Annotated in this window: 50 protein-coding genes and 2 pseudogenes (1 of these 52 cut by a window edge); 20 read left to right on the top strand and 32 right to left on the bottom strand. The window is 63.7% G+C overall.

The window, feature by feature from the left end:
- Together BMX61_RS21535 and BMX61_RS21530 are read left to right on the top strand one after the other, a co-directional pair.
- Positions 1-729, top strand: partial view of an MFS transporter gene (locus BMX61_RS21535; protein WP_075625467.1) — the final stretch only. 906 nt of this gene lie to the left of the window's left edge; only the last 729 of its 1,635 coding nucleotides appear in the window; the start codon falls outside the window, past its left edge; the stop codon is at positions 727-729.
- Positions 730-893: 164 nt separating this feature from the next.
- Positions 894-1,730 (top strand): alpha/beta fold hydrolase, encoded by an 837-nt coding sequence (locus BMX61_RS21530; RefSeq protein ID WP_092743010.1) that lies wholly within the window; start codon positions 894-896, stop codon positions 1,728-1,730.
- 108 nt (positions 1,731-1,838) lie between these two features.
- Here BMX61_RS21530 and BMX61_RS21525 read toward each other — a convergent pair whose 3' ends face one another.
- Entirely contained in the window at positions 1,839-2,726 is an 888-nt protein-coding gene (locus BMX61_RS21525) for an AraC family transcriptional regulator (RefSeq protein ID WP_075625469.1), read from the bottom strand.
- Positions 2,727-2,976: 250 nt separating this feature from the next.
- On the opposite strand from BMX61_RS21525, the gene vapB reads away from it, so the two are divergent.
- Together vapB and vapC are read left to right on the top strand one after the other, a co-directional pair.
- Entirely contained in the window at positions 2,977-3,210 is a 234-nt protein-coding gene (gene vapB / locus BMX61_RS21520; protein WP_075625514.1) for a type II toxin-antitoxin system VapB family antitoxin, read from the top strand.
- Positions 3,210-3,608, top strand: coding sequence for a type II toxin-antitoxin system tRNA(fMet)-specific endonuclease VapC (gene vapC / locus BMX61_RS21515; protein ID WP_075625470.1), 399 nt, complete (start codon positions 3,210-3,212; stop codon positions 3,606-3,608). Before vapB ends, vapC begins: the two co-directional genes overlap by 1 nt.
- 281 nt (positions 3,609-3,889) lie before the next feature.
- Here vapC and BMX61_RS21510 read toward each other — a convergent pair whose 3' ends face one another.
- From BMX61_RS21510 to BMX61_RS21480, 7 genes are all read right to left on the bottom strand, one after another.
- Positions 3,890-4,948 carry an ABC transporter ATP-binding protein gene (locus tag BMX61_RS21510; RefSeq protein ID WP_075625471.1) on the bottom strand — a complete coding sequence of 353 codons (1,059 nt, stop codon included), beginning with the start codon at positions 4,946-4,948 and terminating at the stop codon, positions 3,890-3,892.
- A gap of 10 nt (positions 4,949-4,958) precedes the next feature.
- On the bottom strand, positions 4,959-7,049 hold the full coding sequence (locus BMX61_RS21505) for an ADP-ribosylglycohydrolase family protein (RefSeq protein WP_075625472.1): 2,091 nt from the start codon (positions 7,047-7,049) through the stop codon (positions 4,959-4,961).
- Positions 7,050-7,062: 13 nt separating this feature from the next.
- Positions 7,063-7,896: a carbohydrate ABC transporter permease gene (locus BMX61_RS21500; protein WP_075625473.1), complete on the bottom strand. Its 834-nt coding sequence runs from the start codon at positions 7,894-7,896 to the stop codon at positions 7,063-7,065.
- Positions 7,893-8,738 (bottom strand): carbohydrate ABC transporter permease, encoded by an 846-nt coding sequence (locus tag BMX61_RS21495; RefSeq protein ID WP_075625474.1) that lies wholly within the window; start codon positions 8,736-8,738, stop codon positions 7,893-7,895. The genes BMX61_RS21500 and BMX61_RS21495 overlap by 4 nt, the downstream gene beginning before the upstream one ends.
- A 103-nt stretch (positions 8,739-8,841) precedes the next feature.
- On the bottom strand, positions 8,842-10,161 hold the full coding sequence (locus tag BMX61_RS21490; RefSeq protein ID WP_075625475.1) for an ABC transporter substrate-binding protein: 1,320 nt from the start codon (positions 10,159-10,161) through the stop codon (positions 8,842-8,844).
- A 24-nt stretch (positions 10,162-10,185) separates the two neighbouring features.
- Positions 10,186-11,214: a LacI family DNA-binding transcriptional regulator gene (locus tag BMX61_RS21485; RefSeq protein WP_075625476.1), complete on the bottom strand. Its 1,029-nt coding sequence runs from the start codon at positions 11,212-11,214 to the stop codon at positions 10,186-10,188.
- Between the two features lie 345 nt (positions 11,215-11,559).
- Positions 11,560-13,143, bottom strand: a complete 1,584-nt coding sequence (locus tag BMX61_RS21480; protein WP_075625477.1) for a Na+/H+ antiporter — start codon at positions 13,141-13,143, stop codon at positions 11,560-11,562.
- A gap of 428 nt (positions 13,144-13,571) precedes the next feature.
- On the opposite strand from BMX61_RS21480, the gene poxB reads away from it, so the two are divergent.
- On the top strand, positions 13,572-15,296 hold the full coding sequence (gene poxB, locus BMX61_RS21475) for a ubiquinone-dependent pyruvate dehydrogenase (protein WP_075625478.1): 1,725 nt from the start codon (positions 13,572-13,574) through the stop codon (positions 15,294-15,296).
- A complete protein-coding gene (locus BMX61_RS21470) occupies positions 15,283-15,804 on the top strand; it encodes an FUSC family protein (RefSeq protein ID WP_075625479.1) in 522 nt (173 codons plus the stop codon). Before poxB ends, BMX61_RS21470 begins: the two co-directional genes overlap by 14 nt.
- A gap of 366 nt (positions 15,805-16,170) precedes the next feature.
- Here the strand turns inward: BMX61_RS21470 and BMX61_RS21465 are convergent, their stop codons facing one another.
- Positions 16,171-17,124: an NAD-dependent epimerase/dehydratase family protein gene (locus BMX61_RS21465; RefSeq protein ID WP_075625480.1), complete on the bottom strand. Its 954-nt coding sequence runs from the start codon at positions 17,122-17,124 to the stop codon at positions 16,171-16,173.
- Positions 17,125-17,202: 78 nt separating this feature from the next.
- Between BMX61_RS21465 and BMX61_RS21460 the strand changes: the two genes are divergently transcribed.
- Positions 17,203-18,153: a LysR family transcriptional regulator gene (locus tag BMX61_RS21460; protein WP_234794775.1), complete on the top strand. Its 951-nt coding sequence runs from the start codon at positions 17,203-17,205 to the stop codon at positions 18,151-18,153.
- Positions 18,154-18,267: 114 nt separating this feature from the next.
- Here BMX61_RS21460 and BMX61_RS21455 read toward each other — a convergent pair whose 3' ends face one another.
- From BMX61_RS21455 to BMX61_RS21430, 6 genes are all read right to left on the bottom strand, one after another.
- Positions 18,268-18,735, bottom strand: coding sequence for a pyridoxamine 5'-phosphate oxidase family protein (locus tag BMX61_RS21455; RefSeq protein WP_075625482.1), 468 nt, complete (start codon positions 18,733-18,735; stop codon positions 18,268-18,270).
- 124 nt (positions 18,736-18,859) lie between these two features.
- The gene (locus tag BMX61_RS21450; protein ID WP_075625483.1) at positions 18,860-19,492 is read right to left on the bottom strand and encodes a phosphoribosyltransferase family protein; all 633 of its coding nucleotides are present in this window, start codon (positions 19,490-19,492) and stop codon (positions 18,860-18,862) included.
- Entirely contained in the window at positions 19,482-20,162 is a 681-nt protein-coding gene (locus BMX61_RS21445; protein ID WP_075625484.1) for an energy-coupling factor transporter transmembrane component T family protein, read from the bottom strand. The genes BMX61_RS21450 and BMX61_RS21445 overlap by 11 nt, the downstream gene beginning before the upstream one ends.
- A complete protein-coding gene (locus BMX61_RS21440; RefSeq protein WP_075625485.1) occupies positions 20,159-21,679 on the bottom strand; it encodes an ABC transporter ATP-binding protein in 1,521 nt (506 codons plus the stop codon). Before BMX61_RS21440 ends, BMX61_RS21445 begins: the two co-directional genes overlap by 4 nt.
- A gap of 10 nt (positions 21,680-21,689) precedes the next feature.
- Entirely contained in the window at positions 21,690-22,262 is a 573-nt protein-coding gene (locus tag BMX61_RS21435) for an aminotriazole resistance protein (protein ID WP_075625486.1), read from the bottom strand.
- A gap of 152 nt (positions 22,263-22,414) precedes the next feature.
- Positions 22,415-23,104, bottom strand: coding sequence for a phosphoribosyltransferase family protein (locus tag BMX61_RS21430; RefSeq protein WP_075625487.1), 690 nt, complete (start codon positions 23,102-23,104; stop codon positions 22,415-22,417).
- A gap of 139 nt (positions 23,105-23,243) precedes the next feature.
- Between BMX61_RS21430 and BMX61_RS21425 the strand changes: the two genes are divergently transcribed.
- The gene (locus tag BMX61_RS21425; protein ID WP_075625488.1) at positions 23,244-24,176 is read left to right on the top strand and encodes a LysR family transcriptional regulator; all 933 of its coding nucleotides are present in this window, start codon (positions 23,244-23,246) and stop codon (positions 24,174-24,176) included.
- Positions 24,177-24,364: 188 nt separating this feature from the next.
- Here BMX61_RS21425 and BMX61_RS21420 read toward each other — a convergent pair whose 3' ends face one another.
- Entirely contained in the window at positions 24,365-24,625 is a 261-nt protein-coding gene (locus tag BMX61_RS21420) for a hypothetical protein (RefSeq protein ID WP_075625489.1), read from the bottom strand.
- A 249-nt stretch (positions 24,626-24,874) separates the two neighbouring features.
- Positions 24,875-25,612 (bottom strand): DUF3750 domain-containing protein, encoded by a 738-nt coding sequence (locus BMX61_RS21415; RefSeq protein WP_075625490.1) that lies wholly within the window; start codon positions 25,610-25,612, stop codon positions 24,875-24,877.
- A 191-nt stretch (positions 25,613-25,803) separates the two neighbouring features.
- Between BMX61_RS21415 and BMX61_RS21410 the strand changes: the two genes are divergently transcribed.
- Positions 25,804-26,811 carry an asparaginase gene (locus BMX61_RS21410; RefSeq protein WP_075625515.1) on the top strand — a complete coding sequence of 336 codons (1,008 nt, stop codon included), beginning with the start codon at positions 25,804-25,806 and terminating at the stop codon, positions 26,809-26,811.
- A gap of 288 nt (positions 26,812-27,099) precedes the next feature.
- Here the strand turns inward: BMX61_RS21410 and BMX61_RS21405 are convergent, their stop codons facing one another.
- On the bottom strand, positions 27,100-27,693 hold the full coding sequence (locus BMX61_RS21405; protein ID WP_075625491.1) for a DJ-1/PfpI family protein: 594 nt from the start codon (positions 27,691-27,693) through the stop codon (positions 27,100-27,102).
- A gap of 11 nt (positions 27,694-27,704) precedes the next feature.
- Positions 27,705-28,214, bottom strand: a complete 510-nt coding sequence (locus tag BMX61_RS21400; RefSeq protein ID WP_075625516.1) for a GNAT family N-acetyltransferase — start codon at positions 28,212-28,214, stop codon at positions 27,705-27,707.
- A 444-nt stretch (positions 28,215-28,658) separates the two neighbouring features.
- On the opposite strand from BMX61_RS21400, the gene BMX61_RS21395 reads away from it, so the two are divergent.
- Together BMX61_RS21395 and dmeF are read left to right on the top strand one after the other, a co-directional pair.
- Positions 28,659-28,931, top strand: a complete 273-nt coding sequence (locus BMX61_RS21395) for a metal/formaldehyde-sensitive transcriptional repressor (protein WP_075625492.1) — start codon at positions 28,659-28,661, stop codon at positions 28,929-28,931.
- A 229-nt stretch (positions 28,932-29,160) separates the two neighbouring features.
- The gene (gene dmeF / locus BMX61_RS21390; protein ID WP_170854997.1) at positions 29,161-30,390 is read left to right on the top strand and encodes a CDF family Co(II)/Ni(II) efflux transporter DmeF; all 1,230 of its coding nucleotides are present in this window, start codon (positions 29,161-29,163) and stop codon (positions 30,388-30,390) included.
- A 170-nt stretch (positions 30,391-30,560) separates the two neighbouring features.
- Here dmeF and BMX61_RS21385 read toward each other — a convergent pair whose 3' ends face one another.
- From BMX61_RS21385 to BMX61_RS21360, 5 genes are all read right to left on the bottom strand, one after another.
- Positions 30,561-30,935: a cytochrome c gene (locus BMX61_RS21385; RefSeq protein WP_075625493.1), complete on the bottom strand. Its 375-nt coding sequence runs from the start codon at positions 30,933-30,935 to the stop codon at positions 30,561-30,563.
- A gap of 482 nt (positions 30,936-31,417) precedes the next feature.
- A complete protein-coding gene (locus BMX61_RS21380) occupies positions 31,418-33,748 on the bottom strand; it encodes a glucose/quinate/shikimate family membrane-bound PQQ-dependent dehydrogenase (protein WP_075625494.1) in 2,331 nt (776 codons plus the stop codon).
- 709 nt (positions 33,749-34,457) lie between these two features.
- Positions 34,458-34,847 carry a DUF1801 domain-containing protein gene (locus BMX61_RS21370; RefSeq protein ID WP_075625496.1) on the bottom strand — a complete coding sequence of 130 codons (390 nt, stop codon included), beginning with the start codon at positions 34,845-34,847 and terminating at the stop codon, positions 34,458-34,460.
- Positions 34,848-35,081: 234 nt separating this feature from the next.
- A complete protein-coding gene (locus tag BMX61_RS21365) occupies positions 35,082-36,545 on the bottom strand; it encodes a protein adenylyltransferase SelO (RefSeq protein WP_092743007.1) in 1,464 nt (487 codons plus the stop codon).
- Positions 36,546-36,814: 269 nt separating this feature from the next.
- Complete coding sequence (locus tag BMX61_RS21360) at positions 36,815-37,696, bottom strand: AraC family transcriptional regulator (protein WP_170854996.1); 882 nt, start codon at positions 37,694-37,696, stop codon at positions 36,815-36,817.
- On the opposite strand from BMX61_RS21360, the gene BMX61_RS21355 reads away from it, so the two are divergent.
- Complete coding sequence (locus tag BMX61_RS21355; protein ID WP_075625498.1) at positions 37,695-38,102, top strand: DUF2000 family protein; 408 nt, start codon at positions 37,695-37,697, stop codon at positions 38,100-38,102. The two genes, BMX61_RS21360 and BMX61_RS21355, sit on opposite strands and share 2 nt — an antisense overlap.
- A gap of 7 nt (positions 38,103-38,109) precedes the next feature.
- On the opposite strand, the gene BMX61_RS21350 is transcribed toward BMX61_RS21355, so the two are convergent.
- Together BMX61_RS21350 and BMX61_RS24400 are read right to left on the bottom strand one after the other, a co-directional pair.
- Complete coding sequence (locus BMX61_RS21350; RefSeq protein WP_075625499.1) at positions 38,110-39,390, bottom strand: MFS transporter; 1,281 nt, start codon at positions 39,388-39,390, stop codon at positions 38,110-38,112.
- Between the two features lie 1,010 nt (positions 39,391-40,400).
- Positions 40,401-41,762, bottom strand: a complete 1,362-nt coding sequence (locus tag BMX61_RS24400) for a hypothetical protein (RefSeq protein WP_139198980.1) — start codon at positions 41,760-41,762, stop codon at positions 40,401-40,403.
- Between the two features lie 391 nt (positions 41,763-42,153).
- On the opposite strand from BMX61_RS24400, the pseudogene BMX61_RS21340 reads away from it, so the two are divergent.
- The 3 genes and pseudogenes from BMX61_RS21340 to BMX61_RS21330 all read left to right on the top strand — a co-directional run.
- Positions 42,154-43,596 (top strand): annotated as a pseudogene (locus tag BMX61_RS21340) (FAD-linked oxidase C-terminal domain-containing protein); the annotation flags it as partial.
- Between the two features lie 62 nt (positions 43,597-43,658).
- Positions 43,659-44,864, top strand: a complete 1,206-nt coding sequence (gene glcE / locus BMX61_RS21335) for a glycolate oxidase subunit GlcE (protein WP_092742989.1) — start codon at positions 43,659-43,661, stop codon at positions 44,862-44,864.
- A 2-nt stretch (positions 44,865-44,866) separates the two neighbouring features.
- A complete protein-coding gene (locus BMX61_RS21330) occupies positions 44,867-46,276 on the top strand; it encodes a heterodisulfide reductase-related iron-sulfur binding cluster (RefSeq protein ID WP_075625500.1) in 1,410 nt (469 codons plus the stop codon).
- On the opposite strand, the gene BMX61_RS21325 is transcribed toward BMX61_RS21330, so the two are convergent.
- A complete protein-coding gene (locus BMX61_RS21325) occupies positions 46,251-46,730 on the bottom strand; it encodes an Lrp/AsnC family transcriptional regulator (RefSeq protein WP_075625501.1) in 480 nt (159 codons plus the stop codon). The two genes, BMX61_RS21330 and BMX61_RS21325, sit on opposite strands and share 26 nt — an antisense overlap.
- Positions 46,731-47,067: 337 nt before the next feature.
- Between BMX61_RS21325 and BMX61_RS21320 the strand changes: the two genes are divergently transcribed.
- Positions 47,068-48,018: a DMT family transporter gene (locus BMX61_RS21320; RefSeq protein ID WP_075625502.1), complete on the top strand. Its 951-nt coding sequence runs from the start codon at positions 47,068-47,070 to the stop codon at positions 48,016-48,018.
- A gap of 73 nt (positions 48,019-48,091) precedes the next feature.
- On the opposite strand, the gene BMX61_RS21315 is transcribed toward BMX61_RS21320, so the two are convergent.
- From BMX61_RS21315 to aztA, 3 genes are read right to left on the bottom strand one after another with little or no spacing between them, the layout of a single operon-like run.
- Entirely contained in the window at positions 48,092-49,060 is a 969-nt protein-coding gene (locus BMX61_RS21315; protein WP_075625503.1) for a metal ABC transporter substrate-binding protein, read from the bottom strand.
- Between the two features lie 40 nt (positions 49,061-49,100).
- A complete protein-coding gene (gene aztB, locus BMX61_RS21310) occupies positions 49,101-49,970 on the bottom strand; it encodes a zinc ABC transporter permease AztB (RefSeq protein ID WP_075625520.1) in 870 nt (289 codons plus the stop codon).
- Between the two features lie 11 nt (positions 49,971-49,981).
- Positions 49,982-50,767, bottom strand: a complete 786-nt coding sequence (aztA, locus tag BMX61_RS21305; RefSeq protein ID WP_075625504.1) for a zinc ABC transporter ATP-binding protein AztA — start codon at positions 50,765-50,767, stop codon at positions 49,982-49,984.
- 297 nt (positions 50,768-51,064) lie between these two features.
- On the opposite strand from aztA, the gene BMX61_RS21300 reads away from it, so the two are divergent.
- The 3 genes from BMX61_RS21300 to BMX61_RS21290 all read left to right on the top strand — a co-directional run bounded on the left by BMX61_RS21300 (position 51,065) and on the right by BMX61_RS21290 (position 53,750).
- Complete coding sequence (locus tag BMX61_RS21300) at positions 51,065-52,048, top strand: CobW family GTP-binding protein (protein ID WP_075625505.1); 984 nt, start codon at positions 51,065-51,067, stop codon at positions 52,046-52,048.
- 275 nt (positions 52,049-52,323) lie between these two features.
- The gene (locus tag BMX61_RS21295; protein WP_075625506.1) at positions 52,324-52,605 is read left to right on the top strand and encodes a hypothetical protein; all 282 of its coding nucleotides are present in this window, start codon (positions 52,324-52,326) and stop codon (positions 52,603-52,605) included.
- Positions 52,602-53,750: a CobW family GTP-binding protein gene (locus tag BMX61_RS21290; protein WP_075625507.1), complete on the top strand. Its 1,149-nt coding sequence runs from the start codon at positions 52,602-52,604 to the stop codon at positions 53,748-53,750. The genes BMX61_RS21295 and BMX61_RS21290 overlap by 4 nt, the downstream gene beginning before the upstream one ends.
- Positions 53,751-53,819: 69 nt before the next feature.
- On the opposite strand, the gene BMX61_RS21285 is transcribed toward BMX61_RS21290, so the two are convergent.
- Together BMX61_RS21285 and BMX61_RS21280 are read right to left on the bottom strand one after the other, a co-directional pair.
- Complete coding sequence (locus tag BMX61_RS21285) at positions 53,820-54,410, bottom strand: DUF805 domain-containing protein (protein ID WP_075625508.1); 591 nt, start codon at positions 54,408-54,410, stop codon at positions 53,820-53,822.
- A 166-nt stretch (positions 54,411-54,576) separates the two neighbouring features.
- Positions 54,577-55,755, bottom strand: a pseudogene (locus tag BMX61_RS21280) (GTP-binding protein); the annotation flags it as partial.
- Positions 55,756-55,832: 77 nt separating this feature from the next.
- Here BMX61_RS21280 and BMX61_RS21275 point away from each other — a divergent pair.
- On the top strand, positions 55,833-56,074 hold a 242-nt coding region (locus BMX61_RS21275), incomplete at its 3' end, for a helix-turn-helix domain-containing protein (RefSeq protein ID WP_139198979.1).

Genomic DNA, 56,074 nt, shown 5'->3' with positions numbered 1-56,074 from the left:
CTCGGCGCGGCGCTGGTGGCGGCTGTGGTCATGGCGGCACTGACCTTCTCGCCGCCCAAGGCGCTAGCGGTCGTGCTGCTGCTATTTCTCGGCGCCTCCTGGATCACCGCACTCACCACGCTCAATGGCGCCGCCCAGGCCATTCTGCCCAATTGGGTGCGCGGGCGCGGCCTTGCCGTCTATCTCACGGTGTTCAACGGCGCGATGACCGCCGGCAGCCTCGGCTGGGGTGCGGTGGGGCAGGCGGCCGGCGTGCCGGCGACGCTTCTGATCGGTGCTGCCGCTCTCACCCTTGCCGCCCTCTTCATGCACCGGGTGAAGTTGCCGCAGGGCGAGGCCGATCTCGTGCCCTCGAACCATTGGCCCGAACCGCTGGTGGCCGATCCTGTCGCCCATGATCGCGGCCCGGTGATCATCCTGATCGAATATCGCGTGCCACGCGACCGGCGCGGCCCGTTCTTGGAGGCGCTCAATCGCTTCTCGGAAGAGCGGCGGCGCGACGGGGCCTATGGCTGGAGCGTGACCGAAGACGCCGCCGATCCCGAGGTGATGGTCGAGTGGTTCATGGTCGAATCCTGGGCCGAGCATCTACGCCAGCACCGGCGTGTGTCCAAGGCCGATGCCGATCTCCAGGCAGAGGTTTTGGCCCATCACACCGGCACGCAAAGCCCCGTCGTGCGGCATCTTCTGGCCATCGATCGGCCTGGCAAGATGCGCGGCGAGACATGACCATGATAGCCTCTCTTCAAGGACACGCCATGACCGATGATCCGGCCAGCCTCACCCGCCGCAACCTTCTGATCGCCAGCGCCGCTTTCACGGCCGGCGCGGTCTTTCCAGCTTCGGTTTCATTCGCAGCCACACCTACCAACCCTGAACATGGAGAAACGACCATGGGTTTTGTGACCACCAAGGACGGCACCGAGATCTTCTACAAGGACTGGGGCCCGAAGGACGCCCAGCCGATCATGTTCCATCACGGCTGGCCGCTATCGTCCGACGATTGGGACGCGCAGATGCTGTTCTTCCTGTCGAAGGGTTTCCGCGTTGTCGCGCATGACCGCCGTGGCCATGGTCGCTCTGCCCAGGTTTCCGACGGGCACGACATGGACCATTATGCCGCCGACGCCTTTGCCGTGGTCGAGGCGCTCGATCTGAAGAATGCCGTCCATATCGGCCACTCCACCGGCGGCGGCGAAGTCGCCCGCTATGTCGCCAAGCATGGTGAGCCGGCCGGCCGCGTGGCCAAGGCCGTTCTGGTCTCCGCCGTCCCGCCGCTGATGCTGAAGACCGACGCCAATCCGGAGGGCCTGCCGCTGGAGGTTTTCGACGGCTTCCGTTCGGCACTTGCCGCCAACCGCGCGCAATTTTTCCGCGATGTTCCGGCGGGCCCCTTCTACGGTTTCAACCGGGATGGTGCGACCGTGCATGAGGGCGTGATCCAGAATTGGTGGCGCCAGGGCATGATCGGCAGCGCCAAGGCGCATTACGACGGGATCAAGGCTTTCTCGGAAACCGACCAGACCGAGGATCTCAAGGCCATCACCGTGCCGACCTTGGTGCTGCACGGCGAGGACGACCAGATCGTGCCGATCGCCGATGCCGCCCACAAGTCGATCAAGCTTTTGAAGAACGGCACGCTGAAGACCTATCCCGGCTTCTCGCACGGCATGCTGACCGTCAATGTCGACGTGCTGAACGCCGACCTCCTGGCCTTCATCAAGGGCTGATCGACCCAGGCGGAGGGGCAAACTTCGATCTCTCCGCCTGCCGTAACCTGTGTCGGGCAAAGCAGCTGTCCTGGCGATCGCTGCGCTCGAACCACCTCCATGCGGCCATCAGGCCAGCCGGTTGCGCCGCCAGACGCTGGGCGGCGCGCCGAGGCGGGCGGCGAAGACGCGGCTGAAATGCGCCTGATCGGAAAAGCCGCAGTCACGTGCGATCTCGCTCAGCGACGCGGCGCTGTTCAGCAAGAGGTCGCGCGCCTTGTCGATCCGCTGCTCGATCAGGAAATTATGCGGCGTGCGCCCGGTCGTTTCGCGAAAGGCGCGCAGGAAGGTGCTGCGCGAGAGCTTGCAGGCCGCAGCCAACGTGTCGATGCAAACATCCCCCGCCAGCCGCGCGCGCAGCATGTCCTGGACCTCTGCCGCTTGGCGTGTCGACAGCCGCCGCCCGCGGGGCGTGCCACGCCTGCGGTCGCCATAACGGGTGACGAGATGTGTGCCGATGGCCGCCGCCATCTGCTCGACAAAAAGCGGGGAGGGGACCGCGCCGCCGCCAGCGCTGGCAAACAAGGCCCGCGCCAGGCCGCCCAGCACCGGATCGTCCTCGCCCGTGACATCCGCCAGCGCTGCCAGAGCAGCACAATCCGCTCCATCCGCGATGCGCTCCAGACCGGCCGGCGAAATTTCCATCAGAATGAAATCGAACGAGCCCGACAATTCCGCTTTGTAGGGATCGCTGAAGCGGCGGATATAAACGCCGTTTTCGCCGAAGTCGTGCTGGCTCGCATGATGGGCGTGGTGGATGCGTCTGTAATGGCCTGGCTTGACGGAAAGACCGATCAGCGTGCCGCGCGCGGTGCCCGGTGTCGCGACCAAACCTTCCGGCGGATGCACTGCCCGCTTGCGGTAAAAGCGGATGTCGGCGCCCAGAAGCGCTGCATCATCGGCCAGATTTGCCAGCGGACAGCCGAAGGCATCGCGCTCCCTATGGTCCTGCTTCATGTCGGTTCGCGCCACTGTCCCCAGCTGATCTGCATGGTACGTCACCCATGTCTTTCACCCGTGGCATAGAGCCATGTCCCGCCCAGCCTGTCAAAAGCGCCGGTGTGTTTCAGTCGATCACAATGGTTTTATTTAGCTTACGGATAAGGCTTTATGCCAGCCGGCGGCGATCAATCGCGGCGACCCATTGCCTAAAAAGCAAGAAAATGTTGCGTATATCCCAATTGGATATCACAGCGAGGTGGAAGCGGTGACCAAGTCCACGGTGTTCACGAGCAACCGCAGCCAAGCGGTCCGCCTTCCCAAAGCGGTTGCCTTTCCTGACAATGTCCACCAGGTCGACGTTTTGAAGATCAATCATGCACGCGTGATCGTTCCACACGGCAAGCGTTGGAACGATTTCTTCACACATGGAACCCGGCTCAGCGAAGACTTCCTGCCCGAGCGTGATCAGCCTGATGTAGAGGTCCGCGAGTCTTTCTGATGCTGACCTACATGCTGGATACCAACATCTGCATCTATGTCATGAAGAATTTGCCATTGGATTTGCGCGATCGCTTCAATGCGTTGGCCGAGCAGCTTTGCATTTCGAGCATCACCTTAGGTGAACTGCACTACGGCGCGGGAAAATCGGCCAGACGGATCGAGAACCTCAACAGGATCGAGCATTTTGCAGCGCGTCTGGAGATCATTCCATTCGGCGAAAAGGCGGCTTCGCATTATGCGCAGGTCCGTGCCGAACTTGAGCGGGCCGGCACGCCGTGTGGACCTCACGATATGCAGATTGGTGCTCATGCGCGTAGCGAAGGACTGATTGTTGTGACCAACACCATGGGGGAATTTATCCGCATGCCGGGGGTGAGGGCAGAGACTTGGCTCTAGGGCGTGTTTCGTGGTTGCTGAGCTGACGACAATGTTCGGTCATCGTGACGACGCTCATGGGATGTTCGTCATGCGCCATACGCTGAGCCTTTCTGCGCCTTGCCATAAATCGGGCCCTCTGGGCGAGGACATTTCCCGCTTGTTCGATGAGCGACCACTCTAGGTTGGGGCGAAAAAGGCCACATTAGCATAGGTCCAGCAGGCTAGCCTAACCCCGCAGCAAGTGGAGCGCAGCACCAAGAGACCACACCTCGAAACCACGGCCTCTCCGACCTGGACAATCAGGGAATCCGTTCGCCCGTCTCCTTGTCAAAAAAGTGGATGGCGCCCTGATTAAGCGTCAGGTTCTGGCGGCTGCCGACAGCGAAGTCCGGTCGCCGGCGAAGCACGACCGCGATCTTTTGTCCCTCCACCAGCGCTTCGACAAAGGTCTCGGAGCCCGTCGGCTCAATGTTTTCGACAGTTGCTGCGATCCCTTCTCCGGACGTCAGCTCGATCTCCTCCGGGCGCTTGCCGACCAGAACGCGTTGTCCTTCGCGCATGCTTGCTGGTGTCGGCACGTCGAGCGCCTGCCCGCTCTCCAGAACCAGTGCCCCCTGATGAACCTTCGCAGAAAACAGGTTCATCGCCGGCGAACCGATGAACTGGGCGACAAAGGCATTTTGCGGGCGGTCATAGAGCTCCAGCGGAGTCCCGATCTGCTCGATGATGCCTTTCTGCATGACAACGATGCGATCTGCCATGGTCATGGCTTCGATCTGGTCATGCGTGACATACACCATGGTCGTGCCGAGTCGCCGGTGCAGCGACTTGATCTCGCCGCGCATCTGCACGCGCAGCTTGGCGTCGAGGTTCGACAGCGGCTCGTCGAAGAGGAACACCTGCGGGTTGCGGACGATGGAGCGCCCCATGGCGACGCGCTGGCGCTGCCCGCCGGACAGGGCCTTGGGCTTGCGGGCCAGAAGCGGCACGAGGCCAAGGATCTCGGCGGCTTCCCGCACCTTTCGCGCCTTCTCCTCCTTGCTGGCGCCGGCCAGCGTCATGGAGAACGCCATGTTCTCTTCCACGGTCATATGCGGATAGAGGGCGTAATTCTGGAACACCATCGAGATATCGCGGCTCTTCGGCGGCAGGTCGTTGACAACGCGATCGCCAATGGAGATCGTGCCGCCGGAAATCTCCTCCAGTCCTGCGATCATGCGCAAAAGCGTAGACTTGCCGCAGCCCGACGGGCCGACCAGCACGACGAATTCGCCATCGCGAATGTCCACGTCGATGCCGTGAACCACATCGAGACTGCCATAACGCTTGACCACTTTTTCGATGGTAACGCTTGCCATGATCGCCTCCTCAAACCGGACGGATGCGGATGTGGGTGGAAGAAAGCGCGCCTTCATGCACCTCCATGCCGGCCGCACCACCGGCGAAGCTGCCATCGCGGGCCTCCAGCGACACCGCGCCCACGGTGACGGCCAGCCGGTCGCCCTCCGCCTGTGCCACCATTTGAAAACCGGTTTCGAACGGGATGCTCAGTGTGGCACGCGCAAGCACCTCCTCCGTGTCGTCACGGCGTTTGACGAGTTGTAGCTCGCCATCCCGCGTAATGCGGGCTGCATAATAGCGGCGTTGGCCCTGGGCGCGCAGCACCAGCCCGCCATACGTGCCGAGATGCAGCATGAGATCGGCCTCGACGGCATAATCCGTCCAGTCCCGCGTGCCTTGAAGGATCAGGCCGGCTCCCCTGTTCTGGCTGATGCGGATATCCTGCGGAAAATGCTTGGAGAAGAAGTGGACATTGGAGACCCAGGCGCGACGCCAGAAATCGCCCGCACCGGCCGGGCGGCGGAAGGTGACGTCGGGGCAACCCGTCCAGGTCAACCGGTCGAGGAGAAGGCGCCCGCTGGCACGGCCGCTTCGCGCCGTCAGCACCAGGCCCACCTCGGCAATCGGCTGATATCCGGTGTCGGGAACGGTCCATTCCAGCACCGCCTCGTCGCCTGCTGACAGCATCTTTCCGTCCGGCATGTCGATCTCGACGAGCTTGTCATCAGCGCCATAGTGACGGATGCGAAGTTTCGCCTCGACGGTTCCGGACAGGCCGGCCTCAGCGCGCACCACCGCGCTCAGTCGCTGACCGGGGTGAAGCCGCGGGCTGGCCATGAGGTCGTAGGTGCGCATCTTTAACACATCCACCGGTGTGAAGACCGGCGTGGTCGCGGCGGCTTGGCGGCCGGGTGCCAGCGCGGTGAAATCGAGCGCAAGGGCTTCGCCGGTGCCCGTGACGGTGAAATGCTCCAGTGCCGTTTCGCCGGGCTGTGGCCGGAAACCCTGCACCGAGCCTGGCAGCGAAAAGTGGAACGTCGCGCCTTGTTTCGGAGCCGGCACGATGGCCTCTCCGGCCAGCGTCCGCCCGAGATTGGCCAGCCACAGCGCGATCTCGACGGCGTCCGTAATCGAGCGGCCGCCATCGGCCGATGAGATGTAGAGCCGATCCGCCATCGGGCCGCGCCAGTCAGGGCCGGCTTCCAGCCCATCCAGGCCGAGCATGATGCCGTGCAGGCAGCCCAGATTGCCGGCATTGCAATCCGTATCCCAGCCGGAGGTGTTGACGATCATCTGTCCTCGCTGGAAATCATGCGGCGCATGCAGGAGCGCCATGATCATCAGCGCATGATTGGGCACGACATGGCAATTACCGGGATATTTGTCATAGCCGTAATTGTCCTCGATCTTCTGCCGCGTGGCTTCCCAGTCTTCATTGCCGGAGGTCCAGGCGCGGATATCGGCCACAAGGCGTGCGATCAGGCAGTCTGCCGGAATGTGAGACAGGCCGGTGTCGAGTAGATGATCGACATCGCGGCTGACAAAGGCCTCGGCCTCCATGGCCGCCCAGAGCACAGCCGCATGAACCGCCTCGCCATCATGGCTCACAGAGCCTGCGGCCCGCGCGAGCTTGGCGGCTTGGGCAGGATTTCCCGGCGAAACCAGCGCCCAGCCGTCAATGAAAATCTGGGCGCCGATCTGCTCCGCCACGGTCGCGCCGTTGGTTTCGATCGAGCCGGACGCTGGCGCCTTGATGCCGCGCGCCAGATTGAGCCAGGCTGTGTGCTCGGTCGAATTGCCGGCGCCGCCCCACCACAAAATGGAGCGCTCTTCGATGATATAGTTCAGCCAGGCCTTGCCGATGTCTTCGGCCGAAAGATCCGGCGAAATACCATAATCATCGAGCGCGCGGGGGAAGGTGAAGGTGCCGGCGATATCGTCATCGGTGACGATCAGCGGATCGCCCAGGCGATCATGCACATAATATTCGATCGGGCCGAGCTTCTGGAGAATGTCCTTGTAGCGCCAGTTCTCGAACGGCCGGCCAAGATAGACGCCGATGAGCTTGCCGAGAACGCCGGCATAGACGCGATGGGTATAGTCTGCGGGAATGGACATGGAATGCTCCTGATTAGCCCTTCACCGAGCCGCCAGCCATGCCGTCGATAAAGCGGCGCTGCAGCAGGACGAAGAGGATGACGATAGGCAGAACGATGATGAGTGCGGCGGCCATGATGACGCCCCAGTCTGACGAGTACTGGCCGGACAGAAGGAAGAAGGACACGACGGCGGTCAGTTGATCCTGCCCCTGCAGGAAGGTCGTCGCGATCAGGAACTCGTTCCAAGAATAGAGGCCGATGATCAGCGCGACCGTGAGGATGCCGGGCGAGACGATGGGCAAGAAGACCCTGGCGAAGACCTGCCAGTGGCTCGCTCCGTCGATCAGCGCCGCCTCTTCGAGCTCCTTGGGAACGGCCAGAAAATAGGTGCGCAGCAGCATGATCGCGAATGGCGAATAAACCGCAGTGTAGATGAAGGCGACCGCCACGGGATTGTTGATCAGCCCGAACCGCGCAAAGCCGAAGTAGAGCGGGAAGAGGAAGAGCTGAATCGGCGCGGTGGTGCTGGCCAGGAGGTAGAAGGTCAGGATCTTCCAGGTCCTGATCTTGCGTCGCGCCAGCACATAGGCCGTGAGCGAGCCGGTCGAGCAGACGAGAAGGATGGTCAGGCCGGTCAGTAGCGCCGAGTTTGCCAGCGTCCGGCCAAAATTCGCGTCGCTCCAGGCGCGGACGAAATTGTCCCAACGCAGGTCGGATGGGAAGGACAGCGGGTTCTGGACGATCTCCGCAGACGGCTTGAGCGAATTGACGATCATCAGCGCGATCGGGAAGAGCGTGATGAGCAGGAGAACGGCCAGCGTGACATGGACGATGAACCGCGTCAGACGGCTTTCGGAGAGGCTCATTGATCGAACTCCTTGGCCTGCACGCGGATGTAGAGAACAGTGGCCGCCAAGCCGAACAGGCTGATAACCACGGAAATCGCAGCGGCTTTGCCCACTGCAAGATCGTAGAAGGCGGACCTGTAGGCGAAGGTCGACAGAACCTCGGACGAATAGGCCGGGCCGCCCTGCGTCAGGATGTAGACGAAGTCGAAGACCAAGAAGGACCAGATGACCGTCATGATCATCATCAGTGTGATCGTTGGCATGATCCCCGGCAGAAGCACGTAGCGGATGGTCTGCAGGAAGGTCGCGCCTTCAACCCGTGCAGCTTCGATCTGCTCGGCTCGAACCTGACGCAGCGCCGCAAAGAAGATGACGCAGAGAAACCCCCACCAGTGCCAGAGATCGACGACCGCGATCCCGTAAAGCGCGCTGGACGTCTCCGTCAGCGGATTGGCAAGATCGATCCCCAGCCGCTGGACGAGACCGGTGATGCCGGTGACGGGCGAATAGATCATGCCTTGCCAGACGCGGCCGGTGATGGCCGTGGCAATGATCACGGGGAGAAAATAGATGACCTGGAAGAAGTTTGCGCTGCGTCGCGCAACCAGCATCATCGTGGCCGCCAGGAGGCCCATGGCGATCGGCACGATGAGGAAGATGATCGTCCAGATGACATTGTTGCCCAGCGCCCGCCAGAAGACGCTATCGCCCCAGAGCGCGCGGAAATTGTCGAGCCCGACGAAGATCGGATCGCTGATGCCGTCCCACTCGAAGAAGGCGAGCATGACGGTCAAAAGCGCGGGTATGGCAATGATGACGACATTGATCAGCAATGTCGGCAGGACGTAAAGGCGATGCATAAGATGAACCTTTCAGGGCCGGCCGCGCTCCTCCCCCCGCCGTCAGTCAGCGGCGGGAGGGCAAAAGGCTGGATCGGCGGCAGTCACCGGCCGGCAGGCGGTGTCAGCGTGCGGGAACGGCAGGCGCCTTTCCGGCCTTGGCTTCCTTCTGGAACGAGGCATCCAGCTTGGTGAGGAAGTCCTGCGTGCTGATCTTCTTCAGCCACACCTCCTCGATGCCGTTGATCAGATAGCTGTCGGTTGCCGGCGGCAGGAAGGTCCAGGTGGTGTAGCCATAATTGCCCTGGTTGACGGCTGCCGAGAGGTTCTTCATCGTTTCGGTGAAGAGCGGGGTCACCTCGCTCGCCATCTTGACGTTGGAAATATCCTTGAGCGGAATGTTCCATTCACCCTGCCAGGCAGAGTTCATCGTGCCGTAGACCTCTGGCGAGAACACATAGTTGATGACGGCGGCAGCGCCGTCCGCATTCTTGGCCTTGGCCGCGATCGAGAAGGTGGAGCCGACGCCAAGCGGGAAGACGGGATCGCCGCTGGCGCTAGGGAAGCCGACAAAGCCAGCCTCGGACCCTGCCTTCTTGCTATAGGTCGCAACGTTCTGGAATTGCCAGGTCCCGCTCGGCATCATGCCGGCGCGGCCGGAGGCCAGCATGTCGGCCGTCTGTTCGCTACTGGTCAGCGAAAAATAGTTCTTGCCGAAATAGCCCTTCTGCCACCAACCGTTCAGGCGGTCGATCGACTTGACGAAGGGTTCAGCCGTCCAGGGCATATCGCCGCGCAGCGCCTTGTTAAGATTGTCGGGACCGGCGACGGCGTTGAGGGCCAGGGTCACGAACCATTCATTGGCCCCGCGCCAGTCGGCATTGCCTGCGGCAAAGGGCGTGATGCCCGCCTGCATCATGGCATCGGCGGTCTTTTCCAGCTCGTCCAGCGTCTTGGGCGCCTGCCAGCCGTTCTTCTCGAACAGGGTCTTGTTATAGAAGAGTCCGACCGTTTCGTATGTCTTGGGCAACGCATAGAGCTTGCCCTTGTATTCGCCCATCTTCAGGAAAACGGGAAGAATGCGCTCCTGCCAGCCATATTTGGCGGCGTAGTCGTCGAGCGGCATCAACTGGCCCGACTGTGCCATCGGCGCGACATAGCTCGGCCCGGCAGTGTAAACCACGTCAGGCCCATTGCCTGATAGCATGGCGACGCGCAACTGCTTGTCGAGCTCGCTGCCGCGATAATCGACCGTCAGCGCCTCATCCGGATTGGCACTGTTGAACGGACCGACGATGTGGTCCTGGATCAGCTTCTGTTGGTCTGGCGTGGCCTGCTCGTACCACCAGGTGACACGGTCCTGGGCAAGCGCTGCCTGGCTAAGTGCGGTGTGGCTGACGGTGACCATCAAGGCCGTGGCTATCAAGAGCTGCGTCTTCTTCATCGAATTCTCTCCCTCAATCGATGTTTATGGTTTCTTGTTTGGCGGCGCCGCGACCGACGCGCGAATGATCAGCTCAAAGGCCATTTCCTCGGCATGGCCGGGATCGGCTTTGCGCTCCGCCAGACGTGCGAGCAGACGTTCTGCGGCGCGCGCGCCGATCTGGTCCTGAAATTGTGCGACTGTCGTCAGCGCCGGCGTCACCAGGGCGGAGGCGAGAATATCGTCGAAACCCGCGACCGAGACCTCGTCCGGGATGGACACACCGCGCGCGAGAAGGCTCTGCATGACGCCGATGGCCATGAGATCATTGGCGGCGACAATGGCCGTGAAGGACTTGCCGCTGTCCAGGAGCTTGTCGGCCGCCTCGCGCCCGCCCTCGACCGTGAAATGGCCGACCTCGAGCACGAGCGGCGGCGCCGAAATCGTTGCGATCGCGCCGAGATAACCCTTGAGCCGCACCTGCTGCGGACCACCGGGTGCGGCGATCATGGCGACGGAGCGGTGGCCGAGGCTCAGAAGATGAAGGGTGAGGGCGCGGGCGGCAGCCTCGTTGTCGATGAAGAGATCGTCAATCGGCAGAGGCCCGCCTGCCTTCCGGCTGACTTCGATGCGCACAACGGGAATGCCGGCCTTGCTGAGCGGGCTGAGCTCCTTGACGCCGAGATTGAAGAAGACGCCGACGATCCCGTCGAACCGCCCTTGTTCGGCTGCAGCCACCACCTGACGCTCGTTCGCGACGAGGCCTTCCGTGTCGATGGTAATGACTTCGTAACCCGCCGCGCGCGCAACCCGCTGCACCGCCACGACCATCGACGGGTAAAACGGATTGGCCAGATCCGGCACGACACAGGCGATCACATAGCTGCGCTGGGTGCGCAGCGCCTGCGCGAAACGATTTGGCTGGTAGCCAAGCTCGGCAATGGCCGCTTCGATGCGCTCTGCCGTCTCCGCCGAAACCTTTTCCCGGCCGCCATTCAAAACGAGCGAAACCGTCGCCTGAGCCACGCCGGCCCGCTCCGCCACCTCTTTCTGTGTGATGCTCCGAGAACGCATGATGACCTCGTTGATACGTAGCAATAGATAATTGATACGTAACAGTGAGTCAAGAACGAGAGTGTCTGTGTAGCGATTTTAGGGAATGCGCCAACGCGCCGGCGACCTCGACACGGCGTGTCAACCTGCTGCACTGAAAGCCCCGGCGTTTTGTAGGCAAGCGAGATAGTGGGATGGGCGCAGCCCCTGGGTCTGGCTTTGATGCCATCAACAGAGCGTTGCGCAAGTAAAAGCCTACGGCTTGCGCCTTCATCGAGAGGTTCTAATCGCCTACGTCCGGAGCGCTGCCGATCAACTGTCAGCGAAACTGCCCGACAGTCTCGCAGCGTGCTTTGGCGAAATCCGTTAGGCCTTCGCCGAGATCGCGCTCAGCTCCTCAAGATCCAAGTCACGTTCAAGCTCCCGCAAGGTTTCATCGTCGATCTGCCCTGCTCGATGAAGTCGGATCAATTCGTGCCTGCCTGCGGCCACGGCTTCCAGCACGACGTCAAAATGCGCGTGCAGCAGGGGAGAATAGCGTTCGGTCTCTTCGGCGTAGTTGATGCTTGCCCTGACGCGTTGCTCGTATCGCCGCAGCAGCTGCGGATGGATCAGTTCGCCGTCGTCATCATAAGCGAGGTTTTGAACCGTCACCAGCTGCACCTGCGCCATCGAGCGCTCCGCCTCGCTCATCGTCATCGGCGCGCGCTCCGTTTCCACGTCTCCAAGGCCCACCCAGCTGATGATCCGCCCGAGCGTCGTGCCTTGGATCAGCACCGTTCCCAGGATCACCGCGAAGGCCATGACGAGGATGAAGTCGCGGCCGGGGAAGTCTTGCGGCAAGCTCAGCGCGAGGGCCAGGGTGACGACGCCGCGCATGCCCGCCCAGCCTAAGACGGTCACGCCGCCGCCGCCCATCGGGGCCGAGCGGGCTGTTCCGAGTGTGTGAAAGAGCCGGATGATCAGGTCCGATCCCAGGATCCAGAGGAAGCGGGTCGCCACAAGCGTGATCAGAATGGCGGCGGCGGGAAGCGCCATCGACTCGATGAGGGCGTTGAAGCCTCCACCGCGCTCGACGACATTGCGCAGCGACAGGCCGATCAAAATGAAGACCATCGCCTCCATCAGGAAGACGAGGACGTTCCAAAACGAGGTTCCGCGCATGCGTGTCGCCGCCGACAAGACGGTGTGCTGGTGCCAGGACGCGATCAATCCGGCCGTGACGGTGGCGATCACGCCCGAGACATGGAGCTGCTCTCCCAGGAGATAGGCGGTCCAGGAGAGGATCGCCGTTGCCGCGATCATCAGATATTCGTCGCCCAGGCGGCGCACGAGCTTGACCCAGATAAAGCCGACGGCCGCCCCCACGACGGCACCGCCGATGGCCAGAAAGAAGAACGTGCCGAATGCATTGATCGGGCTGAACGTTTCGCCTGCGGCCGCCGCGACGGCGAAGCGAAACAACACCAGCCCGCTGGCATCGTTCAAAAGACTTTCACCTTCGAGAAGGATCTGCAGCCGCCGCGGCAGGTGCACGCGCTCGAGGACAGCGCGCGCCGAGACGGCATCGGGCGGGGATACGATGGCGCCAAGCGCCGCACAGGCCGCCCAGGGCAAGGACGGCATCAGCAGATGAACGACGGCTGCCACGACGACTGTCGTAAACACGACGGCGCCAATGGCCAGCGACGCGATGCCGAAGACATGCCGTTTGAGCCGATCCACGGCGATCGACCAGGCACCGTCCAGAAGGAGCGGCGGCAGGAAGATCACCAGCACCAGTTCCGGATCGACGGAAATTGCGGGCAGGCCCGGCACGAAGGCGAGCAGCGCACCGCCCGCCAGAAGCGCAACGGACGGCGGCAGGCCCAGACGATGGGCGATATAATGCAGGACGATGATGGCGAGAAACATCGCAATCACCAGTTCGAAAAGATGCGTGCCGTCCATATGTGCCTCGATGCAACAGAAGCGGCATGAAAGGACGACTTCCCCGAAAAGGCAACATGGGGACGCGTCGCTCCTTCGAACATCGAGCCGGATAGGAAGCCGTCTCTGCGCCTTCGATCGTGGCTGAGGCTGACACGGCTGCGCAGCGCGATCCGCAGTGACGTTCCGACATGCACGACCCTGAAACGCCTGGACCAGAATTCGAGAGCAAGGTCCGCCGGTTTTAAGGTCCGCAATAGCAGGGAAGAGCTGTCGAGCGCGCCATCTCGATGACGCAGGCGATCAACCGGCCTTACAAGGAATCGCAGCCGTGCAAGCGCCACATGACAGCCATGAGCAATGATTGTTTAAGCCGAGCTGGACATTCTTCCTCCGTGCGACAGGTCTCAAGCGTGATGCTGATAGGACAGCAAACAAGGAGGCCACCTATGTCGATGACCGTCGCTGATCTGCTGGCGCAGAGCCTGGCCGATGCCGGAGTGAAGCGCATCTGGGGTGTTACGGGCGATAGCCTGAACGGCTTGAATGACAGCCTGCGGCGGCTCGGCCGGATCGAATGGATGCATGTCCGTCACGAGGAGACCGCGGCCTTTGCCGCCGGGGCCGAGGCTGCCGTGACAGGCCAGCTCGCTGTCTGCGCCGGCAGCTGCGGCCCAGGCAACCTGCATCTCATCAATGGCCTGTTCGATTGCAAGCGCAACCATGTGCCGGTGCTGGCGATTGCTGCCCATATCCCGTCCTCCGAGATCGGCCTTGGCTATTTCCAGGAGACCCATCCGCAAGAGCTGTTCCGCGAATGCGCTGATTTCATCGAACTCGTCTCGAACCCGGCGCAGATGCCGAGTGTCTTGCATCGCGCGCTGAACACGGCTGTGGGCCGCAACGGCGTTGCCGTTCTCGTCATTCCCGGCGATGTTGCCCTTGCGGATGCGCCGGTGAGCGCTGTGCCCGTGCCGGCCTTGCCCGGAAAGCCCCGCCTCGTCCCGGCCGATGCCGATCTTGCGCAACTGGCCGCGCATCTGGACAAAGGCAAGGCGATCACCATCCTGGCCGGTAGCGGCTGCGCCGGCTCCCACGATCATGTGGTGGCGCTCGCCGACCGGCTGAAGGCACCGGTCGTTCATGCGCTGCGCGGCAAGGAGCATGTCGAATGGGACAATCCTTTCGATGTCGGCATGACCGGGCTGATCGGCTTTTCCTCGGGCTATCACGCCATGGAGGAGGCCGACACGCTGCTGATGCTCGGCACGGATTTCCCCTATCGCGCCTTTTATCCGCAGAAGGCCACCATCCTTCAGATCGACCGCGACCCCGGCGCGCTCGGCCGTCGCGCGGCGCTGACGCAGGGTGTGGTGGGCGATGTTGGCGAAACGATTGCCGCGCTGATGCCGCACCTGCGCGCCCGCGAGGAGCGCGGCTTTCTCGATGCAGCGCTGAAGCATTACCGCAAGGCCCGCGAAGGGCTTGATGAACTGGCCACACCGACGCCGGTGGGCCGGCCCATCCATCCGCAATATCTTGCGCGGCGCATCAGTGAACTGGCAGCGCAAGATGCGATCTTCACCGCCGATGTCGGCACGCCCACGGTTTGGGCGGCGCGCTATCTCACCATGAACGGCCGGCGCCGCCTGCTCGGCTCGTTCAATCATGGTTCCATGGCCAATGCGATGCTGCAGGCAATCGGCGCGCAGGCCGCCGCGCCGGAGCGTCAGGTCATCTCGCTATCAGGCGATGGCGGCTTCAGCATGATGATGGGTGATTTCATCAGCCTGACGCAACTCGGCCTTCCCGTGAAGATCGTCGTCTTCAACAATGGCTCGCTCGGCTTTGTCGCCATGGAGATGAAGGCCGGCGGCTATCTCGACACCGGCACGGACCTTCAGAACCCAGATTTTGCCGCCATGGCCAACGCCATGGGTGTCAAAGGCATTCGCGTCGAGGCCGCCGAGGATCTCGATGCGGCCCTGTCAAGCGCCTTGGCCCATCCCGGTCCAGCGCTTGTCGATGTGGTAACCGCCAAGCAGGAACTGGTGATGCCGCCGAAGATCAAGCTCGAACAGGCCAAGGGCTTCAGCCTCTACATGCTCAAGGCGATCATCAGCGGTCGCGGCAGCGAGGTGCTGGAGCTTGCCAGAACCAATGTCCTACGCTGAAGCGGATCGTTCGGCCGCGCCTCACGCTCGGCTTCGTGATGTGCTCTTCGTTCTGCGCTGCTCGGCCGCCGCAACGCTCTCCATCCTTCTCGCCCAGGCCGCGGATCTGCCTCATCCGGTCTGGGCGGCCATGTCGGGCGTGATCGTCAGCCAGGAGCGCCTCGGCGATACGCAGCAGGCGACCATCGGCCGTTTCCTCGGCACGCTGCTTGGCGTCGTCATCGCCGTCCTGGTGGGTGTGGGTTCGCGCTGGGCGCATGTCGGAACCACGGCGGAGGTGGCGATTGCCGTTGCGCTGGCGGCTATCGCCGCGCGACGGTGGCCATTGCTCAAGGTCTGCATGTGGACCTGCCCGATCGTTTTCTTTACCTCCACGCCGGGATCGCCAATCTGGGAAGTAGGTTTGCTGCGCGGCGCGGAGGTGCTCCTGGGCGGCGTGGTCGGTATTCTTCTGCACGTCCTCGCGGAAGGTGTGATCCTCACCTTTCTGCGGTTGAAGCGGAGATGACAAACGCGGTGACGACTGGTGAGCTTGGTTCGCCATGCGATGCTGGGCTACCAGTCGTCATCGTGGCTACTCGGCCGATCTGGAAGGCTATGCAAAACCAACCCAGCCGCTTTACCGACATCCTGTTCGCCTGAGATGGCGAGCTTGGGGCGATGGAGTTTCCGACATGCCTGTCTTCCTTGTTGAGCAGTGCTGTCGACGCGTCGGCGTCCTCACCTGGCCATGACGACTCCAAAGAACAAGGTGCGGGAGAAATGCAGCAGGCGGATCTTTCAGAATTTCCCAAGTCGCTTCCGCGCGTGCGCTCAGGTGCACAAGGGGGCAGGGTGACCCGTCCCATGCTGCGTCGCGCAAGTTCGGGAAACGTCACTCTGTCCGGCCAGCGCCCCCGTTGAGGAATGCGCGCGCCGTTTCCGCAACGCCCGTTTCGATCGGCGTAACATCGGCACCGAAACGTGCCGTGAATTTCGACGCGTCGATCCGGTAAGTTCGGTCGAACAGGAAACGGACGTCATGCACTTCGCGCAGCACGGGCACTGCCAGCCTTAGAAGCGCCTGGAGGGGAGCCGGACAGGTCTGGATGCGAGGCTCGACGCCCATGGTCGCCGCTGCGATCACGGCAATTTCCCGCAATGTGCGAGTTGGCGCGCAGGGCATGAGCCAGACTTTGCCCCAATCTTCCGGCGGCAGGTCGAGTAGCCTTTCCACCGCGCGCGCCACGTCGGGCAGATAGGCGACGTCGTGCGGATGGTCGATCGGCACTGCGAATTGTGCGGCTTTGCCTGCAGCCAACCTGCCGAACACCAACGCGCCGAGATGGCTGTTCGTCACACCGGGACCATAGAAATCACTGACCCGCAGCGCGCTCATGCAGACCCGCCCTTCAGCCGAGGCCTGCTGCCACATCTCGGTGATCGCGCGCCGCGCCACAGGTTTGCCGCCCCAAGGTGCGAAAGAAGAGTCCTCCCGGATCGGGCCGTCCTGCGGGCCGTACATATACATATTATCGAAGAACAGCGTCGGAGCGCCGGTGGCCTCCGCCGCCGCAAGGATATGCCCCATGGCGCGTGGCCAGCTTTCCGCCCAGGTCTTCGTGTCATAGGCGAAGCCGATGGCAATGACGATCCGTTCTGCATCCGCCGCGGCCGCCAGCACCTGTGCACGGTCGAGCACGTCGGAGCGGACGAAGTCCATGCCGGCGGCAAGATCGGCCGGCTGCGAGCGCTGGGCGATGCGGACCCGCCTTCCTGCCGCGACCAATCGTTCCGCGACGGCTTTTCCGGCGACGCCAAACCCAAAAATCACCGTGACCTTGTTCATTCGTCACATGTCTCCATTCCGTCGATTTGGGAACGGTAGCACTGGACCCAACCATGCATGAAATGCATAATTGTCATTATGAATATACCATCAAAGCATTTATCGGGTGTTGATCTCGATCTGTTGCCGGTGCTCGACGCACTGCTGCGACGGCGCAACATCACCCATGCCGGACGTGATGTCGGGTTGAGCCAGCCGGCGATGAGCCGCGCGCTCGGCCGGCTCAGGCACTTGTTCGGCGATCCCTTGCTGGTGCGGCAGGCGGGCGGGTTCGCGCTGACGCCGAAAGCCGATCGGCTGGCCCCGCAGGTCGCGGCTGCCTTGGAACAGGTCGGTGCGCTTTTCCGGGACGTCTCATTTGATCCGGCGGTCGAGCAGCGCACCATCCGTCTCGTCGCCGCCGATGCGCAGACCCTATTGCTGATGCCGGAGGTGATGCAGCGCCTCTCGCGCGCGGCACCGGGCATCCGGCTTGCGGTGGAAGGCTATGGTCCGGAGACGATCGACCATATGCGGCAAGGCCGGATTGACTTCACCTTCGCGCTCTCCTCCACATCGCTGCCATCAGGTGCGGAAAGCATGGTTCTGGGCGAGGATCGGCTGGTTCTGGTGACGAGACGCGGCCATCCCTTGGCCGCGGGGCCGGTGACGGCGGAAGATTATGCGCGGTTTCCGCATGCGGTCGTCGCGATCTTCGGCGATGGCCAGTCCGAGATCGACGCGGCGCTGGCGGCTCGCAAGCTGTCGCGCAGGATTGCGATCAGCACGCCGCATTTTGCCGCAGCGCTCGCCGTTGTGGCGGCGACGGATTATGTGACGACCATGTCGGAAGCCCTGGCGCGCCGCTTCGCCGGACCCTTCGACCTCGCGATGACGCCATCGCCTCTGGCTCCGCAACCTCTATCCATCACGCTGGTCTGGAACCGCATCCGCTCCGCCGATCCAGCGCTTATCTGGTTTCGCGACCTGCTGCGCGACGTTGCGGATACGGTCTATCGTTTGCCGGCTGATCAAAAGACGAAGGCATGACCCGGCGCGCCTTTGGATGGCCGTCTCGGCATACCGCCTGGATGGTGTGTTTTTGCAGTAACGGCTATTGCGCCGGCAAGCAGCGATAGGCTTTACACGCCCACCGCTGCACCGTTACGCCGCGCTCCCGGTCAGGGTCCCCGCCGTTACCAAGTCGATACGACCATTGTCCTCGCCATCCCAATATTCGATGGTGTTGGCGGACACCTTGATCAGCACGATACCGGGTGTGTCGATGCCCTCGGGAAACCATCGGTCAAGATCCTTCACCCAATGCGCCTCGAACTGCGCCTTGTCCCGGATCAGGCTAGCTTTGCCATAGACGGCGACGAAGATGCCCGGCTTGCCGAGCATGCTTGGCGGCGCGGTGAAGGTCAGGGTAACGCCCGCGTCGCGGTCGATCTCGCTGACCTTCTTGGTGTTCTCATAGGAGAAGAACCAGGAGTCGCCGTCATACTCGACATCGCCATTGTTGCTCATCGGCCGGCTGTTGATCATCCCGGATCCGCCTTGCGTGTTGAACATGCAGAAATCGATCTTGCTGATCTTTTTGGACAGATCTTCCATCGACATGGTCGTCATTGCAGCCTCCTCAATCGCCTGCCCATGAACCCGCCGTGTCCGGGATGGTTCCACGTGATCGGCTGTTGCCGGGGTGCGGCCATGCGCCAGGACCCCGGTGGGAGGGCTGATGAGGGATCGAGCGTCAGGTTCCCGGAATAGGCTCCCACCGGCCATTCGGCGCTTTGGTGAATTGCGGAATATGGGCAAGCCCATGGACCAGGTCGCGATCCAGCCCAAGCGTCTCGTGCCAGTCCTTGGCTTCGGTCAGGATGACGCCGACGCCGACCACCTCCGCACCAGCCCGGCGCACGAGTTCGAGCGAGCCGCGCAGGCTGGAGCCGGACGCGACGACATCGTCGACCACGACGACGCGTTTGCCGGCCAGAAGCGGCAAGGCCGCGCGGTCGAGCAGCAGGCGCTGCTCTCCCTTCGAGGTGATGGAGGAGATGCGCTGCTCCAGGGCATTGGCGAGATGCAGCTTCGGCGACTTCTGCAGAATGACGTAATTGTCCAGACCCAGCGCGCGGGTGACTTCGATGGCTACGGGAATGCCGAGCGTGGCGGCGCCGACGACAATGTCGGGCTTTGCCGGGGCCAGAGCCTCAGCCAGCGCTTGCCCGATATGGGCACCGAAGCGGACGCCGAGATCGATGAGCATCATCAGCGAAATGGCGAAATCCGGTTTGATCGCCACGATCGGCAGATCGATCGCCTGCCCGGCAACATCGACGGTCCAGCTCTGCCCGGTCCGGGGATCGGCAATGTCACTTGGCATCGGCTTGGTCCTTTATCTTCAGACGCGGTTCGACCATGAGGCCGACCTGACGCCAGGTTGTGCGTTTCTGTGCGAGATCATAGCCATAAAGGCTGAGCGAGAAGGAGATGGCATGCGCCATGCGGATTGCCTGGACGAGAAGCGGCACGCCGCGCGCCAGCGCGAAACGCAGCCGGCTGGGCAGGCCGACATCGTCGATCTCCATGCCACGGGCGCGTTGCGCATCGGCGATTCGTTCGAAGTCCGCGCGCAGCATCGGGATGACGCCGAAGGTCAGCGACAGAACCAGCGTGACGAGCGACGGCAGCCGCGCCGCGCTCGACGCCGCCAGGATGGCGCCGGGGGTCGAGGTCTCCATCACGAAATAGAAAGCCGCCGTTGTGGCCACCAGCCGGGCGGCCATGGCCGCCGCGACGGGCAGGGCTTGCGAAAGCGGCAAGCCCTGAAGGGTGAGATTGAGCAGCCAGCTGGCCATGACCATGGCCGTCAGCAGCGCGGCGCCCTTGGTATAGCCGGCAACGCCCGGCACCCGCAGCAGCCAGAGCAGGAGCACGCAGATGAGCGCGAAAGCAATGCCGGCCTGCCAGCCGGGGGCAAGCCAGGCCGCCGTCATCACGGCGAAGGCCAGAGCCAGTTTGGCGAAGAAGTTGAGATCGTGCAGCCAGCTCATGCGGCCTCCTCCGGCATGTCGGCATAGGGGGCGGGCCAGCTGAGCGCGGTAAAGGCAGGGCTGCGCCACCCTTCCGCCAGCGGGCCGTCATAGGCGATGCGGCCCTGATCGAGCAGCATCAGGCGCGAGGCAAGATCGTCCACCAGTTCGAGATCGTGCGAGATCAGCATCACCGCCCGGCCCGTGTCGCGCATCGCGGCGATGAATCGCTCCAGCATCGCCCGGCCATGCAGGTCTCGCGCCAGAAGCGGCTCGTCGATGATCGCGACCAGCGCGCCGGCCGCATCGGCGCAGGCGAGCCCCAGGAGGCCTTGCTGGCGAACGGAAAGCGCGAAGGGATTGGCCTCCTCCAGAGAGCCCAGATCGTAGCGCGCAAGAGCTGCGCGGGCTTTTTCCACGATGGCCGGATCGGCGGAGCGTGCCGTCGAGGCGGTGATGGCGAAGATGACCTCGCCGATGACGCTCATATTGAAGAGGATGTGGCGCATGTTCTGCGGAATATAGGCGAGCTTGCGGGCCCGGGCGGCCACGGTCCAGCGATCCGCCGCCGCACCATCCAAGGCGATGGTACCGCCTGCCGCTTTCGTCAGGCCCAGCATCGCCTTGAACAGCGTCGTCTTCCCGGCGCCATTGCGCCCGATCAGCGCCACCACTTCGCCGGCGCGAATATCGAACGTCACGTCTTTGAGAACTGGATCGCCGCCGGCGCGGGCAAGGCGGGTGACGAGGCCTGATACGGCCAGCAGGGGCCTGCCGATGGCGCTTGCAGGCGCCAGCCTGCGGCGACGCATCGGCGGCAGCAGGCCGGCTTCCTCCCAGATCGCGTGGTTTTCGAGACAGTCGGCCGGCGGCTGCGGCGTCGAGAGTTTCCCCCCTTGCAGCAGCGCCAGGCTATCGATCACCGGCAGAAGCGAGACGGCATCCTGATCGGCGATCAAGAGGGTCGGCACCTCCTGCGCCGCCTGATCGAGGATATGGCAAAGCCGCCGCCGCGCCGCCGGGTCGAGGCCGGTGGTGGGTTCGTCCATCACCAGGAAATCGGGCCCGGCGGCCAAGGCGGCCGCCACGGCAACCATGCGCCGCTCACCGCCCGACAGCGTCAGCACGCGCCGGCCGCTGAGCGCCGAAAGGCCGAAGCCGGTAATCAGCCTTTCCAGCCGCGCGCGGATTTCGGAGCGGGCGATGCCGCGATTTTCCAGCGGGAAGGCGATGACATCCTCGACGCAGAGATCCCAGAGCTGGTCCTCAAGATTCTGCCCGATAAAGCCGATCCGGCGGAAAAGCGCCTGCCGGGCGACGCTACCGAGCGGCTGCCCGTCGAGCGTGGCATTGCCGGAAAGCTCCGGCACCGCGACCAGCCGGGGGATGAGCCCGGCGGCGACGGACAAGAGCGAGGTCTTGCCGCTGCCGGCCGCGCCGCAGACGAGCAGCCTCTGCCCACGCAAAAGTGTCAGCCGGGCTTCGCACAGCACCGGAGCGCCACCGAAGCCGAGCGTGAGATTGTCGATATCGAGCACGTGAGATCCGTCAGAAGCGCTTGAAGCCGGCAGGATGCGCGCTTTTGAGGATCTTCAGCGCGGGCAAGACCAGAAGCGGCGTGCCGATGACCATTGGGACAATGTCCGACAGGCCGATATAGCCGAAGGCCCACCAGAACGGGAAAATGCCGAGATAGGCCAGGCTCGCCGCGACAGCGGCCACCATCACCAGGCCGACCAGTAGGCAGGTCAGGGCGATGCGCACCAGCGTTGCCTTGTTGAAGCTGGTTTTGGCCGGGTCGAACAAGAGGCCGGGCACGAGGCCGGTCAGGCCGACCATGATCCCATCGACAATGAGCGAATGGGCGGGAATGAAGGTGCCGGCCAGCAGCGACCAGACGATGGTGCCGAGATAGCCGCAGATGAAGCCGCTGCGCCAGCCGATGAGAATGCCGACAATCGGCGGCAAAAAGGCGAAGATGCGCCACTGGATGACGCCCGGCACGAGCTGGATCGGATTGGCATAAGCCCAGAGCACGCCCGTGGCCGCCGCGGCCACGACGGAAAGCACGATGGGAAAGAGCGCGTTGCCCTCGCCCTCGGAGAGGCTGGTGGATTGCATGGTTCGGTTCCCCTTGTTTTATATAACTCCGGCGGACGTGCGCATGGCGACGGCCGTCCGTCCAATGTGAAAGGTCTCCGGCCTGTTTCCATCCCTGACGGACGGGGCAGCTCCGGCCTTGGTGGCGCGGCTGCCCTCTTGTCTGTGCTGTCTCAGGCTGCCGATGGCTTGCGGGCCGGGGCGACCTGAGACGTGAGAAAAATTCGCCGCTCGGTTGGCGGTGCGGCCTCGGTGGCAGGGTCGGCCACCGGCTCTCCGTCGATGATGTCGAACTGCGGGATATGGCCGAGACCATGCAGGAGGGTGGCATCCTGGCCGAGCGCCGCGCGCCAGGCATTGCCTTCCGTCAGGATGGTGCCGGCTCCCACCACGCAGCCGCCGGCACGCCGCACGAGGCGCAGCGCCGCAGCCATGCTTGAGCCGGTGGCGACGACGTCATCGACCACCAGCACCCGCCGCCCCTGCAGCAGCGCAATCGATCTGCGGTCGAGCAACAGGCGCTGCGGTGCGGTGCTGGTGACAGACCGGACCTCTTCCACCAATGCGTCGGCAAGGTGAAACTTGGGCGATTTCTGCAGGATGACGTAGTGGTCGATGCCCAGGCGCCGCGACACTTCGATGGCCACGGGAATGCCGAGCGTTGCGCTGCCGACGATGATCTCCGGCTTGAGCGCCGCGAAATGCGCCGCCAGGGCTTCGCCCACGCGATCGCCGAAACGAATGCCCATATCGATCACCATGAGAAGCGCGATTGCCTTGCGGTCGTCGAGCTGGATGATCGGCAGCGCCACCGGCGCGCCGGCGATCTCCGTTTCATGGGTTCGTGCTGTGTCCAGATGCATGCATGCTCGCGGTGTCAAAGGGCTTGATGGCGCAGGTACGCGCAGCCTTCGTCTCTATAGACATCGGCTGTCCGTGCTTTTACAAACATCAAAAATCGACCTGTGCGTTTCCTTTTATTCAACGCGAGTATGCGCGCGCATGAGCCGGCTGCTCTTCTCCCGTTTTGCCCATTATCTGGATGCGGTCGCCCGTCTCGGCTCGATCCGCAAGGCCTCCGAACAGCTGAATGTCTCGGCCTCGGCGATCGACAAGCAGTTGATCCGGGCGGAGGAAGAACTGGGCGTCGCGCTGTTCGAGCGGCTGCCGCGCGGCATGCGGCTGACCTCGGCCGGCGAGATGCTGATCCATGGCGTGCGTGGATGGCAGAAGGACTTCGGCCGTATCCGCTTCGAGATCGAGGAATTGAAGGGCCTGCGGCGGGGCGAGGTGAAGATCGTCCTCTCGCAGGAGGCTGCGACCGGCTTTCTACCGGCGGCCTTGGCGCCCTTCCTGGCCGAGCATCCGCGCATTCGCCATCAGATCTCCGTCGTCGAGCCTGACCGGGTGCGCCAGCAGGTGATCGACGGCGCCGCCGATTTCGGGCTGACTTTCAGCCCGCAGCCGATGCCGGGCGTGTCCGTCACCTGTTCGACCGTCTTTTCGCTGCGCGCGCTTCTTCCCGCTTTGCCTGAGGCTGCGCCGCCCGAAGGCATTGCGCTCGAGACCTTCTTCTCCCATCCGACGCTGGTGCCGGATGCCTCCACCCATGTGCGCGACGCCGTCGATATCGCCGCTGCGCGGATTGGGCGGCGGCTGCAGCCCGTGGCGACCATGAACAGCCTCGACCTCATGCGTGCCCTGGTCCGCGAGGGCTGCGGTTATGGTCTGGCGGTGCTTCCGCCCGCTGCGCCGCGCATAGGCGCCGACGGGCTGTGGCAGCTGCCCTTTACCGATCGCGGCCTGCCGCCGCTCACCCTGTCCCTGATTGTCGATCCCCATCGCAGCCCGTCGATGACCTCGATCCTGGTGCGCAAGACGCTGGAAGCCGCCTTCGCGCGTCTGGAGACGGATGTCGCCGCAGCTGGGCCATAGGCTGGCAGGCACGGCGGTTCTCTGGTCGTTCATCGGCGAATACTGGTTGAAAGCGCTGACGCGAAGCCGTTCGATGGGTTGTTGCTTCGAATTGATGCACGGGCTTGTCGTCGGCGAGAACACCGTAGTTCCCGCCGATCTCAAAGCAGAGGGACGAGCTGCTTGCTCCTCGCAGCCCGCACCTGGTGTCAGCCGCCGACAGCGTCGCTGACACATTTCTTGGTGTAGGACGTCTTGGCGGCGCCGGCCAAGGGCTTGCCGTTCTTATCCTTCGCCGTGGCTTCGCAAGCGGCTGTGACGTCCTTGGTGCATTTCGTCATGGATGATGTCAGCGCTGCACCGGCCAGCGGCTTTCCGTTCTTATCGACGGCTTTGGATTTGCACGTATCGGCAGCCTGTGCCGACACCCCAGCGAGAACCAAAGCCGCCACCAACAAGATCTTTTTCATGCGTTCCTCCCAAACGATCCGACCAAGGCCGTTGATGACCGTCGTGAGTTAAGCGCTTTCTTACGAATTTAGCAATCACGGTTATGGCCGAGGCGTTGCGCAGGACAGCATCTCTACAGGCTAGGGATCTTGCGTCCTCCTGAGCAGGTTGGCCGGACGTGACCAACGCCGCTCTTCGCGTGGCTCGATCTGGGGCGCAGCCTGTCGCTGTGCCGTCTTGTGCGGCATGCGCGACGTCTCCAAGTGCGTTCAGAAGCCGATCCGGCCGAAGGCGGGGATCTTCAGGCCGGGGTGGCGCAGGTCCAGGCCCGCGACCAAGCCCAGGATGTGAAGCTCGAGCCCGCTGCGCCAGCCGGCGGAGAGGCCGATCAGCCCATAGAGCGTGGCGTGGACATCGCGCCCATCGGCATCGACGGCGAAGAAGCGCCCTTCCGGCAGATAATCGCGCCCCACTGCGTGAGGGGGCAGCACGGCATGGAGTTCCGGCACGCTGCGCAGCACATGCGCCACGAAACTGTTGGAGTTCGGTCCGGGAAACAGCCGGTAGGCACCCGGCTGATTATAGGGATAGGCGGCGATGGCGGCTTCCACCTTGGGGATTAGCGCCATGGCCTCCGGTCCCCGGCGGGCGACCACGAGCTCCGGCGGGTTGGAATACCACCGCGCATCGGCGGGATAGGCATTGCGCCGGATCGGCGTGCCCCAGCCGACCTTGTCATAACGCGCATAGCTGCTGGCGCCGGGCTTTTTCAAAACGATCCAGGAATGGCTGGAGACAGCCCCTTTCATGCCGCCTGTGGCCGCCGACAGCACATAGACCGCAGGCTCCGCATCGGCCTGCGGCGGCGGCAGAATGCCCGCCGACGTCCAGTCCGCCTCGCGCCAGCTCGCCGGCCTGTCGCGCATATACCAGATCCCCGCAGAGGCCAGCGCGGGCAGGAGATAGACGAGGAGGAAGGAGACAAGCACCAGGCGTAAAAGAGGCATGTGATCTCCAAAAGGGCGGCTGGCGCATAATGATGTCGTACCGCTCCGGTCTCGCTCCCCGCAATCGGCTGTCGATGCGGGAACTCCGGCGCGGCGATCTTGCGGCGCGACCCATGGCAGCGCGCGGCGTTGACAGCGCTGTGCGGCTTCGACAAACAGGCAGCGGATCCTGAGATGGTTGAGGGCGGATGATGGCGAACCCGGTTCTGGTGGAAGTGACGCGCGGCACGATGGTGGAGAGCCGTCATCGCGGCACTGTCGTGGCCGTGGACGGAGCGGGCAAGGTGCTGTTTTCAGCCGGCGCCATCGATCATCTGGTGTTTCCGCGTTCGGCCTGCAAGGCCATGCAGGCGCTGCCGCTGGTGGAAAGCGGCGCGGCCGATCATTATGGCTTCGGCGATCGCGAACTGGCGCTCGCCTGCTCCTCCCACAATGGCGAGCCGGAGCATGCCGATCTCGCCGACGCGATGCTGGCGCGGGCCGGCCGCTCGGTCGAGGATCTGGAATGCGGGGCGCACTGGTCCTTCCAGCAGGAGACGCTGATCCGCCAGGCGCGCGCCATGGACAAGCCCACCGCGCTGCACAACAATTGCTCCGGCAAGCATGCTGGTTTCGTCTGCACCTGCGCCCATGCGGGCGAGCCGGTGGCCGGCTATGTCGGCTATGACCATCCGCTGCAGCGTGAGATCCGTGCGACGATGGAGAGCCTGACCGGCGCGCTCATCACGCATGATGTTTGCGGCGTCGACGGCTGCTCGATTCCGACTTATGCCGTGCCGCTGCAAGGTCTGGCACATGGTTTTGCAAAAATGGCGACCGGCGAGGGGCTGGCCCCTGAGCGGGCGAAGGCGGCGCGCCGGCTGATGGCCGCCTGCATGGCCGAGCCCTTCTACGTCGCCGGCACGCGCCGGCTCTGCACCGAGATCATGGCGCTGGCGCCGGGCCGGATCTTTGCCAAGACGGGCGCGGAAGGCGTCTTTTGCGCGGCGCTGCCGCAGGAAGGCATCGCCATCGCCTTGAAATGCGAGGATGGAACAACCCGTGCGGCCGAGGCCATGGTGGCCGCCACGCTCGCCCGCTTCCTGCGCCATGACGACACGCTTTTTGCCGCGCTGATGGCCAAGGCCAACCACACCATGCGCAACTGGAACGGCATCGCCGTCGGCGATGTCCGCGTCACGCAGGCGCTTATGGACTGAGCCAAGCATGGCCTGGAAGGAGAGGCGGCCAGCTTTAAAACATGGCAGGCCATGTCCTGTGGATCGGAATCACAGGACATGATGCAGAGGGTTGGCGGCTTGGCAGCCCCGAATACGACCCTTCGGGCCACCTTCTCCCCGATGGGGAGAAGAGACGTGCCGCCTCTGGCGCTCGCGCCTTGGCCTCGGCTCCCCCAGCGGGGAGACAGTGGCGGCAGCCGGATGAGGCCCGTCAAGCCGTAAGACCTTTACATAGTGTCTGTGGATTCCTGTTTTCGCGCCGAAAGTCTAGGCGGCGGCTGCGGCTTTCACCGAGAGATGTTCGGCGGAAAAGCACACGAGCTCCTGCGAGAGCGCAGCGCCGTCGATGCCCAGCGCTTCCAGCACCTTGATGGCGAAGCTCACCGGAGCCGTGCCGGGCGCGGTGATGATATGGCCGTCGCGCACGGCATGCGGCAGATCGCGATAGGTCGCAGCCTCGCCATAGGTGAGGCGTGCCTCGCGCAGGAAGCCGGCGAAATTGCTGGTATGGCCGCGGCCCTTCAGGCAGCCGGCATCCAGAAGCGGCAGAACGCCGGCGCAGATGCCGGCGACCACCTTGCCCGCCTGATCGAAAGCTCGCAGCAGCGGCGTAAGATCCGGCGCAGACGGCGTCGTCCAGATCGTGCCACCGCAGATAACCAGCGCATCGAAACGCTCGGCGGACAGCTTGCGGCAATCGAGATCGGGGGTTGCACGCAGGCCACCGATCGAGGTCACCGCCTTGCCGCCTGGGCTCGCCACCGTCACCTCCATGCCGCAGTCTTGCCGGGCAAGCGCCATCAGCAGTGCGCATTCCCAATCGGCGTAACCTTCGGTCAGAACTAGAGCCAGACGTGCCATGTGATTCGTTCCTATGCGAGAGGCTGGATATAGCGCATTCCGGTCACGGGGCGGGGCGTGAAATGTTCCGATTCATAAAAACGATGCGCCTGGACATTGCCGGTGGCGGCGCTGACCTGAAGGAAGCTGCAGCCCTGGCGGCGGGCCTGTTCGCGCGCAGCCTCCACCAGATGGCGGCCGATGCCAGAGCCGCGATGCGCGCTGCGGACATAGAGGTGATGCAGGTCCATGCCGCGCCGCCCTTCCTGCGCGCGGTAGAGCGGCACCAGCAGCGCATAGCCGATCAGCCGACCTTCGGCCTGGGCGACGACGGCGGCGATCCAGGGCACAGGGCCGAACAGGTCGCGCTCCAGAACCTCCGGGCTTAGCGAGGCGGCATCGCCGTGATGGGCGGCCAGTTCGCCGATCATCTCGCTCAAGGCGGCAAGATCGGCCGGCTGCGCCGCGCGGATGCGCACCAGCGGCGCGCGCAGGGGCGCTTGCTCCGCGGGCGCATCGTCATTGGCGGCATGCTGAGCCATCGGCAGGATGGTGGGGGCAAGGGTGGCTGAGGCTGGCATCAGAGGGCTCCTTGGTGGTCTGGCGGGATCCGCCGCAAGGGGCCGTTTCTCAAACAAAAGCCGCCTTGCGGCGGCTTGTTGAGATCATGATCAAACGAGCCGCACCTATGGGAGCAGCGTAAAATACCAGGCAATATGTGTCGGGCGTGTGATCATGAGCAGACCATGCGCGGTCAGGCGGCGCTTGTCAAGCCGGTTGCAGCTCGCTGGTTGCGACTGGCCCGTCGAGATGGGCTTGTACAGACAGCGTGGATGGGGCGCGGTCACTTTGCCGGATGGACGACCTTAACCGGCAGGCGAAGTCATATGAGATAAGGGCTGGCATCAAACGCTTTGGCATAATTGGAGCGCTCTTGTACGGCACCCCGAAATAGGATACCCCCCTATGCTATCAGGAGCGCATCCATGTCGCATACGATTTCCAATAAGGCCAAGCTGCTGGCCCGTGTTCGCCGGCTCAAGGGCCAGGTCGAGGCCGTGGAGCGGGCTCTGGAGGCGGAGGCCGGCTGCGGATCGGTGCTGCAGCTGCTGGCCTCGATCCGCGGCGCGCTGAACGGGTTGAATGGCGAGCTGGTGGAGGAGCATCTGCACGAGCATGTGCTGCACGCGCCGGATGAGGCGAGCCGTCAGGCGGCCGCAGACGAGCTGGCGGCGATCCTCAAGACCTATCTCCGCTGACAGCTTTGCTACGGTTCAGCCCGTGGTGCCGCCAAGCGATGGCTTACGCGTGGAGGTGACGAGGTTCGGTGCGCGACATGCCGTCTCAAGGCGCGATGGGGCAAAGGCAAGCACGACATCAGACGCCGCAAGCGAAGCGAAAACCGCTGCTGCATTTCGGCGGCGCGGCGCGGGGACGAAGCATCCAGATCAGGCGCCGACAGGGCAACCCAGCAGGAGCAGGACGGACATGTCGCAGGATCATCCTTTCCATGAGGTGACCTCCCACAGGCACGATGGGCCACGGCTTGGCCATGCGCATCCCCAATCGGCGGCCTCTTGCGATCCGCTGGGCCATACGCATGTCTTTCTCGGGGCCGACCATGCCCGCAACGAGCGGCGGGTCTGGTGGGTGATCGCGCTCACGGCGGCGATGATGGTGGCGGAAATCATCGGCGGGCAGATCCTCGGCTCCATGGCGTTGACGGCCGATGGCTGGCATATGTCCACCCATGCCGGCGCGATGCTGATCGCCGCGCTCGCCTATCGCTATGCCCGCCGCCAGGCCGGCAATCCCCGCTTCACTTTCGGCACCGGCAAGGTCGGCGATCTCGCAGCCTTCGCCAGCGCGGTGATCCTCGGCCTGATCGCGCTGATCATCGCCTGGGAGAGCGCGCTGCGCCTGGCCGAACCCGTGGCCATCGCCTATGACGAAGCCATTGCGGTGGCGGCCATCGGCCTTCTCGTCAATCTCGTTTCCGCTTGGCTGCTGGGGGCCGATCACGGGCATGATCACAGCCATGACGACGATCATGGACATGCCGATGACCACGGTCCGGCCAGCGCCCCCTTGCGGGCCTCACCAGCGACGCTGGAAGACGACAGGACGACACCATCGGACATCCCGCTCGCGACCATGGCGCAGATCGAGGCCGATGCCGCCGCGCCCGTTCCGCAGTCCGCCGTCCCTGACCAACCCGAGGCCGCGGTCGGTCATGGACGCCACGTGGGCCATGGTGGTCATGGCGGACACCATGCACATCACGGTGGGCACCATGGCGGCGACAGCAATCTCAAGGCAGCCTATCTCCATGTCTTGGCCGATGCGCTGACGTCGGTTCTGGCGATCCTCGCGCTTCTGGCCGGCCGTCTCTATGGCTGGAACTGGCTGGACCCGGCCATGGGCGTCGTCGGCGCCCTCGTCATCGCCCGCTGGTCGATCGGCCTGGTGCGCCAGACGGCGCTGGTGCTGGTGGATGCCGCCGACACTGCCGGCGCCCTGCCGGCCACCATTCGCGCCAGGGTCGCCAGCGAGGGCGAACGGGTGACGGACCTCCATGTCTGGCAGGTCGGCCCCGGCCATCATGCCGCGATCATCGCCCTGTCGAGCGTCGATCCCAAGCCCCCTTCGATCTACAAGGCCCGCCTTGCCGGCCTGCCCGGGCTCTCGCATCTGACGGTGGAGGTGACGCCGGCTTGAGTTTCAGGAGTAGCGGTAAGAAGCCGGGTGTCCCCATGTCTCGCCGATGCCGGGCGAGAATGTTGCGGACGAGAGGAGGCCGCTGGTCAGTTCTTGGCGCGCAACGCGTCAGTCGTCTGTCGTACCGTTTGCGCACCGATCCTGGATTGCCGTCAGTGGCAGCGCGGGCATTACCTCGATTTCGAGATAATGCCCGTTAAGTAGTCGTTCAGATCGCGAAAATCTTTCACCTTCCATTGAAAGGCGGGGAGATTGACGGCGTTTTCCCGCAGGGTTTTCGGGATCAGATCGCCATTTGGACGGAGAATGATCGAGGAAACGATTACGCCGGGATAATCCCGCAGACGCTGCTTGAATTCCGGCGTCGTGAGATCGGGCGTGGGCGGGCTGCTTTTTTCAGCCAATGGGCCAGTGCCCCGCGCATCGCTGCCGTGACACATCGCGCAGCGGCTCTGGAAAATCTGCTTTCCATTCAAGTTTTCCGCGGAAGATGCTGACGGGATAAAAGACAGGAAAAGGACTGAAACGAAGAAAGCAGTTCTCATGCACCACCGTTCTCATGCACCACCGATGAAATCTCTATGGCATGAAAGTGACCTTTACGCGCGACAGCAGCCCATCACTCTCCATCGACGCGATAATGCAACCATACGAATAAATTAGGCATATAAAACATATCTCGCATGATGAAAAATCCCGTCAGTCAGATGAAATCCGGGTCGACCGCTTCGTGATGTCTGGCACGCTCTGACAGACACGCAAACTCATCGATTCTTCATGCTCGGGCTTATCCCGAGAATCTGCAAACGCTTGATATGTCTGAGAATCAATGACCGTCGCAGATCCTCGGGACAAGCCCGAGGATGACGCGGCGCGTGATGATGATCTTTGCCAGAAAAGTCAAAATTCGGGCGTGATCCTCCGGATTTCGCGTCAGCGGTGCCCTTCGGCTTGGATAATCTGACCAAAGCAAAAAAGCCCGCGCAGTCTCCCGCGCGGGCCGGTCTCCGGTCAAATCCGCCCCGCTTTATTTCTTCGGCAGGCGATAGGCGATGATGTAATCGCCCGGCTTGGTGCCGACCGAGCCGTGGCCGCCGGCGACCATCACGACATATTGGGTGCCGTCGTCGGTGGCGTAGGTCATGGGTGTGGACTGGCCGCCGGCCGGCAGGCGGGCCTGCCAGAGCTGTTTGCCGGTGGTCAGATCATAGGCGCGCAGATAGTTGTCGACCGCCGCGCCGAGGAAAGCGACGCCGCCCTTGGTGATCATCGGCCCGCCAATGCCGGGGACGCCGACCTTTAAGGGCAGCGGCAGCGGCGTCATGTCATAGACCGTGCCGTTGCGGTGCTTGTAAGCGATATCGCCGGTCTTCAGATCGACGCCGGCGACATAGCCCCATGGCGGCGCCTGGCAGGGAATGCCGAGCGGCGACAGGAACGGGCCCATATAGACGCCATAGGGCGCGCCGTCATTGCGGTTCAGCCCCTGTTCCGAGCCCTTTTCGTCCTGGCCCTTCGGCGGGATATCCGCACGCGGAACGAGGCGCGAGGTGAAGGCCAGGTAGGTCGGCATGCCGAACATCACCTGGCGCTCGGGATCCACCGCGACGGAGCCCCAGTTGAACGTGCCGAAATTGCCGGGATAGACGATCGTGCCCTGCAGCGACGGCGGCGTGTAGCGGCCTTCATAGCGCAGCCGGTGGAACTGGATGCGGCAGGCCAGCTGATCGAACATCGTGATGCCCCACATGCTGCTGTCTTGCAGCGGCGGCGGGGAGAAGGTGAGGCCGGAGAGCGGCTGTGTCGGCGAGGCATGATCCTCGGGGATGGCGCCGCCGGGGGCGGGCACTTCCTTGACCGGGATGATCGGCTCGCCGGTGGCGCGGTCGAGCACATAGATATCGCCCTGCTTGGTCGGGCCCACCAGCGCCTTGCGGCCGTTGATGTCGAGCAGGACCGGCTGGGCAGGAACGTCCATGTCCCAGAGGTCGTGATGCACGGTCTGGCGCACCCAGCGCACCTGGCCGGTGCCCATATCCAGCGCGACGATGGAGGAGGAGAAACGCTCGACGGCTTCGCTCCGGTTCATGCCGAGCTGGTCGGGCACCTGGTTGCCGAGCGGGATGTAGACGAGGTTCAGCGCCTCGTCATAGGAGAAGACCGACCAGCTGTTGGGCGAGTTGGTGGTGTAGGTCTGGCCTTCCGGCAGGGGCGTGGTCACATCGGGATTGCCGCTGTCCCAGTTCCAGACGAGCGCGCCGGTGTTGACATCGAAGGCGCGGATGACACCGGACTGTTCCTGGGTGGAGTAATTGTCGTTGACCGCGCCGCCAATGATGATCTTGCCGCCGGAGATCACGGGCGGCGAGGTCGAGTAATAATAGCCGGCCGGCTGGTAGCGCATGCCCTGTTCGAGATGCAGCGTGCCCTGATCGGCAAAGCTGGTGCAGACCTTGCCGTTCTGAGCGTCGAGCGCGATCAGCCGGGCATCCGAGGTCGGCAGATAGACGCGGGTGGCGCAGGCGCTACCGGGGGCCGCAGCGGCATCGGCATAATAGCTGACGCCCCGGCAGGTCTGGTGCTGCCGGTTCGGGTTCATGCCGGGATTGCTGTCATATTTCCAGCGCTCCTCGCCCGTCGTCGCGTCGATGGCGATCGCCCAGTTATGCGGTGTGCAGACATAGAGCATGTTGCCGATTTTCAGCGGCGTCACCTGATAGGTCGTCTCGCCCACATCGTCGGGCCGCTTGACGTCGCCGGTCTGATATTGCCAGGCAACTTCGAGGCTGGACACATTGTCCTTGGTGATCTGCGACAGTGGCGAATAACGCTGACCATAAGGCGTACGGCCATATTGGTGCCATTCATTGTCGGCGACCTGGCCGCCATAATCGGCGGTAGCGCCGGCCTGCGCCTCCGGCAGGCTGCCGGTCTTATCCAGCGGATCCTGCGTCATCGAATAGGCAGCGGCAAGAAGCGAGAGCAGTACCGCACCGCCCAAAGTTCCGGCGCCGGCGCGATAGACCTGGCCGGTCGGGCTGGTAAAGCCGAGGCGGGCGCGGATAGCCGGCAGCAGCAGCCAGAGGCCGAGCAGGATGATGACGCCGCCACGGGGCCCAAGCTGCCACCAGTCGAAGCCCACCTCCCAGATCGCCCAGGCGAGTGTGCCGACGATGACGAGCGCATAGGCCGTCAGCGCGCTGGGGCGGCGGGTGAAGAGCAGGAAGGCCGTGAGCAGAAAGCCGAGGCCGGCAAAGATATAATACCAGCTGCCGCCAAGCACGGCGAGCCATACGCCGGCGCCGCCGACGGCCAGGCCGATCAGGGCGAAGACGATTGCTGTGAGAACAAGGATCATGGAACAACTCCTGCCGCAACGGGTCCCTGCGGCGATGGTCTATCGGCAGCGCCGCCGGCGAGAGGATGCCCGGCGGCGCTGTCGGCTCAAAAAACGTTTCGGCCGCGCGCCGACGACCCTTGCGGAAGGATCACACGACCTCAGCCTTTCAGCAACAGAACCGACGCGGAGGAAGATGCCGCATCAGCCGGAAGGGATGCACGCGGGACCTGCCGACAGAGGGAATAAGCCCGGCCGCTGACATGACTGCGCTGATCGGTCCAATTAGCGGAGGCTAGGGAAAGTTCAATGTGAGGGGGAGGTGGGGAAAGCGGATGCGGGATCGGCCGCGTTTGGGTGCGTCTTGCGGTTAGTGTGCCTAGTGTGGGAGCAGACATTCGCCTTCCGTTAGATCGCCATTGTACAATCGAAGCTGGATTTGACCCAAAGTGAGGTGACCGCCGAATATAGGATGATGTTGTCTGAGTTCGGCCCTTTGCGGACGTACGCAGTCGCAAAAAAACGGCCGCGAAACTTTGAGTTTTGCGACCGAGTTCCGCGACAGAAATTAAGTTTTGATTTCAGCGGCGGCGAATCTGTCGTGAAAGTTAGGATTTTCGCGATCCAGTTGTGCGAGGTTGAGTGGGCTGAGATAAGGGGCTTCGAGATATCCGTGATTCAAAGCAGTTACTCATGGTAGGCGAGCGAGCCCGCCTGTGCGTGGTTCTGATCAGTCAGTTAGCCGGAGCGCCTGTCGCCGCTCTTCTCGCGCCGCTACCAGTAAATCCCGAACTGCCTGGTCGTTCAGTTGATCCACTCGGGTTAGCGACATGTGCCGCATCGCCTTCCCACTGCCTCGAAGCTTTCCGGCTGGATCAGCTAGAGTAGCGCCCCGGTAAAAGGCGAGGTTCACGTGATCCTTGTAGGGAAGCGCGCAGGCATAGGCCTCGCTCATCTTCTTGGGTCCCCAGCCCCAACTCACGGCCCGATCACCTGGCCGCGAGACCTCTATGCGATCGGGGTGCAGTTCTGAGGCCAGCGCCCGCAAGGCACGAACCAACGCTTCGTGCTGGGGTTCCAGAGCGATCACCTGTTCAAAGGTTCCGACCGGATCGGCCATTCGGTCTCCTTTCAAGCGCAGGCTATACAAGCGGAGTACTATAAGACTGGGCCGCTCCGCTTGCGACAGCTTCATAAGCTCGGTCTCGACATTGACGCGAAACTCCCGATTGAAGCGACACTTGTTTTCCTGACTTTTGCGACGTCGCAGAATAGTTAGTTTTGCGGCACTCGCAATGACCGCTATTGGCGCACAGGCGACATGATGATGGCACGAAGCTATATTTTTCCACCGTCACGTCCCACAGAACGTCCGCGTCACCACCTCCGCCTCCGCCGGCGCCTCCGCCAGAGGCGCAAACTCCGGCTGGTCGTCATAGGGGAGGGCGAGCGCTTTCTGCAGCGCGGTAAACAGCGAGAAATCACCGTCTTCCTGGGCGGAGGCAATGGCTTGCTCTATGCGGTGGTTGCGGGGGATGAAGAGCGGGTTCACCTTGCGCATCGCTTCGCTTCGGGCAACGTCCTCGGGCTCGCGGGCAAGCCGGGCGCGCCAGGTCTCCAGCCATCCGGTAAGCGCCACCGGCCGCCTGAAGCGCTCGATGAGCGAGGCGGCATCGCCGGTTATGGCGTCCGGGAGCGCGCGCAACGCCAGCGTATAATCGGCCTCGCCCTTGTGCAGCAGCGCGAGGAAGGCCTGGATCAGGTCGAGATCGCCCTCCTCCGCCGTGCGAAGCCCCAGCTTCGCCCGCATGACGGCGAGCCAGGCGCCCTGGAAGCGCGCTGGGAAGGCGCTGATGACGGCACTGGCCTTTCCCACGGCCTTGTCGCCATCCTCGTCGATCAGCGGCAACAGGCATTCGGCGAGCCGCGCGAGGTTCCATTGGGCGATGCCGGGCTGGCTGGCATAGGCATAGCGCCCGTTCTGATCGATGGAGGAGAAGACCTTGCGCGGGTCGTAGGTATCGAGGAAGGCACAGGGGCCGAAGTCGATGGTTTCGCCCGAGATCGAGAAATTGTCGGTGTTCATCACCCCATGGATAAAGCCGACGCCGAGCCAGCGGGCGACGAGATCGGCCTGGCGCGCGGCTACCCGCTCCAGAAGCGCGAGTGCCGGGATTTCGGCGTCCGCCAAATCGGGATCATGACGGGCAATGGCATAATCGGTCAGGCGCCGCAGGCCCTCGCGGTCGTCGCGCGCGGCGAAGAACTGGAAGGTGCCGACGCGCAGGTGGCTGGCCGCCACCCGGGTCAGCACCGCGCCGGGCAGAACGGTGTCGCGCTGGACCGGCTCGCCCGTGACCACCGCGGCCAAGGCACGGGTGGTGGGGATGCCGAGCGCATGCATGGCCTCGCTCACCAGATATTCGCGCATCACCGGCCCGAGCGCCGCGCGCCCATCTCCCCGGCGGGAAAAGGGCGTGGGGCCCGCGCCCTTCAGCTGAATGTCGCGGCGCCTGCCATGGGCGTCGATCACCTCGCCGATCAGGATCGCCCGGCCATCGCCGAGCTGCGGCACGAAATGGCCGAACTGGTGGCCGGCATAGGCCATGGCCAGAGGATCGGCGCCCGGCGGCAGCCGATTGCCGGAAAAGAAGGCGGACGCCTCGCGCTCCACGCTCGCGGCATCCCAGCCAAGCTCCGCCGCCAGCGCCCGGTTGAAGGCGATCACGACCGGCGCGTCCACCGGCGTCGGCGCGACGCGGGCAAAGAAGCGATCCGGCAGGGCCGCATAGCTGTTGTCAAAGGTCAGGCTCGGCATCGCGTCGGTCATGATGGCGCACTCCTTGAGACCCGGCATATAGGGCGTCAAGCATAGGGCAGCAAAGGGGGTATAACTTTGCCGTGCTGAACGGGTTGCGATCTTTCCGCCGCTCGCACCTGCGCATCCTTCTTCAACGGCGCTTCGCGTCCGATCATCCGGGCCTGCGCCTCGGCGGTGCGGGCCGCCATCGCTTTTGCCGGCCGGTCTGATCTGTTGCGCGGCGCTGAGGAAGGATGTTGCTCCATTGTCGCTCAGGCGAGGCGCGATCAGGCGCTGTCGCGCATCCCCACCCATCGCCCCGGCGTCAGGCCGAAGCTGTTGCGGAAATGGCGGGTGAAATGCGCCTGGTCGGCAAAGCCCGCTTCGGCCGCGGCTTCGGCCAGGCCGGCGCCGGCCCGCAGCAGACGCTTGGCATGGTCCAGCCGGCGCATGATGCGATAGCGGTGGGGGCTGGTGCCGAAGAGAAGGCGGAATTGCCGGGCGAGCTCATAGCGATCCAGGCCGACCAGATCTTCGAGCGCCTGCGACCGGATGGTGCGGCTGCTCTCACTTACCAGGAGATCGCTCGCCTGGAGAAGCGCCGGCCGCGCCAGCATCTTGCTTTTGCTTCGCCCGCTGCCGGCCTGTTGTGCGAGCCGGGCGGCGATCTGGCCGATGGCATCGTCCAGGGCCAGCTCATCCGGCTCCTGTTGAAGATCGCCGAGAAGCTGGGCGAGCGCCCGCCAGAGCGCGCCATCCTCCACCACGGGGTCGCGCAGGAAGGGCAGATGGCCGCTGGCGGCGCCGACCAGCTCCGGCGGCAGATAGAGCATGCGGTAGATCAGGCCGTCCTGGGTTCCGGCGGCGCCATCATGCAGCTCGTCGGGATGCAGCACGATCACCTTGCCCGGCATGCTGAAACGCGCCTCGCCCCGGTAGCGAAAGGTCTGGATTCCATGCAGCGTCAGGCCGAGCGCATAGGTGTCGTGGCGATGCGGCGAAAAGCCATTGCCGCGAAACCGGGCTTCGATCCGCTCGATCCCGTCCTCCGGCGCCGACAGGCTCAGGCCATCGCGAAAACCCTGCTTGCACGAACGTTCAAGACCGGCCTGCGCCATCCGCGCTAGGTCCTCGGCGCGTTCCATGCCTTGAAGGGAATTTTTCGCCATGTTCGACACCAAGATCGCCATCGTCCTGCGCGGGGACCTCGCCGCCTGGCAGGCCCTCAATGTCACCGCCTTTCTGACCAGCGGCATCGTGGCGCAGACGCCCGAGATTATCGGCGAAGCTTATCGGGATGCGGCCGGCCATGTCTACAATCCCATGACGATCCAGCCGATCGTGGTGCTGGCTGCCGAGCAGGAGACGCTGCGCACGATCCACAAGCGCGCGCTGGAGCGGCAGGTGCGGATCTCCGCCTATATCGAGGAGATGTTTTCGACAGGCCATGACCAGGCCAACCGCGATGCGTTCGCCGCTTTCGATCCAGATACGGCAAAGCTCGTCGGCCTTGCGTTGAGGGCGGAGAAGAAGATCGTCGACAAGATCACCAAGGGGGCGAAAATGCACGGGTGAGGGGAGCTCACCCCTCCTGCTCGCCTGCGCAGGCCGGCCGCAGCATGCCGCTAAAGCCAAGCCAGAGGCCGACCGAGCCGAGCGCGAGAGAGCCGAGGATGAAGAAGGCGGCGGGATAGCCCAGCATCTGCGCGAGCCAGCCGCCAATGACGGGCGAGAGGCTGGCGCCGAGCCCCTGGATCGTCATCACCGCGCCCTGGCCTACATTGACGCGGCCGGTGTCGTTCAAGAGACGGGCGACGAGGCCGGGCACGGCGACGCTCTGCAGCCCGGCGCCGATCCCATCCAGCGCCTGAACCGGCCACACACCCCAGGGCTGGATCACCCCGCCGGCCAAAAGCCCGCGCAGCGGCAGCGCCAGAAAGGAGATGAACAGCACCAGCCAATAACCCCGGCCGGAGGAAAGACGCATGGCCAGAAGCGAGACCGGGATCATCACGGCCTGCGCCACCATCACCGTTTCGGCGGTGAAGAGCGCCGGGTCGCTACCGCCCTTGTCGACCACGGCCAGGCTGAAGAGCGGCAGCATCGCGCCATTGCCCAGGTGGAAGAAGGCGAGCGCGGCGGCCAGAATGAGCAGCGGCTTGTTGCGCAGGAGCTCGCGAAAGCCCTCCGCCTGGCTTGCGCCCTCCTTGCCCTCCTCGCCCTCCTTCATGCCGCGCGCGGCCTGATGGTCGATGGCGCGCTCGGGAATGGAGAGGACCGAGAGCACGGCGAAGACGCCGAACCCGGCCGAGAGATAGAAGATCGCCGGCATGCCGAAGAGCCAGCCGAGCCAGCCGGACAACCCCGCGCCGACGAAATTGCCGGCATGATTGAAGGCCTGGTTGCGCCCGTTCTGCTCGTTGAAGCCCTTCTGCTTGACGATCCCGAGCGTGATGCCGGCCACGGCGGGCACGATGGCCGCGCCGGCGACCGCCGTGGCCACCTGGCTGATGCCGACGACCACGGCCGATTGCGAGAGGAGGATGAGGAAGGCGGCGAGCACGGTGGCAATGCCGGTGATGACGATCACCCAGCGCTTGCGGCGGGTATGGTCGATAAAGGCGCCGGCCGGCGTGGTCATCAGCATGCCGGACACGCCGCCAAGCGTCATCACCGTGCCGATCGGCCCGGCCTGCCAGCCATGCTGCTGCAGGAATACGCCGAGAAACGGGCCGATGCCGGCCTGCATATCGGCCATGAAGAAATTCAGCGCGAGGAGAGCCAGACAGGCGCGGCGCAGATCGCGACCTCCTTCGGCCGAGGCTGGAGAGGCGGAAGGTAAACCGAAAGCCGCTGTTGCCATGATCGCGCGCCCTGTTGCACTGCGCGCAATAAGGGCGATGCGATCAATAAGTTCCTGCGTATGACCGGATAAAGGCGGACATCATGCCCTTTCGTATAGGGCCTGCCCGATCGTGCCGCTGCCGGGCGTGGAAACGGACTTGTGCGGACCGCGATCAGCCTGAAGCGGGCTCACGGGCGATGCGCTTTCCGTCAGCGGGCGCTTCTGCGCTGCGGGCTTTGGCTATTTCTTTTTCGCTTGATCGCGATGCCACTTGATGGCGAAGAACATGCCCGTGCCCAGGACGATCAGCTTGAGCGGAAAAAAGACGATCGGGAACCAGTCCCATGGATCCGACATGTCGGACATCTCCAGATTTTACTTGCTGCGGCGGCCTTAACGCAACAGGGCGGCATGGGGTATTCGCCAATTTGACGCAGGCGAGATTGTAATGGTCAAATTGCATTACATGCGTCGGCTTGGCTAATGTTGTTTGAGACAGTATGTGGCTGAAAAAGATGAATGGAGTCTGCTGGACGGCTGTTTTGGCATCGACGTGCTGTTCGCTGCGGTGCCGCAGCTCCTGCCGTCGCGACCGCCGCGCCATGAACGAGATTACGATACGGCTTGCCGAAACACTCGTGAGTATTCGCAACACCGTGAAGGGCTACGGCAAGACGCGCGGAAGGTTTCGACCGCGCCAGAGGCTGCTAGCCTCGTCCACCCTGGCTCGCAAGTTTGCGCAGTGATAGCCGTGAGCGGACGCTGGCCTCTCATGTAAGAAGAAAAGCATGATTGACCTGGTGCTGCCGGATGAGGGAGATAAGGAGAATGAGGCTGTAAGTGAGTAGGGTTCTGCTGATCTGTTGCGCAAACTAAGCTCTGAATTTCAATTTGTTATTCATGGCGGTTAATACCTAAATAAAGATGTAAAGAAGATGGCTACCACGTGCGTAAAATTCATCACGTTTACATCTGCGCAATGTTCACAAACTCCATTTTCGCAGTCGTGATATTTTGATAAAGTCAGCTTACCGCTTAAGAGCGAGCGGGTCGCTATTCTCGGGATTATCCGCCGCCCATTCTAGGCATGTTAAGAGGCACAGCCGCGCCAGATGTTCCGCAAGCTCTCTTGTCGATGACCAGTCATTGCCGATTTTATCGTTAGTGCCATGAATAGTGCGACTTCGGCCTAAGCTATAGATCTCATCTACTGCTTCATGCATCGTAAGGCCGTCTTTGCGGATCGGCTTGTCACTTGGTACGCCCAGTCGGGCCTTTATCATGCTTCTGATCCCGTTTGACTTTCCACCGCTCGCCAAAGTATCAAGGCACGCAGAGAATTTTACTAATGCTATCAAGTGTATTTCCTCTTTGCATCCCTCATGAAACCAAAGGAGGGCTTGTGCAAATGTATTCATAAGTTTTGATCGTGGCGCCTTTCCATCTGCGGAGAGGTAGTATGCAATTGCTTCTCCTACTATTTGGAAAAATTTCTGATATTCTGAGAGTAAATTTGCCCACCTTTCAGCATTAATATATGGACCATGCGGCATGCCTTTTAAATTGCTTCCAAATATTATTCTTTTATTTGAAGTAAAGGTTATCGAGGGCTGTCTGCGAGATGGTTGATCAACTTGCAATTTGAACCCGTCAAGGGCCCGGGAGGAATTGGCCCACCGCAACGCAATCCCCGTCATCGCAAGGCGGGCGGCAGTCTGGGCCTTCAGTCGTCCTGCCTCAGCAGCGAGGCCTTCTGTCCATACGCTGCAGACATATGTACTATTCTGAATTACATCCAAGATATGTCGTTCTTTTATGGATTCTCTCGTTGGCTTACGATTGCGAAGCTTTTGGCCTGACCAAGCGCGGGCAACACGACGCGCAGTGATCTTATTTACCTTGCCTTCCGAAAAATTGCGTGAGAGCCATGCAGCACGAGGTTCAAAGTGTACAGGGCCAATGGAAAAATGCGGGACTTCAAAGTTACTAAAGAGAGTGCAACCCAAAACATGCTCTGCATGGTCATAAGATTCGATATATTCGTTAACCGCTAAGCATACCTCTGATACAATAGTTCGGGCATTGGCCTGAGGGTCACCCTCAAGATCGATCAGCATAAGAGCTGGGCCGAATGCGCTGCGAACCATCCAGATCCACTCGCGATCAGTGTGGATGCGACTTATCAGCAGGTTGCTGCGTTTGAGTTCTCGTGCAGACAGCTCGATCAGGCGCTCCATCTCTCGCGTCGTCATGATGAAGCGGTCATCGCCTGCTGCTATCTGCCCGGGAAAGGAAAATTCTCCTTCATCTATATCCGACATAAAATCTAGTGCTTGCACGCGCGTTATTTCTGCGATCAATGCCTCTACATACGATGTGAGACCAGACATATATAAAACCTTTGTGAGAAAGCTGGCGTATGCATTTACCCGTTAGAATGCGTATAATTGCAGAATATTGCGCTTTGAAGAATGCAATCAAGGCCTAAACGGCGTATAAAAGTCATTCGCAAGATCATGTATTTCACGATCAATTGATTGATGTATTGGGCGCCGGTTTGAAACTCTAAGTACTCAAGTTTATCCTTGAAAAACATGAATGTGAGGCGCGCGCCCTGTAACGCCTGTGGTGATCTAAGCCCAGACGACTGGAATGTCCGCCGATCGCTAAATTCCCTTCAACCCCACCCTATTCCCCGCTAGACTCCTCTCCCTCAGCTGCAGCACCCGAGGACGTGCGTCCGGCTGATGCTTCGGGAGGAGAAGCCGGATGTCCGATGCCATGCGCCTTGAGGGCGAAGGGCCTATTGCCTTCCTTCCGCCGCGCCCCGAGATTCTCGCGCGGCGCGCGGCGATCATCGCCGATCTCGAGGCGATGCTGTCGCCCGGCGGGCTCGTTCATGCCGAGCGGGCGTTGAAGCCGTTCGAAACCGATGCTTATGTCGCCTATCGCCGTCTGCCGCTCGCCGTCGTCCTGCCGAAGGACACGGCAGAGGTGTCGGCGGTGCTGGCCTATGCGCATGCGCAGGGTATTCCCGTGGTGCCGCGCGGGGCGGGCACCTCGCTGTCGGGTGGCGCGATCCCGCAGGAGGACGCGCTGGTGCTCGGCCTCTCGCGCATGAGCCGGATCCTGGAGGTCGATCTGGAAAACCGTACGGCGCGGGTCGAGGCCGGGGTCACCAATCTGTCGATTTCCGAGCGGGTGGGGCCGGATGGCTTTTTCTATGCGCCCGATCCCAGCTCCCAGCTCGCCTGCACCATCGGCGGCAATATCGGCATGAATTCCGGCGGCGCCCATTGCCTGAAATATGGGGTGACGACCAACAATCTGCTCGGCGTCACCTTGGTGCTGGTCGATGGCACGGTGGTGACGCTCGGCGGTCCGCATCTGGATGCCGGCGGCTATGATCTGCTCGGCCTCGTCTGCGGCGGCGAGGGCCAGCTCGGCGTGGTCACGGAGGCGGTGGTGCGGTTGATCGCCCGGCCCGAGGGCGCGCGGCCGGTGCTCTTCGGCTTCGACAGCGCCACGGAAGCCGGCGCCTGCGTCGCCGATATTATTGCCGCCGGCATCATTCCCGTCGCCATCGAATTCATGGACCGGCCGGCCATCGCCATCTGCGAGGCCTTCGCCAAGGCCGGCTATCCGCTCGATGTCGAAGCGCTTCTGATCGTCGAGGTCGAAGGGGCGGAGGCGGAGATGGAGGCCATGCTGGAGGCCATCGTCACCATCGCCCGGCGCCACCGGGTGAAGACCGTGCGCGAGAGCCAGTCGGCCACGGAAGCGGCGCTGATCTGGAAGGGCCGTAAATCCGCCTTCGGCGCCACCGGCCGCGTCGCCGATTATATCTGCATGGACGGCACCGTGCCGCTCAGCCAGCTTTCGCATGTGCTGAGGCGCACAGGCGAGATCTGTGAAAGTTTCGGCCTTCAGGTCGCCAATGTCTTCCATGCCGGTGACGGCAACATGCATCCTTTGATCCTGTTCAACGCCAATGACCCGGACGAGGCGGCCAAGGCGGAAGCGGCGGGCAATGAAATCCTGAAGCTCTGCGTGGAGGCCGGCGGCTGTCTCACCGGCGAGCATGGCGTCGGCATCGAAAAGCGCGATCTCATGCGCTTTCAATTTAGCGAGGCCGATCTCGCCCAGCAGATGGCCGTGCGCGCCGCCTTCGATCCGCAATGGCTGTTGAACCCGTCCAAGGTCTTTCCGCTGGAGGGCCGGCCGCTCCTCCGTCCGGCGCCCGAGCGCAACGCGATGGCGGGCACGGCCGTGCCGGAGACCTTCGCATGAGCCTGCCCCGGCACTGTCCCGAGACGGAGATGCAGGCGGCCGAGCTCGTGCGCGCGGCGTCGGCGGCGCGTGCGCCGCTGGCGATCGAAGGCGGCGGCACGCGCCGTGGCTTCGGCCGGGCAGGCGCCGTCTCCGCCGTCGTCAGCACGGCCGCTCTCTCCGGCATCAGCCGCTATGCGCCCGGCGAAATGGTGATGACGGCGCGCGCCGGCACGCCGCTTGCCGAGATAGAGGCGGCGCTGGACGGGCAGCGGCAGATGCTGGCCTTCGAGCCCGCCGACCATCGCCCCGTCATGGCCACGACCGGCACACCCACCATCGGCGGCGTCTTCGCTGCCAATGTCTCCGGCCCGCGCCGCCTGGTGGCGGGCGCCGCGCGCGACAGCCTGCTCGGCGTCCGCTTCATCAATGGCGCGGGCGAGGCGATCAAGGCCGGCGGGCAGGTGATGAAGAATGTGACCGGGCTCGACCTCGTCAAGCTGATGGCCGGCAGTTTCGGCACGCTCGGCCTTTTGACCGAGGTGACCTTCCGCCTGCTGCCCCGGCCGGAGCGGGCGGAAACGCTTGTGCTCTCCGGTCTCGACGATGCGGCGGCATCCAGCTCCATGGCGGCGGCAATGGCACTGCCGGTCGAAGTATCGGGCGCCGCCCATCTGCCGGAAAGCGTGCGTGGCCGCTTTCTCTCCGGCGCCCTGCCGGAAGGTGCGGCCACCGTGCTGCGGCTGGAGGGCCTGGCGGCCTCCGTGGTGCTGCGGGCGGACAAGCTCGCTGCCGCGCTCTCGCCGCGCGCGCCCATCACGCGGCTGGGTCCGGAGGAGAGCGCCGTGCTCTGGCGCGAGATCCGCGACATCAAGCCCTATGCCGACGGCACGCAAAAGCCGCTCTGGCGCGTCTCGGTCGCGCCTATGGCGGGAGCGCCGCTTCTGGAGGCTTTGCGGATGGAGGCCGGTGTCGACGCCTTTTTCGATTGGCAGGGTGGGCTCATCTTTCTGCGCATGGAGGCGGAGCCGGAGGCCGAGCTCTTGCGCGGCTTGATCCGCCGGTTTGGCGGCGGCCATGCCACGCTGTTGCGCGCCAGTGCTGCGGCCCGCGCGGTCACGCCTGCCTTCGAGCCGCAGCCGCCGGCGCTCGCCGCCCTTTCCGCACGGGTCAAGGCCAGCCTCGATCCGCACGGCCTCTTCAATCCCGGCAGGATGACTTAAGCATGCAGACCTCCTTCACCCCCGAGCAGCGCGCCGATCCCGCCCTTGCCGAATCCGAGGCGATCCTGCGCCGCTGCGTCCATTGCGGCTTCTGCACTGCCACCTGTCCTACCTATGTCACGCTCGGCAACGAGCTCGACAGCCCGCGCGGGCGGATCTACCTGATCAAGGACATGCTGGAAAACGGCCGCCCGGCAACGGAGGAGGTGGTCACCCATCTCGACCGCTGTCTCTCCTGCCTCGCCTGCACCACCACCTGTCCCTCCGGCGTCGATTACATGCATCTGATCGACCATGCCCGCGTGCATGTGGAGCAAACCTATCCGCGCCCTCTGGCCGACCGGCTGATCCGCGGCCTGCTGGCCGCCGTGCTGCCCTATCCCGCCCGGTTTCGCGCTGCACTCCGGCTGGCGCGCCTTGCCCGGCCCCTCGGCCCGGCGCTGGCCCGCGTGGCGGCGCTGAAGCCGCTTGCGGCCATGCTGCGGCTGGCGCAGGAGGCGCGCCCGGCGCCGCCCGCCTCGTCCGCGCCTGTGCAGGCGGCAAGGCCGGTCGAAGGGGCCGCGTCAATCGCAGCGTCCACGTCCGGTGAGGGGTTGAGCGGCAGGCGGGTGGCGCTCCTTGCCGGCTGTGCCCAGAGCGTGCTCGACCCCTCGATCAATGAAGCGGCCGCGCGCCTGCTGTCCCGCTTCGGCGTGGAGGTCGTGGATGTGCCGGGCGAGGGCTGTTGCGGCGCGCTGGTGCATCACATGGGCCGGCAGGAGGAGGCGCTGGCCTTTGCGCGGCGCAATGTCGATGCCTGGACCGCGCGGATCGAGGCGGGCGGCCTCGATGCCATTCTCGTCACCACATCCGGTTGCGGCACCACGCTCAAGGATTACGGCCATATGCTGCAGCACGACCCTGCCTATGCGCAGAAGGCCGCCCGCATTTCGGCACTGGCGCTCGACATCACCGAATATCTTGACCGGCTCGACCTGCCGGCCTGCCCGTCCAAGGGCCTGACGGTCGCCTATCACGCCGCCTGCTCGCTGCAGCACGGGCAGAAGGTGACGCTGCAGCCCAAGCGCCTGCTCTCGGCCGCCGGCTTCACGCTCAGGGAGCCGGCGGAAGGCCACCTCTGCTGCGGCTCCGCCGGCACCTACAACATCCTCCAGCCGGAGATTTCAGCCACGCTGCAGGCCCGCAAGGTCGGCCATCTCGAAGCCACCCGTGCCGATCTCGTCGCCGCCGGCAATATTGGCTGCATCACCCAGATCGGCCAGGCCAGCCGCCTGCCGGTGGTTCATACGGTGGAGCTTCTCGACTGGGCCTACGGCGGCCCTGTGCCGGCGCGGCTGGCGGAGGCGGAATTGTTCGCCGTCCGGGCGGAGACGACAGGCGGGAGTGCTAAAGCGGCGGCAATCGGCGCTTGACCGATTGGCCCTTGATGACGGCGGTGCTGGTTACCGCATGGCCGGACAGGGCATCGAGGGCCTTGTCCATCTCTTCCACGGACCGTGCGACGAGGCGGGCGAGGAAGGGATCGTCGCCGGTGATGCGGTCGCACTCGACAATGGCAGGCATCTCCTGGATCAACTGTTCGACCAGATGCATCTTGCCCGGCAGCGGGCGGATGCGCACGAGCGCGCGAATGGCATAGCCAAGCGCCCGCGCATCGGTCTCTACCGTGAAGCCGGTGAGCACACCGCTCGTTTCCATCCGGCGGATGCGCTCGGCCACGCTTGGTGCCGACAGGCCAACCCGGCGGGAAAGCTCACTGAGCGGCAGCCGCGCCTCGGCATCGAGCGCTCGCAAGAGCGCTGAATCGATCGCGTCGAGCGGCTGATTTTCGGATCGAAGGCCGGAGGCCGGTTTTGCTTTTGTCATCGCGGTAAATTAGCGTCCGAACTTTTGAAACGCCATGGAAAACCATGGCTGCAAAAGGCGATGATATCGATGGCGGCGGACACCGGTCTGCCTGCCTGACCGCATCAAGTCCTTCAACCCTTGCCCTCGAACCCGTCCCCACGACCGAACGGCCATCCGCTCTCTGCCGATATCGTGCGGCGGGCCGGATGTACCGTGGCGGCCTGAACCTGTTGCCCCCTTCGCATCCCGCTACGCATCAATGCGATGCCGGCTCGCGGGGAACATGCGGGGCCGCCTGCGGTTCGGCGCCGGCTGTTCGCGACCGATGGCGCATAGTCTTCGAAAGATCCAAACCATGCTTGCTGGCCTCATCTTCGGTATCGCCACCTGCGCGCTCTGGGGGCTGACCTTCGTGGCTCCCCGCGCCGTCGAGCCTTTCACACCCGCCGATCTTGCCGTCGCCCGCTATGGCCTGTTCGGCCTTGCCGCCGTGCTGGCGCTGGCCCATCCCAGATTGCGCCGGGCGCTTGCAGCTATCGTACCCGCGCAGAAGGCATTGGGCTTCTTCCTCGGTGCTGCAGGCTATCTCGGCTATTTTCTCGCCGTCGCCTTTGCGGTGAAGGCGGGCGGCGCGGTGATTCCGCCGTTGATCACCGGGCTGATGCCGGTGATCCTGCCGCTGATCGCCGAACGGCGCCAGCGCACGCTCGGCTTTGCCCGGCTGGCGCTACCGCTCGGACTGATCGGTCTGGGCATTCTCGGGGTGCAGCTCAGCGCTCTACTGGATCTCGGCGCCGTCCGGCCGCCGGCGCCGTTTCTTGGCCTTGCGTTCTCAGTGCTCGCACTGGCCATCTGGATCGTCTATGGCCTGGCCAATGCCATGGTATTATCGGGCACGGCCCCGCCCGATACGCTGGCCTGGACCTGTCTGCAAGGCATCGGAGCGGCGTTCGGCGCGCTCTTGCTTCTGCCGTGGACAAGCTTTCCCGGGCCGGTGGAGGCGAGCTCGGCAGAGCTCTGGCGCTTTCTGCTCTGGTCGCTGATGATGGGCCTCGGCGGCTCTTTCGCGGCCACGGCCTTCTGGGCAGCCGCCGCGCGGCGCCTGCCCTTAAGCCTGGCTGCGCAGCTGATCGTTGCGGAAACCATCTTCGGCATGATTTATGGTCTGATACATGAAATGCGGATGCCTGGTCCGAGCGAGGCGGTGGGCGCGGCATGCCAGATTGCCGGCGTCTGTCTGGGCGTGGCCCGCTTTGCCAGGGCTGCCGCGCGGCCGCCCGTGACGACGCCAACGCGGCAGGAGTAAACCCCGCCGCGCTGTTTTGAGCGACTGCCAGGATCCGCGTGGAAAGCGGGCAGCTTGCAGAGCCGTTGATCCGTCAGCTTCCCGAGATCTGGGTGGCGATGGTCTTGGTGTTGTAGCGGATCATGTCGACATAGGTTGCGGCCGGGCCGTTGGCCTCGGAAAGCGCGTCGGAGTAAAGCTCAGGGCCGGGCGTCAGTCCGGTCTCGCGGCCGATCTGCTGCATCAAGCGTGGGTCGGAGATGTTTTCCAGGAAGATGGCGGTCGCCTTGTCGTGGCGCACCTGTTCGACCAGCGCGGCCATGTCCTTGGCAGAGGCTTCCGATTCGGTGGAAAGGCCTTCCGGCGCCAGGAACTTCAGCCCATAGGCAGCGGCGTAATAGCCGAAGGCGTCATGGGTGGTGATCACCGTCTTGCGGGACTTGGGAATGCCGGCGAAGGTCTTGCGCACCTCGGCGTCCAGGCCCTTCAACTGAGCTTCATAAGCTGCGCCGTTCTTTTTGTAGTCGTCGCAGCCGGCCTTGTCGGCCTTGCAGAAGCCGTCGACGATGTTCTTCACATAGATCTCTGCATTGGCGACGTTCTGCCAGGCGTGTGGATCGGTGCCCGTATGGTGGTGGCCTTCATGGGCCTCTTCCTTCTTGGCGCCGTCCTTGGCGGCGTCGCCCTCATGGCCTTCGTCCTCGTCGATCTCCATCTTGCGCGGCTTCACGCCCTTGGTGGCGGTAACGATTTCGGCCTTTGTGCCGGAGGATTCCACCAGCCGGTCCATGAAGCCTTCCAGGCCGAGGCCGTTGACCAGGACCACATCGGCCTTGCCGATGGCAGCCGCGTCGGTCGGCTTGGGCTCATAGACATGGGTATCGCCGTTCGGGCCGACCAGCGTTGTCACGGCCACGCGGTCGCCACCGACCTGACGGGCGAAATCGCCCAGGATCGAGAAGGTCGCCACGACCTTCAGCGGGCCATCGGCGGCCTGAGCGGCGGAGAGCGGGAGGACAAGCGCGGCGGAGGCGAGCGCGAGGCGAAGAAGCCTGGTGTTCATGAGATTCTCCTTTCATGACAGGGCTTGGGAAGAGGGATGATCAGGCGGCCCGGTGCGGGCGGGTGCGCCTGAGATGGGTAAGCAGGATGCCGCGCGGCGCGCCGAGGATCGACAGCGCATAGATCGCGCCGCAGAAGAGGATGATGGCCGGTCCGGTGGGGAGGGCCGCATGATAGGACAGGAGCAGCCCCGCCACCGAGGACACCATGCCGAAGGCCACCGCCAGCGCGCACATCGGCCCGACGCGATTGACCCAGAAGCGCGCGCTGGCCGCCGGCAGCATCATCAGCCCGACCGAGAGCAGCGTGCCCAGCGCCTGGAAGCCGCCGACGAGATTGAGCACCACCAGGAAAAGGAAGGCGAAGTGGATCGGCGTGCCGAGCCGGCTGACCGACCGGAAGAACAGTGGATCGAGGCACTCGGCCACCAGTCCGCGCCAGAACAGCGCCAAGCCAACCGTGCTGAGGACGAAAATGCCCGCAATCAGCATCAGGGCCTGATCGTTCAGCGCGAGAACGGTGCCGAAGAGAATATGCATCAGATCGATATTCGACCCATGCATGGAAACGATCAGCACGCCGGCCGAGAGCGAGATGAGATAGAAGGCGGCCAGCGACGCGTCTTCCTTCTGCAAGGTGAGACGCGAAACCGCGCCGGCTAGCAAGGCCAGAAGCAGGCCGGCGATCAAGCCGCCCAGCGTCATCGGCGCCAGATCCAGCCCGAAAAACAGGAACGCCACCGCCGCACCGGGCAGGATGCCATGGGCCAGCGCATCGCCCGTCAGGCTCATGCGCCGGAGCATGAGGAAGACGCCGACCGGTCCCGAGCTCAGACACAGCATGATGCTACCGGCCAGCGCCCGCTGGAGAAAGACGTAATCGACGAAGGGAGCGATCAGAAACTCATACATGGCGGTCACTGTCAGGCGCTTTCGGACCGGCACCAGGGCGCGGTGTCGTCGAAGGCTTCGGCAAAATTGCGCGCTTTCAGCAGGTTTTCGGCCGAAAGACAGTGCGCCGTCTCGCCCCAGGCAACTGCGCGGCGAGCCAGCAGCAGCGTCTGTGGAAAGGTTTCGCGCACCAGCGCCAGATCGTGCATCACCGCGATCACCGTGCGCTCTTCCCCGTGCCAGCGCTGGATCAGCGCCACGAGATCGCGCACGGTCTTGGCGTCGATGGCGTTGAAAGGCTCGTCGAGCAGGATCAGGTCCGCATCCTGCAGGAGCACGCGGGCAAAGAGCGCGCGCTGCAGCTGGCCGCCGGAGAGACTGTCGATTGCCCGCTCGGAAAAGCCGTCGAGCCCCACCGCTGAAAGCGCGGTGGCGATATCGGCCCGATCCGCCTGACGTAGCCGACCAAGCAGGCCGCGCTTCGGCCAGAGCCCGAGCGAGACGAGATCGAACACACGTGCGGGAAAGCTGCGGTCGATCTCGGCCTGCTGCGCCAGATAGGCAAGGCGCAGCGCCGGCGCCCGCGCGATGCGGCCGGACATCGGCCGCAGCAGGCCGGCCACCGCCTTCAGCAGCGTCGACTTGCCCGAGCCATTGGCGCCGACCACCGCCATCAGCGCCCCGCGCGGCACGGTGCCGTCGAGATGATGGACGGCGGCATGGTCACCATAGCCGAGCGTCAGGTTCTCGAATGTCAGCGCGGCGTCGGCGTCTTTTGTGCGCTTTGGCGCGCTGTGGATATGGGCGTGCTGGCTCATCGGCCCTTCCTGTTGTCCCGGCGCTGCGGCTTTACAGCGAGAGGTCCGGCCCTATTGAGAGCCGGGATGCTCGAAAGCAGATGGCGCCGTCATCACGGCTTGACCCTTCGATATGTTATGTTATCACATCCGTCAACGCGAAACGTAATGTTATACCCTATGAACATGTGAACGGGCGGCCGCAGGCATGCCTCCGCCCGAAGGGCGTAGCCATGGCTGCGACCGAACATGCCGCCTCTTTCCAGTCTCGCCGACAGCGGTGCTTCGATGTTGGCGAACGTCCCAAGGAGATTTCAGATGACTGCTTTTCAACCCATGCCGGTCACCGTGCTGACGGGCTATCTCGGCGCCGGCAAGACAACGCTTCTGAACCGCATTCTCTCGGAAGAGCACGGGCGCAAATATGCCGTCATCGTCAACGAATTCGGCGAGGTCGGGATCGACAATGATCTCGTGGTCGAGACCGACGAGGGCGTGTTCGAGATGAACAATGGCTGCATCTGCTGCACGGTGCGCGGCGATCTGATCCGCATCATCGAGGGGCTGATGCGCCGTCCCGGCCGCTTCGACGGCATCCTGATCGAAACAACCGGTCTTGCCGATCCCGCGCCGGTCGCCCAGACCTTCTTCGTCGACCAGGACGTGCGCGCCAAAACCCGGCTCGACTCGATCGTCACGGTCGTCGATGCGCATCACCTGCTCGGCGAAATCGATCATGCACATGAGGCGCAGGAGCAACTGGCCTTTGCCGATACGATCCTGATCAACAAGGCGGATCTGTGCGATACCGAGGCGCTCGATAAGGTGGAGGCGCGCATCCGCCGCATCAACCCAACGGCGACGATCCACCGCACCACGCGCTGCGCCCTGCCGCTTGAAGCCGTCATCGGCCGCGGCGCCTTCGATCTCGACCGGATCCTCGAGGTCGAGCCGGACTTTCTCGACGAGACCCACGAACATGAGCATGACGACCATGTCGCCAGCTTCTCGCTCGTCACCGACACGCCGCTCGACCCGGCGAAATTCCTGCCCTGGATCGAGCAGATCACCCGCGCCTTCGGGCTCGACATGCTGCGGATGAAAGGCATCCTCGCTTTCGAGAATGACGATGACCGCTTCGTCGTCCAAGCCGTTCATATGCTTCTGGAGGGCGACCATCAGCGGCCTTGGCGCGAGGACGAGAAACGCGTGAGCAGGCTGGTCTTCATCGGCCGCGATTTGCCACGCGACGTGATCGAAGACGGCTTCCTGCGCTGCCGCGCCGGACGCGCCGCCGCTTGAGGCAGGCTTGGCCGTGTGCGACCAGGTTTGTATTGAACGATGCCGGCAAAGCGGCCGTGCCGCCCTGTCCAAGGCGCTCGGAAAAGGGCGTCTCTGACATAGGAAGCGGGGCTTCTCCAGGCGCTGCCGCCGGACCCGATTAAAACCGGCCGCATGTGCCTTTGGCTTCCTCTCCCCATCGGCGAGGGAGGAGTGTGGGGGGTGCGCCGCAGCCTGTGCCGGCATCAGGCTGCAGTCCTACTTCCAAAGACGTCCCCATTGAAGAGACTCGATCGATGAGCGCTTTCGTCAATCCCCTGGCCCCGCGCCGCCCGCGTGCGGCGGAGGCTGTGGCCCGTATCCGTGAATGGCTGCGCGGCCGGTTGGCGCTGGCCGATGGCACTGTGATCGTCGTCAACGAGGTGGCCTGTGCGGAGCCCGGCTGCCCGGATCTGGAAACCGTAATCGGTCTGCTGTCGTCTTCGGCGGCGAGCCGCACCTTCAAGATCAGCAAGCCGATCGCCGCGGTGACGACGGCCGACCTCGAGCGGATGGTCAACGGCGAGGCGGCGGCATGATCTGGCCGTTGCGCAAGGCGCGGACGCAGGACAGGGCATCGGCCGAGAGCGCATCGGAGCCGGCCGCCATTCCCGTCTTCCTGCTCACCGGCTTTCTCGGCGCGGGCAAGACGACGCTGCTCAACCGGATTCTCGCCGATCCCCGCTTTGCCGATAGCGCTGTCGTCATCAATGAATTCGGCGCTGTTTCCGTCGATCATGATCTCGTGCGCGCCGGGCCGGCACAGGTGACGGTAACCTCCAGCGGCTGCCTGTGCTGCACGGTGTCGAGCGATCTGCGCGGCGCGCTCTTCGCCCTGCAGGAGGAGCGTGCCAAGGGGCTGGGGACCGCTTTTGCGCGCGTCATCGTCGAAACGACGGGGCTCGCCGATCCCGCGCCTGTCGTTGCCGGTCTCATTCCCGGCACGCTGCCCGCTTTTGGCCTGCGCGATCATGTGGTCGCCCGCCGCTTTCGCCTTGCCCGCGTCATTGCCGCCTTCGATTGCGAACATGGGGCAGGGCCGCTGGAACATCATTTCGAATGCTGGAAACAGCTGGCCTTCGCCGACGATATCGTCCTGACCAAGGGCGACCGCGCGCCTGCCGCACCCTGGAAGGCGGAGATCGCTGCGCTCAATCCATCGGCAAGGCTGCATGAGTCGATGGCACCTGATTTCGATCTGGCGGCCCTGCTTGAGGCATCCTCCTATGACGCCGCGACCAAGCCGGAGGACGTTGCCGGGTGGCTGGCGCTGGAGGCGCTGGCGCAAAAAGCGCCGTCGGCTGCGCCTCTGCCTGGGCCCTCGTCGGCACCGATAACAGCCGCCGTCGCCATGGCCGGCCCGAGCGCGAGCCGCCATGGCGGCATCGCCACACTCAGTCTCATTCAAGATGGACCCGTGGATCGCACTGCGTTCAGCACCTTTCTCCAGATGTTGGCAGCCGCCCCGCGCGGATCGGGCGAGCTGCTGCGCGTGAAGGGTCTCGTCGCCTATCGCGATGCGCCTGACCGGCCCGAGATCATCCACATGGTGCAGCATGCCCTCTGCCCCGCCCGTCCGCTGGACGGTTGGCCGAGTGATGATCGGCGCAGCCGCCTGGTGGTGATCGGCCGTGACCTGCGCGAGGAACCCTTGCGCAAATTGTTTGACGTGACGCGGCGGTAAGGTGAAGCCTGTGTGGCGGGCCGGGCCATGACGCACCCCGTGGGCCAGAACGCGTCGAAGATCGACACGTCAAGCGCCGAGAAGTTTGCGTTTTGCCACTTCGAACTCCTCCGTTGAGAGGTGGCCGTCCTCCTTCTGTTTGATCAGCCGTTCCAAGCCATCAAGCATTTCCCTGGAAGCAGGGCGTGGCCCGCCGTCCAGGTCGAGTGATGAGGCGGTTTCATCAGCGGCCTTGTCCCGTGCGGGAAGGCAATGCCAGACAAGCAGGGCGATGGTCCCGACAGGCACGAACAGAGAGAGCAGCAGAAGCCTGCCGCTACGGTTGATGTCGTGCATTCGGCGGATGGTGAGAGACAGCGTTGGCAGAAAGGTCACGAGCCCCCAGATAGTGTGGGCTAGGCGGCGCGTCTCGAAGCACCAAAGGGCAAGCGAAACGAGGAATGTGAAAAGCGTGGCATACCAGAATTCCGAGCGGGTCGCGCGGCCCCTGGAGTTCACATAGTTTCGGAAATAGCTGGCGATGGCCTCGCCCACGCCCATGCTGCGCGCCGGTGGGCCGAAGCGGTTAGACCCCGGTGGCGGCCGGCGCAGCACGAAGACCAGCGGCACGAGGACATAGACAAGGAAAACCTGCCAGTCCCGCGAAGAAAAACTACCCATGAAGACGCCCCAAAATTAGATCATCCTTATGATAGCTTTCCACCTTGGGGATTTGAAACAAAAATCACGTGGCGCAACCACGTGAGCAAGCCATCTTTCCCGGCAGAAAAAGGGGCCGGAGACGGCAAGCGCTCCAGCCCTTCCAGCCTATCTTGCCCGCGTGCCCTCACGCCGCCTGGCTGTGCCCCCAGCGCGGGAAGGGGTCCGGCAGCTTCGCCCAGGCGGCCGGGCGGAAGTCGTCCGCGCTCGCCAGCAGACATGCGTCGAGCGCGGCACGGACCGCCGCCTCGTCCATGCCATGGCCGATGAAAACCAGCTCCTGTCGGCGGTCACCCCAGCTCTCGTCCCAGCGCGTCATCAGATGGCGGCGCCATTCGGCATGATCGGGCCATTCGCGCCGGTCGATCGAGGCCCACCAGCGGCCGAGTGGGGAGGTGCGGACGATGGCGCCGGCCAGCGAGAACTCGCCTGCCCAGTCAGGCCGCGTCGCCAGCCAGAAATGGCCCTTGGCACGGATCAGCCCGGGCCAACTCGCCTGGATGAAGGCGGCGAAGCGGGCAGGCTCGAAGGGGCGACGGGCGCGATAGACGAAGCTCTCAATCCCGTATTCCTCGGTCTCGGGCACATGGTCCTTGAATCCGTGAAGCTCCTTGAACCACATCGGATGGCGCTCGGCCTTCTCCTCGTCGAAGAGCCCGGTATCCAGAATGTCGGTCAGGGGCGCACGGCCGAAATCGGTCTCGACGATGCGGCAGTCGGCGTTCAGGCCGCGCACGACGGCGCGCACATGGCCGCGCTCGGCCGGCGAGACTTCCGACACCTTGTTGATGACGACGACATCGGCAAACTCGATCTGCTCGACCAAGAGGTCGATCAGGCTGCGCGCGTCGCCTTCGCCGGCCACTTGGCCGCGATCTGCCAAAAGCTCATGCGAGCCATAATCCTTCAAAAGGCTTGCCGCATCGACAACGGTGACCATCGTATCCAGACGGGCGACATCCGAGAGGCTCTGTCCTGCCTCGTCGCGGAAGGAGAAGGTGCCGGCAACAGGCAGCGGTTCGGATATGCCGGAGCTTTCGATCAGCAGATAGTCGAACCGGCCGTCTTCGGCCAGTCGCCGCACCTCTGCCAGCAGATCATCACGCAGGGTGCAGCAGATGCAGCCATTCGATAGCTCCACCAGCTTCTCCTCCGTGCGGGAAAGCTTGGCACCGCCTTCGCGCACGAGATCGGCATCGATATTGACCTCGCTCATGTCATTGACGATCAGCGCCACCCGCCGGCCCTCGCGGTTGTGCAGAACGTGATTGAGCAGCGAGGTTTTTCCGGCGCCTAGATGTGAGCTTTCAGGAGGTTGTCCATTCGGGGCTGATCGAGGAGACTGGAGTTACCACACCTCAGTTCCTGGATCGCAGGCCCCGAATGAACATCCATAAGAATGCCCGACTGACGCCTTTGCGTCGAGAAGAAATGGCGCGTCTGGTGCTGGCTGGCATGCCGGTTTCCCAGGCCGCGCGCATGTTTGGCGTCTGCGCCAAGATCATCAGGCGCTGGACCGAGCGCTTCCGGCAAGGCGGCCGGGACGCCATGATCGACCGCTCGTCGCGACCCCATGCAAGCCCCAGGATGACCGGTCAGGCGCTGGCGGAGCGCATTGTCACGCT

It is taken from the genome of Xaviernesmea oryzae, from assembly GCF_900109605.1.
GTDB classification, from domain to species: Bacteria; Pseudomonadota; Alphaproteobacteria; order Rhizobiales; family Rhizobiaceae; genus Xaviernesmea; species Xaviernesmea oryzae.
The sequence above is the reverse complement of the archived record's forward strand: the minus strand, read 5'-3'. Positions and strand labels throughout refer to the sequence as shown.

Excerpts from the sequence above, each read along its gene's own strand:
- BMX61_RS21530 (WP_092743010.1), top strand. The coding sequence starts at position 894 with ATGGGTTTTGTGACCACCAAGGACGGCACCGAGATCTTCTACAAGGAC.
- BMX61_RS21525 (WP_075625469.1), bottom strand. The coding sequence starts at position 2,726 with ATGAAGCAGGACCATAGGGAGCGCGATGCCTTCGGCTGTCCGCTGGCA.
- vapC (WP_075625470.1), top strand. The coding sequence starts at position 3,210 with ATGCTGACCTACATGCTGGATACCAACATCTGCATCTATGTCATGAAG.
- BMX61_RS21510 (WP_075625471.1), bottom strand. The coding sequence starts at position 4,948 with ATGGCAAGCGTTACCATCGAAAAAGTGGTCAAGCGTTATGGCAGTCTC.
- BMX61_RS21505 (WP_075625472.1), bottom strand. The coding sequence starts at position 7,049 with ATGTCCATTCCCGCAGACTATACCCATCGCGTCTATGCCGGCGTTCTC.
- BMX61_RS21500 (WP_075625473.1), bottom strand. The coding sequence starts at position 7,896 with ATGAGCCTCTCCGAAAGCCGTCTGACGCGGTTCATCGTCCATGTCACG.
- BMX61_RS21495 (WP_075625474.1), bottom strand. The coding sequence starts at position 8,738 with ATGCATCGCCTTTACGTCCTGCCGACATTGCTGATCAATGTCGTCATC.
- BMX61_RS21490 (WP_075625475.1), bottom strand. The coding sequence starts at position 10,161 with ATGAAGAAGACGCAGCTCTTGATAGCCACGGCCTTGATGGTCACCGTC.
- BMX61_RS21485 (WP_075625476.1), bottom strand. The coding sequence starts at position 11,214 with ATGCGTTCTCGGAGCATCACACAGAAAGAGGTGGCGGAGCGGGCCGGC.
- BMX61_RS21480 (WP_075625477.1), bottom strand. The coding sequence starts at position 13,143 with ATGGACGGCACGCATCTTTTCGAACTGGTGATTGCGATGTTTCTCGCC.
- poxB (WP_075625478.1), top strand. The coding sequence starts at position 13,572 with ATGTCGATGACCGTCGCTGATCTGCTGGCGCAGAGCCTGGCCGATGCC.
- BMX61_RS21470 (WP_075625479.1), top strand. The coding sequence starts at position 15,283 with ATGTCCTACGCTGAAGCGGATCGTTCGGCCGCGCCTCACGCTCGGCTT.
- BMX61_RS21465 (WP_075625480.1), bottom strand. The coding sequence starts at position 17,124 with ATGAACAAGGTCACGGTGATTTTTGGGTTTGGCGTCGCCGGAAAAGCC.
- BMX61_RS21460 (WP_234794775.1), top strand. The coding sequence starts at position 17,203 with ATGAATATACCATCAAAGCATTTATCGGGTGTTGATCTCGATCTGTTG.
- BMX61_RS21455 (WP_075625482.1), bottom strand. The coding sequence starts at position 18,735 with ATGACGACCATGTCGATGGAAGATCTGTCCAAAAAGATCAGCAAGATC.
- BMX61_RS21450 (WP_075625483.1), bottom strand. The coding sequence starts at position 19,492 with ATGCCAAGTGACATTGCCGATCCCCGGACCGGGCAGAGCTGGACCGTC.
- BMX61_RS21445 (WP_075625484.1), bottom strand. The coding sequence starts at position 20,162 with ATGAGCTGGCTGCACGATCTCAACTTCTTCGCCAAACTGGCTCTGGCC.
- BMX61_RS21435 (WP_075625486.1), bottom strand. The coding sequence starts at position 22,262 with ATGCAATCCACCAGCCTCTCCGAGGGCGAGGGCAACGCGCTCTTTCCC.
- BMX61_RS21430 (WP_075625487.1), bottom strand. The coding sequence starts at position 23,104 with ATGCATCTGGACACAGCACGAACCCATGAAACGGAGATCGCCGGCGCG.
- BMX61_RS21425 (WP_075625488.1), top strand. The coding sequence starts at position 23,244 with ATGAGCCGGCTGCTCTTCTCCCGTTTTGCCCATTATCTGGATGCGGTC.
- BMX61_RS21420 (WP_075625489.1), bottom strand. The coding sequence starts at position 24,625 with ATGAAAAAGATCTTGTTGGTGGCGGCTTTGGTTCTCGCTGGGGTGTCG.
- BMX61_RS21415 (WP_075625490.1), bottom strand. The coding sequence starts at position 25,612 with ATGCCTCTTTTACGCCTGGTGCTTGTCTCCTTCCTCCTCGTCTATCTC.
- BMX61_RS21410 (WP_075625515.1), top strand. The coding sequence starts at position 25,804 with ATGGCGAACCCGGTTCTGGTGGAAGTGACGCGCGGCACGATGGTGGAG.
- BMX61_RS21405 (WP_075625491.1), bottom strand. The coding sequence starts at position 27,693 with ATGGCACGTCTGGCTCTAGTTCTGACCGAAGGTTACGCCGATTGGGAA.
- BMX61_RS21400 (WP_075625516.1), bottom strand. The coding sequence starts at position 28,214 with ATGGCTCAGCATGCCGCCAATGACGATGCGCCCGCGGAGCAAGCGCCC.
- BMX61_RS21395 (WP_075625492.1), top strand. The coding sequence starts at position 28,659 with ATGTCGCATACGATTTCCAATAAGGCCAAGCTGCTGGCCCGTGTTCGC.
- dmeF (WP_170854997.1), top strand. The coding sequence starts at position 29,161 with ATGTCGCAGGATCATCCTTTCCATGAGGTGACCTCCCACAGGCACGAT.
- BMX61_RS21385 (WP_075625493.1), bottom strand. The coding sequence starts at position 30,935 with ATGAGAACTGCTTTCTTCGTTTCAGTCCTTTTCCTGTCTTTTATCCCG.
- BMX61_RS21380 (WP_075625494.1), bottom strand. The coding sequence starts at position 33,748 with ATGATCCTTGTTCTCACAGCAATCGTCTTCGCCCTGATCGGCCTGGCC.
- BMX61_RS21370 (WP_075625496.1), bottom strand. The coding sequence starts at position 34,847 with ATGGCCGATCCGGTCGGAACCTTTGAACAGGTGATCGCTCTGGAACCC.
- BMX61_RS21365 (WP_092743007.1), bottom strand. The coding sequence starts at position 36,545 with ATGCCGAGCCTGACCTTTGACAACAGCTATGCGGCCCTGCCGGATCGC.
- BMX61_RS21355 (WP_075625498.1), top strand. The coding sequence starts at position 37,695 with ATGTTCGACACCAAGATCGCCATCGTCCTGCGCGGGGACCTCGCCGCC.
- BMX61_RS21360 (WP_170854996.1), bottom strand. The coding sequence starts at position 37,696 with ATGGCGAAAAATTCCCTTCAAGGCATGGAACGCGCCGAGGACCTAGCG.
- BMX61_RS21350 (WP_075625499.1), bottom strand. The coding sequence starts at position 39,390 with ATGGCAACAGCGGCTTTCGGTTTACCTTCCGCCTCTCCAGCCTCGGCC.
- BMX61_RS24400 (WP_139198980.1), bottom strand. The coding sequence starts at position 41,762 with ATGTCTGGTCTCACATCGTATGTAGAGGCATTGATCGCAGAAATAACG.
- glcE (WP_092742989.1), top strand. The coding sequence starts at position 43,659 with ATGAGCCTGCCCCGGCACTGTCCCGAGACGGAGATGCAGGCGGCCGAG.
- BMX61_RS21330 (WP_075625500.1), top strand. The coding sequence starts at position 44,867 with ATGCAGACCTCCTTCACCCCCGAGCAGCGCGCCGATCCCGCCCTTGCC.
- BMX61_RS21325 (WP_075625501.1), bottom strand. The coding sequence starts at position 46,730 with ATGACAAAAGCAAAACCGGCCTCCGGCCTTCGATCCGAAAATCAGCCG.
- BMX61_RS21320 (WP_075625502.1), top strand. The coding sequence starts at position 47,068 with ATGCTTGCTGGCCTCATCTTCGGTATCGCCACCTGCGCGCTCTGGGGG.
- BMX61_RS21315 (WP_075625503.1), bottom strand. The coding sequence starts at position 49,060 with ATGAACACCAGGCTTCTTCGCCTCGCGCTCGCCTCCGCCGCGCTTGTC.
- aztB (WP_075625520.1), bottom strand. The coding sequence starts at position 49,970 with ATGTATGAGTTTCTGATCGCTCCCTTCGTCGATTACGTCTTTCTCCAG.
- aztA (WP_075625504.1), bottom strand. The coding sequence starts at position 50,767 with ATGAGCCAGCACGCCCATATCCACAGCGCGCCAAAGCGCACAAAAGAC.
- BMX61_RS21300 (WP_075625505.1), top strand. The coding sequence starts at position 51,065 with ATGACTGCTTTTCAACCCATGCCGGTCACCGTGCTGACGGGCTATCTC.
- BMX61_RS21295 (WP_075625506.1), top strand. The coding sequence starts at position 52,324 with ATGAGCGCTTTCGTCAATCCCCTGGCCCCGCGCCGCCCGCGTGCGGCG.
- BMX61_RS21290 (WP_075625507.1), top strand. The coding sequence starts at position 52,602 with ATGATCTGGCCGTTGCGCAAGGCGCGGACGCAGGACAGGGCATCGGCC.
- BMX61_RS21285 (WP_075625508.1), bottom strand. The coding sequence starts at position 54,410 with ATGGGTAGTTTTTCTTCGCGGGACTGGCAGGTTTTCCTTGTCTATGTC.